General features: G+C 41.1%; 55 protein-coding genes and 1 tRNA gene. 52 read left to right on the top strand and 4 right to left on the bottom strand.

What is annotated here, in order from left to right:
• The first annotated feature begins 85 nt into the window (after window positions 1–85).
• The 29 genes from xseA to HMPREF9184_RS06580 all read left to right on the top strand — a co-directional run bounded on the left by xseA (window position 86) and on the right by HMPREF9184_RS06580 (window position 32,168).
• On the top strand, window positions 86–1,426 hold the full coding sequence (gene xseA, locus HMPREF9184_RS06720) for an exodeoxyribonuclease VII large subunit (protein WP_000417443.1): 1,341 nt from the start codon (window positions 86–88) through the stop codon (window positions 1,424–1,426).
• Window positions 1,404–1,616, top strand: coding sequence for an exodeoxyribonuclease VII small subunit (locus tag HMPREF9184_RS06715; protein WP_000043229.1), 213 nt, complete (start codon window positions 1,404–1,406; stop codon window positions 1,614–1,616). Before xseA ends, HMPREF9184_RS06715 begins: the two co-directional genes overlap by 23 nt.
• Entirely contained in the window at window positions 1,613–2,488 is an 876-nt protein-coding gene (locus HMPREF9184_RS06710; protein WP_000743834.1) for a polyprenyl synthetase family protein, read from the top strand. The genes HMPREF9184_RS06715 and HMPREF9184_RS06710 overlap by 4 nt, the downstream gene beginning before the upstream one ends.
• Window positions 2,481–3,296, top strand: coding sequence for a TlyA family RNA methyltransferase (locus HMPREF9184_RS06705; protein WP_001041065.1), 816 nt, complete (start codon window positions 2,481–2,483; stop codon window positions 3,294–3,296). The genes HMPREF9184_RS06710 and HMPREF9184_RS06705 overlap by 8 nt, the downstream gene beginning before the upstream one ends.
• Entirely contained in the window at window positions 3,289–3,720 is a 432-nt protein-coding gene (locus HMPREF9184_RS06700) for an arginine repressor (protein WP_001034389.1), read from the top strand. Before HMPREF9184_RS06705 ends, HMPREF9184_RS06700 begins: the two co-directional genes overlap by 8 nt.
• 6 nt (window positions 3,721–3,726) lie before the next feature.
• Complete coding sequence (gene recN / locus HMPREF9184_RS06695) at window positions 3,727–5,394, top strand: DNA repair protein RecN (RefSeq protein WP_000923543.1); 1,668 nt, start codon at window positions 3,727–3,729, stop codon at window positions 5,392–5,394.
• Entirely contained in the window at window positions 5,395–6,123 is a 729-nt protein-coding gene (locus tag HMPREF9184_RS06690) for a metallophosphoesterase family protein (protein WP_000133313.1), read from the top strand. It begins immediately after the preceding gene.
• 78 nt (window positions 6,124–6,201) lie between these two features.
• On the top strand, window positions 6,202–8,025 hold the full coding sequence (gene lepA / locus HMPREF9184_RS06685; RefSeq protein WP_001047189.1) for a translation elongation factor 4: 1,824 nt from the start codon (window positions 6,202–6,204) through the stop codon (window positions 8,023–8,025).
• 165 nt (window positions 8,026–8,190) lie between these two features.
• The gene (dprA, locus tag HMPREF9184_RS06680; protein ID WP_000687242.1) at window positions 8,191–9,039 is read left to right on the top strand and encodes a DNA-processing protein DprA; all 849 of its coding nucleotides are present in this window, start codon (window positions 8,191–8,193) and stop codon (window positions 9,037–9,039) included.
• A 117-nt stretch (window positions 9,040–9,156) separates the two neighbouring features.
• Entirely contained in the window at window positions 9,157–11,244 is a 2,088-nt protein-coding gene (topA, locus tag HMPREF9184_RS06675; RefSeq protein ID WP_000179668.1) for a type I DNA topoisomerase, read from the top strand.
• Window positions 11,245–11,350: 106 nt separating this feature from the next.
• A complete protein-coding gene (locus HMPREF9184_RS06670) occupies window positions 11,351–11,710 on the top strand; it encodes a YbaN family protein (RefSeq protein ID WP_001220343.1) in 360 nt (119 codons plus the stop codon).
• 93 nt (window positions 11,711–11,803) lie between these two features.
• Window positions 11,804–12,436, top strand: coding sequence for a copper homeostasis protein CutC (locus HMPREF9184_RS06665; RefSeq protein WP_000638774.1), 633 nt, complete (start codon window positions 11,804–11,806; stop codon window positions 12,434–12,436).
• A gap of 43 nt (window positions 12,437–12,479) precedes the next feature.
• Complete coding sequence (locus tag HMPREF9184_RS06660; protein WP_000461597.1) at window positions 12,480–13,136, top strand: MmcQ/YjbR family DNA-binding protein; 657 nt, start codon at window positions 12,480–12,482, stop codon at window positions 13,134–13,136.
• A 314-nt stretch (window positions 13,137–13,450) separates the two neighbouring features.
• Window positions 13,451–15,013, top strand: coding sequence for a 2-isopropylmalate synthase (locus HMPREF9184_RS06655; RefSeq protein WP_001233215.1), 1,563 nt, complete (start codon window positions 13,451–13,453; stop codon window positions 15,011–15,013).
• An 11-nt stretch (window positions 15,014–15,024) separates the two neighbouring features.
• Complete coding sequence (leuB, locus tag HMPREF9184_RS06650; protein ID WP_000162523.1) at window positions 15,025–16,062, top strand: 3-isopropylmalate dehydrogenase; 1,038 nt, start codon at window positions 15,025–15,027, stop codon at window positions 16,060–16,062.
• Window positions 16,059–16,328 (top strand): DUF1294 domain-containing protein, encoded by a 270-nt coding sequence (locus HMPREF9184_RS06645; RefSeq protein ID WP_000762423.1) that lies wholly within the window; start codon window positions 16,059–16,061, stop codon window positions 16,326–16,328. Before leuB ends, HMPREF9184_RS06645 begins: the two co-directional genes overlap by 4 nt.
• A gap of 3 nt (window positions 16,329–16,331) precedes the next feature.
• The gene (gene leuC, locus HMPREF9184_RS06640) at window positions 16,332–17,714 is read left to right on the top strand and encodes a 3-isopropylmalate dehydratase large subunit (protein WP_000907587.1); all 1,383 of its coding nucleotides are present in this window, start codon (window positions 16,332–16,334) and stop codon (window positions 17,712–17,714) included.
• A 9-nt stretch (window positions 17,715–17,723) separates the two neighbouring features.
• Window positions 17,724–18,317 (top strand): 3-isopropylmalate dehydratase small subunit, encoded by a 594-nt coding sequence (gene leuD / locus HMPREF9184_RS06635; RefSeq protein WP_000410628.1) that lies wholly within the window; start codon window positions 17,724–17,726, stop codon window positions 18,315–18,317.
• Window positions 18,318–18,342: 25 nt separating this feature from the next.
• Window positions 18,343–19,122 (top strand): L-threonylcarbamoyladenylate synthase, encoded by a 780-nt coding sequence (locus tag HMPREF9184_RS06630; RefSeq protein WP_000160509.1) that lies wholly within the window; start codon window positions 18,343–18,345, stop codon window positions 19,120–19,122.
• 716 nt (window positions 19,123–19,838) lie between these two features.
• Window positions 19,839–21,155: an SPFH domain-containing protein gene (locus HMPREF9184_RS06625; protein WP_000522908.1), complete on the top strand. Its 1,317-nt coding sequence runs from the start codon at window positions 19,839–19,841 to the stop codon at window positions 21,153–21,155.
• A gap of 48 nt (window positions 21,156–21,203) precedes the next feature.
• Window positions 21,204–22,289 (top strand): hypothetical protein, encoded by a 1,086-nt coding sequence (locus tag HMPREF9184_RS06620; protein ID WP_000774771.1) that lies wholly within the window; start codon window positions 21,204–21,206, stop codon window positions 22,287–22,289.
• A 10-nt stretch (window positions 22,290–22,299) separates the two neighbouring features.
• A complete protein-coding gene (locus HMPREF9184_RS06615; protein ID WP_000976314.1) occupies window positions 22,300–23,463 on the top strand; it encodes a TPM domain-containing protein in 1,164 nt (387 codons plus the stop codon).
• A gap of 34 nt (window positions 23,464–23,497) precedes the next feature.
• Entirely contained in the window at window positions 23,498–24,187 is a 690-nt protein-coding gene (locus tag HMPREF9184_RS06610; RefSeq protein ID WP_156790141.1) for a hypothetical protein, read from the top strand.
• A 277-nt stretch (window positions 24,188–24,464) separates the two neighbouring features.
• Window positions 24,465–25,451: a GMP reductase gene (locus HMPREF9184_RS06605; RefSeq protein ID WP_000931146.1), complete on the top strand. Its 987-nt coding sequence runs from the start codon at window positions 24,465–24,467 to the stop codon at window positions 25,449–25,451.
• Between the two features lie 67 nt (window positions 25,452–25,518).
• A tRNA-Arg gene (locus HMPREF9184_RS06600) sits at window positions 25,519–25,590 on the top strand.
• A gap of 173 nt (window positions 25,591–25,763) precedes the next feature.
• On the top strand, window positions 25,764–26,462 hold the full coding sequence (rnc, locus tag HMPREF9184_RS06595; RefSeq protein WP_000661477.1) for a ribonuclease III: 699 nt from the start codon (window positions 25,764–25,766) through the stop codon (window positions 26,460–26,462).
• Window positions 26,453–29,992: a chromosome segregation protein SMC gene (gene smc, locus HMPREF9184_RS06590; protein ID WP_000280900.1), complete on the top strand. Its 3,540-nt coding sequence runs from the start codon at window positions 26,453–26,455 to the stop codon at window positions 29,990–29,992. The genes rnc and smc overlap by 10 nt, the downstream gene beginning before the upstream one ends.
• Before the next feature lie 144 nt (window positions 29,993–30,136).
• Window positions 30,137–31,063: a bifunctional riboflavin kinase/FAD synthetase gene (locus tag HMPREF9184_RS06585; RefSeq protein WP_000633647.1), complete on the top strand. Its 927-nt coding sequence runs from the start codon at window positions 30,137–30,139 to the stop codon at window positions 31,061–31,063.
• Window positions 31,064–31,556: 493 nt separating this feature from the next.
• Window positions 31,557–32,168, top strand: a complete 612-nt coding sequence (locus HMPREF9184_RS06580; protein ID WP_001070710.1) for a tetratricopeptide repeat protein — start codon at window positions 31,557–31,559, stop codon at window positions 32,166–32,168.
• 675 nt (window positions 32,169–32,843) lie between these two features.
• Here HMPREF9184_RS06580 and HMPREF9184_RS06575 read toward each other — a convergent pair.
• Genes HMPREF9184_RS06575 through HMPREF9184_RS10020 form a run of 3 tightly spaced genes read right to left on the bottom strand, consistent with a single transcriptional unit; the run spans window position 32,844 to window position 34,699 of the window.
• Complete coding sequence (locus HMPREF9184_RS06575) at window positions 32,844–33,665, bottom strand: TIGR03943 family putative permease subunit (RefSeq protein WP_000617745.1); 822 nt, start codon at window positions 33,663–33,665, stop codon at window positions 32,844–32,846.
• A complete protein-coding gene (locus tag HMPREF9184_RS06570) occupies window positions 33,662–34,567 on the bottom strand; it encodes a permease (RefSeq protein ID WP_000151873.1) in 906 nt (301 codons plus the stop codon). The genes HMPREF9184_RS06575 and HMPREF9184_RS06570 overlap by 4 nt, the downstream gene beginning before the upstream one ends.
• Window positions 34,568–34,699: an SPJ_0845 family protein gene (locus HMPREF9184_RS10020; protein WP_000268700.1), complete on the bottom strand. Its 132-nt coding sequence runs from the start codon at window positions 34,697–34,699 to the stop codon at window positions 34,568–34,570.
• A 136-nt stretch (window positions 34,700–34,835) separates the two neighbouring features.
• Between HMPREF9184_RS10020 and HMPREF9184_RS06560 the strand changes: the two genes are divergently transcribed.
• From HMPREF9184_RS06560 to HMPREF9184_RS06540, 5 genes are all read left to right on the top strand, one after another.
• On the top strand, window positions 34,836–36,965 hold the full coding sequence (locus HMPREF9184_RS06560) for a Tex family protein (protein ID WP_000359159.1): 2,130 nt from the start codon (window positions 34,836–34,838) through the stop codon (window positions 36,963–36,965).
• Window positions 36,952–37,395 (top strand): SprT family protein, encoded by a 444-nt coding sequence (locus HMPREF9184_RS06555; protein ID WP_001054534.1) that lies wholly within the window; start codon window positions 36,952–36,954, stop codon window positions 37,393–37,395. The genes HMPREF9184_RS06560 and HMPREF9184_RS06555 overlap by 14 nt, the downstream gene beginning before the upstream one ends.
• A gap of 59 nt (window positions 37,396–37,454) precedes the next feature.
• Window positions 37,455–37,727, top strand: coding sequence for a PspC domain-containing protein (locus tag HMPREF9184_RS06550; RefSeq protein ID WP_001092794.1), 273 nt, complete (start codon window positions 37,455–37,457; stop codon window positions 37,725–37,727).
• Window positions 37,728–38,107: 380 nt separating this feature from the next.
• Window positions 38,108–38,866, top strand: a complete 759-nt coding sequence (locus HMPREF9184_RS06545) for an ABC transporter ATP-binding protein (protein ID WP_000173370.1) — start codon at window positions 38,108–38,110, stop codon at window positions 38,864–38,866.
• Between the two features lies 1 nt (window position 38,867).
• Window positions 38,868–40,856, top strand: a complete 1,989-nt coding sequence (locus HMPREF9184_RS06540) for an FtsX-like permease family protein (protein WP_000489366.1) — start codon at window positions 38,868–38,870, stop codon at window positions 40,854–40,856.
• A 41-nt stretch (window positions 40,857–40,897) separates the two neighbouring features.
• Here the strand turns inward: HMPREF9184_RS06540 and HMPREF9184_RS06535 are convergent, their stop codons facing one another.
• A complete protein-coding gene (locus tag HMPREF9184_RS06535; protein ID WP_000138118.1) occupies window positions 40,898–41,593 on the bottom strand; it encodes a VIT1/CCC1 transporter family protein in 696 nt (231 codons plus the stop codon).
• Between the two features lie 234 nt (window positions 41,594–41,827).
• Here HMPREF9184_RS06535 and efeO point away from each other — a divergent pair, with 234 nt between their 5' ends.
• The 18 genes from efeO to lacD form a co-directional block, all read left to right on the top strand.
• Window positions 41,828–42,700: an iron uptake system protein EfeO gene (gene efeO, locus HMPREF9184_RS06530; RefSeq protein ID WP_000732988.1), complete on the top strand. Its 873-nt coding sequence runs from the start codon at window positions 41,828–41,830 to the stop codon at window positions 42,698–42,700.
• Between the two features lie 5 nt (window positions 42,701–42,705).
• Window positions 42,706–43,920 (top strand): iron uptake transporter deferrochelatase/peroxidase subunit, encoded by a 1,215-nt coding sequence (efeB, locus tag HMPREF9184_RS06525; protein ID WP_000161920.1) that lies wholly within the window; start codon window positions 42,706–42,708, stop codon window positions 43,918–43,920.
• On the top strand, window positions 43,895–45,583 hold the full coding sequence (locus HMPREF9184_RS06520; protein WP_000252114.1) for an FTR1 family iron permease: 1,689 nt from the start codon (window positions 43,895–43,897) through the stop codon (window positions 45,581–45,583). Before efeB ends, HMPREF9184_RS06520 begins: the two co-directional genes overlap by 26 nt.
• The gene (gene tatC, locus HMPREF9184_RS06515; RefSeq protein WP_000379846.1) at window positions 45,584–46,315 is read left to right on the top strand and encodes a twin-arginine translocase subunit TatC; all 732 of its coding nucleotides are present in this window, start codon (window positions 45,584–45,586) and stop codon (window positions 46,313–46,315) included.
• Window positions 46,299–46,469 (top strand): twin-arginine translocase TatA/TatE family subunit, encoded by a 171-nt coding sequence (locus tag HMPREF9184_RS06510; RefSeq protein WP_000512108.1) that lies wholly within the window; start codon window positions 46,299–46,301, stop codon window positions 46,467–46,469. The genes tatC and HMPREF9184_RS06510 overlap by 17 nt, the downstream gene beginning before the upstream one ends.
• A gap of 362 nt (window positions 46,470–46,831) precedes the next feature.
• On the top strand, window positions 46,832–47,539 hold the full coding sequence (locus HMPREF9184_RS06505; protein WP_000638511.1) for an IspD/TarI family cytidylyltransferase: 708 nt from the start codon (window positions 46,832–46,834) through the stop codon (window positions 47,537–47,539).
• A 4-nt stretch (window positions 47,540–47,543) separates the two neighbouring features.
• Window positions 47,544–48,566 carry a ribitol-5-phosphate dehydrogenase gene (locus tag HMPREF9184_RS06500; protein ID WP_000609911.1) on the top strand — a complete coding sequence of 341 codons (1,023 nt, stop codon included), beginning with the start codon at window positions 47,544–47,546 and terminating at the stop codon, window positions 48,564–48,566.
• 16 nt (window positions 48,567–48,582) lie between these two features.
• Window positions 48,583–49,440 (top strand): phosphotransferase family protein, encoded by an 858-nt coding sequence (locus HMPREF9184_RS06495; RefSeq protein WP_000413090.1) that lies wholly within the window; start codon window positions 48,583–48,585, stop codon window positions 49,438–49,440.
• Between the two features lies 1 nt (window position 49,441).
• The gene (locus HMPREF9184_RS06490; protein WP_000791846.1) at window positions 49,442–50,320 is read left to right on the top strand and encodes a DMT family transporter; all 879 of its coding nucleotides are present in this window, start codon (window positions 49,442–49,444) and stop codon (window positions 50,318–50,320) included.
• 11 nt (window positions 50,321–50,331) lie between these two features.
• Window positions 50,332–51,021, top strand: coding sequence for a sugar phosphate nucleotidyltransferase (locus tag HMPREF9184_RS06485; RefSeq protein ID WP_000643979.1), 690 nt, complete (start codon window positions 50,332–50,334; stop codon window positions 51,019–51,021).
• Window positions 51,022–51,240: 219 nt separating this feature from the next.
• Window positions 51,241–51,717, top strand: coding sequence for a PTS sugar transporter subunit IIA (locus tag HMPREF9184_RS06480; protein ID WP_000521969.1), 477 nt, complete (start codon window positions 51,241–51,243; stop codon window positions 51,715–51,717).
• Window positions 51,718–51,754: 37 nt separating this feature from the next.
• On the top strand, window positions 51,755–52,060 hold the full coding sequence (locus HMPREF9184_RS06475; RefSeq protein ID WP_000590545.1) for a PTS sugar transporter subunit IIB: 306 nt from the start codon (window positions 51,755–51,757) through the stop codon (window positions 52,058–52,060).
• Window positions 52,061–52,104: 44 nt separating this feature from the next.
• Entirely contained in the window at window positions 52,105–53,580 is a 1,476-nt protein-coding gene (locus HMPREF9184_RS06470) for a PTS galactitol transporter subunit IIC (protein ID WP_000382509.1), read from the top strand.
• 107 nt (window positions 53,581–53,687) lie between these two features.
• Window positions 53,688–54,584, top strand: a complete 897-nt coding sequence (locus HMPREF9184_RS09505) for an aldose 1-epimerase family protein (protein WP_000234238.1) — start codon at window positions 53,688–53,690, stop codon at window positions 54,582–54,584.
• Between the two features lie 293 nt (window positions 54,585–54,877).
• The gene (gene lacA, locus HMPREF9184_RS06460; RefSeq protein WP_000029277.1) at window positions 54,878–55,303 is read left to right on the top strand and encodes a galactose-6-phosphate isomerase subunit LacA; all 426 of its coding nucleotides are present in this window, start codon (window positions 54,878–54,880) and stop codon (window positions 55,301–55,303) included.
• Window positions 55,304–55,451: 148 nt separating this feature from the next.
• Window positions 55,452–55,967: a galactose-6-phosphate isomerase subunit LacB gene (gene lacB / locus HMPREF9184_RS06455; protein WP_001216904.1), complete on the top strand. Its 516-nt coding sequence runs from the start codon at window positions 55,452–55,454 to the stop codon at window positions 55,965–55,967.
• Between the two features lie 10 nt (window positions 55,968–55,977).
• Window positions 55,978–56,907 (top strand): tagatose-6-phosphate kinase, encoded by a 930-nt coding sequence (locus HMPREF9184_RS06450; protein ID WP_000604253.1) that lies wholly within the window; start codon window positions 55,978–55,980, stop codon window positions 56,905–56,907.
• A gap of 1 nt (window position 56,908) precedes the next feature.
• The coding region (lacD, locus tag HMPREF9184_RS06445) for a tagatose-bisphosphate aldolase (protein WP_009444299.1) at window positions 56,909–57,671 on the top strand (763 nt) is incomplete at its 3' end.

Below are 57,671 nucleotides of genomic sequence, written 5' to 3'. Positions count from 1 at the left end.
TTTCGGTATGCAAAAGGAGATTTTTAATCATATTTTTGGTATAATAATACCCATGGAAAAGCAAGAAAATGAATAGTAGGTGGAGATGGAAAAGTATTTATCGGTAACAACTTTGACCAAGTATCTGAAAATGAAATTCGATAAAGACCCTTATTTGGAACGGGTCTATTTAACTGGCCAGGTTTCCAACTTTCGTAAACGACCTACTCACCAATATTTCTCCCTAAAAGATGACCATGCAGTCATTCAAGCGACCATCTGGTCAGGGATCTATCAGAAATTAGGCTTCGACCTGGAAGAAGGGATGAAAATCAATGTGATTGGTCGTATACAGGTCTATGAACCAAGTGGGAGCTACTCCATCATCATTGAAAAGGCAGAGCCTGATGGAGTTGGGGCGCTTGCGATTCAGTTTGAACAACTCAAGAAAAAATTGACAGAAGAAGGCCTGTTTCAAGAACGCTTCAAGCAACCTCTGCCCCAATTTTCTAAGAGAATTGGTGTAGTAACCAGTCGCAGTGGAGCCGTTATTCGAGATATTATCACGACCGTCAGCAGGCGATTTCCAGGTGTCGATATTCTTCTCTATCCGACCAAGGTTCAAGGAGATGGAGCTGCGGAGGAAATAGCACGGAATATCGCTCGTGCCAATCAGCGTGAGGATCTAGATGTCCTCATCATTGGTCGTGGAGGGGGTTCTATCGAGGATCTCTGGGCCTTTAACGAAGAGATTGTGGTACGGGCTATTTTTGAATCCCGTTTGCCAATCATTTCTAGTGTGGGTCATGAGACAGATGTGACCTTGGCAGACTTTGTGGCGGATCGCAGAGCGGCGACACCAACAGCTGCGGCAGAACTGGCAACGCCTGTAACCAAGTTGGATCTCTTGACCCATTTGCAAAATCAAGAAAAACGAATGGCAACAGCAGTCCGAAATGTCCTATCTAAGAAACAAGAAGCTTTGAAAAAATGCAGTCAGTCTGTTATCTTTAGACAACCGGAGCGCTTGTATGACGGCTATTTGCAACGGTTGGATCAACTGCAACTGCGATTAAAACAAAGTTTGCGAACACGGATTTCTGATAGCAAACAAGTTGTCCAAGCAAAGACACATGGTTTGGTACAATTATCACCCGTTACCAAAATCCAACGCTATCAAGACCGTCTAGGCCAGTTGGACAAGCTCCTACGTAGTCAAATGGCGTTGGTTTATGATGCTAAGGTTGCTGAGGTCAAGCGACTTTCGGAAGCCTTGCTGATGTTGGATACCAGTCGAATCGTGGCGCGTGGCTATGCTATTGTCAAAAAAGAAGAGTCCGTTGTTGATTCGGTTGAGAGTTTGAAGAAAAAAGACCAGGTGACGCTTTTGATGCGAGACGGTCAAGTAGAATTAGAGGTTAAAGATGTCAAAACAAAAGAAATTTGAGGAAAATCTAGCAGAACTGGAAACCATTGTCCAAAGTTTGGAAAACGGTGAGATTGCTCTGGAAGATGCGATTACTGCTTTCCAAAAGGGAATGCTCTTGTCAAAAGAGCTCCAAGCGACGCTGGATAAGGCTGAAAAAACCTTGGTCAAGGTCATGCAAGAAGACGGAACAGAAAGTGATTTTGAATGAAGAAGCAAGAAAAATTAGCTCTTGTTGAGTCGGCTTTGGAAGACTTTTATGGAGACCAGCAGTTTGCCTATAGTTTACGAGAGTCTATTCTCTATTCCATTCATGCTGGTGGCAAGCGTATTCGACCTTTTCTCTTGTTAGAAGTTCTGGAAGCCTTGCACGTCGCAATCCAACCAGCTCACGCGCAGGTGGCCGCTGCCTTGGAAATGATTCATACGGGTAGCTTGATTCATGATGATCTTCCTGCTATGGATGACGATGATTACCGTCGGGGACGCCTGACAAATCATAAGAAATTCGGCGAAGCAATGGCAATTTTGGCAGGAGATGCTTTGTTCCTAGATCCCTATGCCTTGATAGCGCAGGCAGATTTGCCAAGTCAGATCAAGGTGGACTTGATTGCCAACCTATCCCTTGCGTCAGGTAGTTTGGGCATGGTGGCCGGGCAGGTTCTGGACATGGAGGGTGAACATCAGCACTTGTCTTTGGGAGAACTCCAGACTATTCATGCCAATAAAACAGGTAAATTACTAGCCTATCCATTCCAGGCGGCTGCTATCATAGCAGAATTAGCACCAGAGTTACAAGCAAAACTGAAAACTGTGGGTGAATTGATCGGACTTGCCTTTCAAGTCAGGGATGATGTGTTAGATGTGACGGCTAGTTTTGAGGAAATTGGCAAAACACCGCAAAAGGATTTGCAGGCAGAAAAGTCAACCTATCCAGCCTTGTTGGGTTTGGAGGAGGCCATTGCCTTTTGTAATCAAACTCTGGATCAAGCCACAGCTAAATTAGAAGAAATTGCCCAGCAAGTCAGCTTTGAAACAGAGCCGATTGTGAAAGTAGTAGAAAGTTTGAGAATCAATGGCTAAGGAAAGAGTAGATGTACTAGCTTATAAACAGGGCTTGTTTGAAACGCGAGAACAGGCCAAGCGCGGTGTCATGGCAGGCCTAGTCGTAGCAGTCCTGAATGGGGAGCGTTTTGATAAACCAGGAGAGAAAATCCCAGATGACACTGAGCTAAAACTCAAAGGTGAAAAACTCAAGTATGTCAGCCGTGGTGGTTTGAAACTGGAAAAGGCCTTGCAGGTTTTTGATTTGTCAGTGGATGGGGCGACCACGATTGATATTGGGGCCTCTACTGGTGGCTTTACCGATGTTATGCTGCAGAATGGTGCTGAGCTTGTCTATGCAGTGGATGTTGGCACCAATCAGTTAGCCTGGAAATTACGCCAAGACCCACGGGTTGTCAGCATGGAGCAGTTTAATTTTCGTTATGCTGAAAAGACTGATTTCGAAATGGAGCCGAGATTTGCCAGTATTGACGTGAGTTTCATTTCCCTCAGTCTGATTTTGCCTGCCTTGCACCGCGTCTTAGCTGATCAAGGTCAGGTGATAGCACTTGTTAAACCTCAGTTTGAGGCAGGCCGTGAGCAAATCGGAAAAAATGGAATCATTCGCGATGCCAAGGTTCATCAAACTGTCCTTGAATCTGTCACTGCTATGGCGGTTGAACAAGGTTTTTCAGTGCTTGGATTAGACTATTCACCAATCCAAGGAGGGCATGGAAACATCGAATTTCTGGCATATTTGAAAAAGGAAGAGGGAGCAAGTAACCAAGTTGCCCCTGAAATAGAAAAAGTTGTAGAGAGAGCACATAGAGAATTTAAAGATGAATAAAAAAGAAAGACTTGAAAAAATTAGAAGATTTGTAACAGATTACCAAATCGGAACACAGGAAGAAATCGTTGAGCATTTAAAAGAAGCAGGTATCTCTGCCACTCAAGCGACGGTGTCACGAGATATTAAGGAACTGGGCATCGTAAAAATTCCCTTGAAGAACAATAAATACATCTATGAATTGCCAAAAACAATTGTAAGAAGTTTGCAGTTGGCTGAGAACAACATAGTAGGTTCTGAGCGCATGGGCAATATGATCAATCTGGATGTCATTCCTGGGAATACTGCCTTTGTCAAGAGTCAGCTGATGAATACTTTCTCAGAGAGAATTTTCAACTGTCTGGCAGACGACAACTCAATTTTGATTATCTTGAGAAATGAAGAAGATGCCAAGGAAATGTTTGAACAAGTAAAAAATTGGTAGGTTTATATGTTACTTGAAATTTCAATAAAAAACTTTGCCATTATAGAGGCGATTTCGCTAAATTTTGAAAAAGGCATGACAGGCTTAACTGGAGAAACAGGTGCTGGTAAATCAATTATCATCGATGCCATGAACATGATGTTAGGAGCTAGAGCGACTACAGATATCATTCGGCATGGTGCTCCCAAGGCTGAGATTGAGGGACTTTTCTCGGTTGAAAACAGCCGTTCTCTCCAAGAACTCTTTGAGGAGCAAGGCTTGGAACTGGGGGATGAGATTATCATCCGCCGAGAAATTCTCCAAAACGGACGAAGTGTCAGTCGTGTAAATGGCCAGATGGTCAATCTTTCTGTCTTGCGTGCAATCGGCCAGCATCTTGTCGATATTCATGGTCAACATGACCAAGAAGAGTTAATGCGTCCACAACTTCATATCCAAATGTTGGATGAATTTGGTGATGCAGCATTTTTGGAGTTGAAACAAGCCTATCAGACAAGCTTTGACACCTACCGCAAAATGCGGAAACAAGTTCTTGAAGTCAAGAAAAATCAGCAAGAACACAAGTCTCGCATTGAGATGTTAGAATTTCAAATGGCAGAGATTGAGGCGGTAAACTTGCAAGCTGGGGAAGATGTCACTCTCAACCAAGAACGAGATAAACTCCTCAATCACAAGAATATAGCGGATACCTTGACAAATGCCTACACTATGTTGGACAATGAGGAATTCTCCAGCCTAGCAAATGTCCGTTCCGCCATGAATGACATGGAAAGTGTTGAAGAATACGACCCTGAATACCGTGAAATTTCAAGTTCTCTATCAGAGACCTACTATGTTTTAGAAGATATTACCAAGCGTTTGGAAGATATCATTGAAGATTTAGATTTTGATGGCAATCGCCTCATGCAGGTTGAAAATCGCTTAGACTTGCTCAACACGATCACACGTAAGTATGGTGGGACTGTGGATGAGGTCTTGCTTTACTTTGCTAAGATTACGGATGAGTACAATCTCCTGACTGGAAATAACCTTTCTTCCGAAGACATGGAAGCAGAACTTAAGAAATTGGAAGTAACTCTTGTCGACTTGGCAGGTCAGCTTGCATCTGCTCGCCATGACTTGGCCCAGCAGCTCGAAGCAGAGATTAAGCAAGAACTGCAAGACCTATATATGGAAAAGGCACAGTTTCAGGTTCGCTTTAGTAAGGGCAAATTCAGTCGTGAAGGAAATGAAATGGTCGAGTTTTACATTTCAACCAACCCTGGTGAAGACTTTAAACCCTTGGTCAAGGTAGCGTCTGGTGGGGAATTATCTCGTCTCATGCTAGCCATAAGTTCTGCTTTTTCTCGTAAGGAATGTAAGACCAGTATTGTCTTTGATGAGGTGGATACAGGAGTCTCAGGTCGTGTTGCCCAAGCCATCGCTCAAAAGATTCATAAGATTGGCCAGCATGGTCAGGTTTTAGCTATTTCTCACTTACCACAAGTGATTGCGATTGCAGACTACCAGTTCTTTATTGAAAAGATTAGTGACGAACATTCAACTGTTTCGACGGTTCGTCTCTTGACTTTAGAAGAGCGAGTAGAGGAAGTTGCTAAGATGTTAGCAGGAGAGAATGTAATAGAAGCAGCCCTTACCCAAGCCAGAGAATTATTGCAAAAGAAGGAGAAATAAATGACAGATTATTATGTAATTGGAGATGTCCATGGAAAAGCAGGTATGCTGGAAGACCTTCTCAAAACATGGGATGGTCACACCCAGTTGCTTTTTCTAGGGGATTTGATTGACCGAGGTGAAGATAGTCGCCATGTTCTAGAAATGGTCAAGGACTTGGTGGACAATCATGGAGCTATCTGTCTATCAGGAAACCATGAGTACATGTTTCTGACTTGGTTGGAAAATCCTGAGGAAAGCTATGACCACTATCGTCGCAATGGTGGAGATACAACCATTAACTCTATTTTAGGTCGTCCCTTGGATGCACCAGTTGATAGCGTAGAAGATGCCAAACGGGTTGCGACAGAAGCGGCAGACTTGGTCGAATTTATTCGTCAAATGCCATTTGTGGTAGAGACAGACAAGTATATCTTTGTTCATGCGGGTATTGACTTGACCTTGGATGATTGGCATGAAACAACTGATTACAAGAAAGTCTGGCTCAGAAAACCATTCCACGAAGCTGAAAATCATACTGGAAAAACCATTGTCTTTGGGCATACACCAGTTTATGGTTTGCTGAAGCAAGACCGAGGTACTGCTGAGCTTTGGGTAACAGATGATGGCAAGATTGGCATGGATGGAGGAGCTGTTTATGGTGGTGTCTTGCATGGGATTGTCTTTACTGACCAAGGAATGACAGAACACCACTTTATCGAAAATGATGGCTTCATTGCCGAAGATTAGTACTCCTAGCAGGGTATGGTCTTGTCAAAATGTTAAAAACAATTTATAATAAATAGATACCCTGAAAGGAAGAGAATCATGAATTTAGAAGAATTGAAAAAACGACAGGAGAAGATCCGCAACTTCTCTATTATCGCCCACATTGACCACGGGAAGTCAACGCTGGCGGACCGCATTTTGGAGGCGACTGAGACGGTTTCTAGTCGTGAAATGCAGGCTCAGCTTCTGGATAGTATGGACCTAGAACGGGAACGTGGGATTACCATCAAACTTAATGCCATCGAGCTCAATTACACTGCTAAAGATGGGGAGACCTATATCTTCCACTTGATTGACACGCCTGGACACGTGGACTTTACCTATGAAGTGTCGCGTTCTCTAGCTGCCTGTGAAGGGGCGATTTTGGTGGTCGATGCCGCCCAAGGGATTGAGGCTCAAACACTTGCCAACGTTTATCTTGCCTTGGACAATGATTTGGAAATCCTTCCAGTTATTAACAAGATTGACCTACCAGCAGCCGATCCTGAGCGCGTTCGTACGGAGATTGAGGATGTCATTGGACTGGATGCCAGTGAAGCAGTTTTGGCTTCTGCCAAGGCTGGTATTGGTATCGAAGAAATCCTCGAGCAAATCGTGGAAAAAGTCCCAGCCCCAACTGGTGATGTGACGGCGCCCCTCAAGGCCTTGATTTTCGACTCTGTCTATGATGCTTACCGTGGGGTTATTCTCCAAGTTCGTGTCATGGATGGGGTAGTCAAACCTGGCGATAAGATTCAGCTCATGAGCAATGGCAAGACCTTTGATGTGACTGAGGTCGGAATTTTCACACCGAAAGCAGTAGGGCGTGATTTCCTTGCGACTGGTGATGTTGGTTATATTGCGGCTTCTATCAAGACGGTTCAAGACACGCGTGTCGGAGATACAGTGACCCTAGCAAGCAATCCTGCAGCAGAACCACTTGATGGCTACAAGCAAATGAACCCTATGGTCTTTGCGGGTCTTTATCCAATCGAATCAAACAAGTACAATGACCTTCGTGAAGCCCTTGAAAAATTGCAACTCAACGATGCCAGCTTGCAGTTTGAACCAGAAACATCTCAGGCGCTTGGATTTGGTTTCCGTTGTGGTTTCCTCGGTCTTCTTCATATGGATGTTATCCAAGAGCGTTTAGAGCGCGAGTTTAACATCGATCTCATCATGACAGCTCCGTCTGTTATCTACAAGGTTAACCAGACTGACGGTGAATCTATGGATGTATCAAATCCATCAGAATTCCCAGACCCAACTAAGATTGCGACCATCGAGGAGCCGTATGTCAAGGCGCAAATCATGGTACCGCAGGAGTTTGTCGGAGCAGTGATGGAACTAGCTCAGCGCAAGCGTGGGGACTTTGTAACCATGGACTATATTGATGATAATCGTGTCAATGTCATCTATCAAATTCCACTTGCTGAAATTGTATTTGACTTCTTTGATAAGCTTAAGTCTTCGACTCGTGGTTATGCAAGTTTTGACTATGAATTGTCAGAGTACCGTCCATCTAGGCTGGTCAAAATGGACATTCTTCTCAATGGAGACAAGGTTGATGCCCTTAGCTTTATAGTTCACAAGGACTTTGCCTATGAACGTGGAAAACTCATCGTTGATAAGCTCAAGAAGATCATCCCTCGTCAACAGTTTGAGGTGCCAATTCAGGCAGCCATTGGACACAAGATTGTGGCTCGTACTGATATCAAGGCCCTTCGTAAAAACGTACTTGCCAAGTGTTATGGTGGTGACGTTTCTCGTAAACGCAAACTCCTTGAAAAACAAAAAGCTGGTAAGAAACGCATGAAGGCTATCGGATCAGTGGAAGTTCCACAAGAAGCCTTCCTCAGCGTCTTGAGCATGGATGAAGAATAGAAATAAAAAACAAAACTCTTGAAGATTTCTCAAGAGTTTTTATGTTTTTGATGAACCAAGTTATCACATACAAAAGCGGAATAAATGAAAAAAAGAAGATCAACTGATCTTCTTTTTATTTTTTTACGAATAGATAAGAGAGTAGTAAAAGAAATGGAGTTTCTTATGAAAATTGATAACTATGAAATCTATAAATTTCGCAAAGCTGGGCTAACCAATCAACAGATCTTAACTGTTCTTGAATATGACGAGACCGTAGATCAGGAGCTCTTGCTAGGTGATATTGCTGAAATCTCTGGTTGCCGCAATCCTGCTGTCTTTATGGAACGCTATTTCCAGATAGATGATGCACAGTTGGAGAAGGAGTTTCAAAAATTTCCATCTTTCTCCATTTTAGACGACTGTTATCCTTGGGATTTGAGTGAGATTTATGACCCTCCAGCTCTTTTGTTTTATAAAGGAAATCTAGACTTATTGAAATTTCCAAAGGTTGCTGTTGTGGGGAGTCGTTCTTGTTCGAGCCAAGGAGCTAAGTCGGTTCAGAAAGTTATTCAAGGTTTGGAAAACGAGTTAATCGTGGTCAGTGGTTTAGCCAAAGGAATTGATACCGCTGCCCATATGGCTGCACTCCAAAATGGTGGAAAAACGATTGCTGTGATTGGAACAGGATTGGATGTATTTTATCCTAAAGCCAATAAACGTTTGCAAGACTATATCGGCAACGACCATCTGGTTCTCAGTGAATATGGACCTGGCGAGCAACCTCTGAAATTTCATTTTCCAGCTCGAAATCGTATCATAGCAGGACTTTGTCGTGGGGTTATTGTAGCAGAGGCAAGGATGCGTTCGGGCAGTCTCATCACCTGTGAGCGTGCAATGGAAGAAGGACGCGATGTTTTTGCCATTCCAGGGAACATTCTTGATGGCCATTCAGATGGCTGTCACCACTTGATCCAAGAGGGAGCAAAACTGGTCACAAGTGGGCAAGATGTACTAGCAGAGTTTGAATTTTAAGGAGAAATTTGTTCCCTCAGATAAACTTTTCTTCTATATATAGGACTTAGGTCTTGACAGCTATAGAAAAATGGTTTACACTTTATAAAGTTTATTACTTTGAAAAGGTGTGATAGTGTGGCTACGGCAACAAAGAAGAAAAAATCAACAGTTAAGAAAAATCTAGTCATCGTGGAGTCGCCTGCCAAGGCGAAAACGATTGAAAAATATCTAGGCAGAAACTACAAGGTTTTAGCTAGTGTCGGGCATATCCGGGATTTGAAAAAATCCAGTATGTCTGTTGACATTGAAAACAACTATGAACCGCAGTATATCAATATCCGAGGCAAAGGTCCTCTCATCAATGATCTGAAAAAAGAAGCCAAAAAAGCTAATAAAGTCTTTCTGGCAAGTGACCCGGACCGTGAGGGAGAAGCGATTTCCTGGCATTTGGCTCATATTCTTAACTTGGATGAGAATGATGCCAACCGTGTGGTCTTTAATGAAATCACCAAGGATGCGGTTAAAAATGCCTTTAAAGAGCCTCGCAAGATTGACATGGACTTGGTCGACGCCCAACAAGCTCGTCGTGTCTTAGACCGCTTGGTAGGGTATTCGATTTCGCCAATTTTGTGGAAAAAGGTCAAGAAGGGCTTATCAGCAGGACGCGTGCAGTCTGTTGCCCTTAAGCTAATCATTGACCGTGAAAATGAAATCAATGCCTTCCAACCAGAAGAATACTGGACAATTGATGGTGTCTTTAAAAAGGGAACCAAGCAATTTCAGGCTTCTTTCTATGGTATGAATGGCAAAAAGATGAAATTGACCACCAATGAAGAGGTCAAAGAAGTCTTGTCCCATCTAACGAGTAAAGATTTCACAGTGGATCAGGTAGATAAGAAGGAGCGCAAACGCAATGCGCCACTACCTTATACGACCTCAACCATGCAAATGGATGCTGCTAACAAAATCAATTTCCGTACTCGTAAGACTATGATGGTGGCCCAACAACTCTATGAAGGGATTAATATCGGATCAGGTGTGCAAGGTTTGATTACCTATATGCGTACAGACTCCACCCGTATCAGTCCTGTGGCTCAAAATGAAGCGGCAAGCTACATTAACGACCGTTTTGGTAGCAAGTATTCCAAGCATGGTAGCAAGGTCAAAAATGCCTCAGGTGCTCAAGATGCCCACGAAGCCATTCGCCCATCTAGTGTCTTTAATACACCAGAAAGCATCGCTAAGTACTTGGACAAAGACCAGCTTAAGCTCTATACCCTTATCTGGAACCGTTTTGTAGCGAGCCAGATGACGGGAGCTATCTTTGATACCATGGCTGTCAAGCTCTCTCAAAATGGAGTCCAATTTGCAGCAAATGGAAGCCAAGTTAAGTTTGATGGTTATCTTGCTATCTACAATGACTCTGACAAGAACAAGATGTTGCCAGATATGGCTGTTGGAGATGTAGTCAAGCAGGTCAATAGCAAGCCAGAACAACATTTCACCCAACCACCAGCTCGCTATTCAGAAGCGACGCTTATCAAGACTTTGGAAGAAAATGGGGTTGGACGTCCCTCAACTTACGCACCGACTATAGAAACCATCCAGAAACGATACTACGTTCGTCTGGCAGCCAAACGCTTTGAACCAACAGAATTGGGAGAAATTGTCAACAAGCTCATCGTTGAATACTTCCCAGACATCGTCAATGTGACTTTCACAGCTGAAATGGAAGGAAAACTGGATGATGTCGAAGTTGGAAAAGAACAGTGGCAACGTGTTATTGATGAATTTTATAAACCATTCTCCAAAGAAGTAGCCAAGGCTGAAGCTGAAATGGAAAAAATTCAGATTAAGGATGAGCCAGCTGGATTTGACTGTGAGGTCTGTGGTAGTCCAATGGTCATTAAGCTAGGACGTTTTGGTAAATTCTATGCTTGTAGCAATTTCCCAGACTGTCGTCATACGCAAGCGATTGTTAAGGAGATTGGTGTTGAGTGCCCAAGCTGCCATCAAGGACAAATCATTGAGCGCAAAACCAAACGCAATCGTATCTTCTATGGTTGTAATCGCTATCCAGAATGTGAATTTACTTCGTGGGACAAACCAATTGGCCGTGACTGTCCAAAATGCGGACACTTCCTTGTGGAGAAAAAAGTCCGTGGTGGTGGCAAGCAGGTTGTATGTAGTAATGGTGACTACGAAGAAGAGAAAATTAAATAACACGAAGAGTCCTGAAAATAAATTTCAGGCTCTTTTTTTGTTGATGCTTGACAAATTTCCCCCTTGTATGCGAAACTAGTAGAAGATTATTTTATTAGGAGAAGACATGCGCATTATTTATTTCTGTATTGGTTTTATTTCTTTGGCTCTAGCTCTTGTAGGTGTTGTCCTGCCGCTCTTGCCAACAACGCCCTTTCTTTTATTATCAATCGCTTGCTTTTCAAAATCTTCTAAGCGTTTTGAAGACTTGCTTTATCACACAAAGCTCTATCAGACCTATGTAGCTGATTTTCGGGAAACTAAGTCAATTGCTCGAGAACGCAAGAAAAAAATCATCGTATCCATCTATATCTTGATGGGAATTTCCATTTATCTTGCCCCTCTTTTACCTGTAAAAATCGGTCTGGGAGCCCTAACCATCTTTATCACCTACTATCTCTTTAAAGTCATTCCTGACAAAGAATAGATAAAAATAGTAGTTATTTGCCTTGATAAAAATGAAAGGATATTTAAAACAATATGATATAATAAATTTAAAGAAAACATCAAGGAGAATCAAATGATTTACGAATTTTGTGCTGAAAATGTGACCTTGCTTGAAAAAGCGATGCAGGCTGGAGCTCGTCGAATCGAACTTTGTGACAATCTAGCAGTAGGAGGAACAACACCTAGCTATGGAGTGACCAAGGCAGCGGTTGAACTGGCAGCTAACTACGATACGACCATTATGGCCATGATTCGTCCACGTGGTGGCGACTTTGTCTATACTGATCTTGAAATAGCGATCATGCTAGAAGACATTCGTTTGACTGCTCAGGCTGGAAGTCAAGGAGTCGTTTTTGGAGCATTAACTGCTGATAAGAAGTTGGATAAGGCTAATCTTGAGAAGCTGATTGCCGCATCTAAAGGAATGGAAATTGTCTTTCACATGGCCTTTGATGAATTAAGCGATGAAGACCAGTTGGATGCCATTGACTGGCTCAGCCAAGCTGGTGTCACTCGTATATTGACTCGTGCTGGTGTGTCTGGTGACTCGCTAGAAGAACGTTTTGCTCACTATCACAGAATTTTGGAACATGCAGCTGGTAAAATTGAAATCTTACCAGGTGGAGGGATTGACCTTGACAACCGTCAAACCTTTATTGACCAACTGGGCGTGACACAACTTCACGGTACTAAGGTTGTATTTTAAAAAATAGAAAGGAACTGCTAGCTTTGGGTAGCAGTTTTCACTTATGTTTGAAATTTTTAAATCCTATCAGTTTAATCAAGAAAAAGCCAGTGCCCACGGTTTTATAGAAAATGAGGGAGTCTGGACCTACAGTTTCCAGATTTTGGATGGAGACTTTGTCATGAAAGTATCCATCACTACGGATAATGTGAGCTTTCAAGTTTTTGATCAGGAGACTGGTGACCTTTATCCTCAAGTCCATATGGAAAGCATGAGAGGGATTTTTGTAGGAAGTGTCCGTCAAGCTTGTCTGGAGATTCTCTATCAGATTCGGAAGGCCTGTTTTGACGTGCAGGATTTTATCTGCCCTCAGACTAAGCGCATCATGGATCAAGTTCAAGAAAAGTATGGTAATCAGTTGGAGTATCTGTGGGAAAAATCACCTGATACAGCTGTATTGCGCCATGAGGACAATAAAAAGTGGTATGCCGTTTTGATGAGAATCCCATGGGATAAGCTGGAAAAGGGTAGAGAAGGGCTAGTCGAAGCTGTCAATATTAAACACGACCAAGTAGCTGATTTTCTTTCACAAAAGGGCATTTATCCAGCTTTTCATATGAACAAACGCTACTGGCTTAGTCTAGCACTTGATGAAAGTTTACTAGACGAAGAAGTGTTAGAACTCATCGAAAGAAGTTGGAACTTGACTGTGAAAAAATAAAGAAGTTCGCTTGAATTTTCAAATACTTTCAATTAGCAAAATATTCTTTACTGAAGAAATTTTCAGAAAATATTGGATTTTTTCTTGACAAGAGATTTTTCCTATGCTAAAATACTAAACAAGATATCAAACGAAGGAGAAAGTCAAACATGAAAACAGCTAAGTTTAATCAATTTGCTTTGTTGTTGAGGTACTCGGGCTAGTGCAGAAGCATTAGTCCTGTTTGGCTTACCAAGCGGGAGTAAATCAACATCTCGCTTGGGTTTCTGAGCGAGATGTTTTTTTAAAACCACATTTGGAAAAGGGGAAATCTTATGCGTAAAGTTGAATTTTTTGATACAAGCCTTCGTGATGGGGAACAAACACCTGGTGTTAACTTCTCAATAAAGGAAAAAGTTTCTATTGCAAGACAGCTGGAGAAATGGGGAATTTCTGTAATTGAAGCTGGTTTTCCGGCTGCTAGTCCAGATTCATTTATAGCTGTTCAAGAAATTGCTAGAGCCATGAAAAAAACAGCAGTGACAGGATTAGCTCGTTCTGTAAAATCTGATATTGATGCTTGTTATGAGGCTCTTAAGGATGCCAAGTATCCTCAAATTCATGTCTTTATCGCTACCAGTCCGATTCACCGCAAGTATAAACTCAATAAGAGCAAGGAAGAGATTTTAGAAGCTATTAAGGAGCATGTTTCTTATGCACGTTCTAAGTTTGAGGTTGTCGAGTTCTCTCCTGAAGATGCGACTAGAACAGAGTTGGATTTCCTCTTACAAGTCGTTCAAACAGCGGTCGATGCAGGTGCATCTTATATCAATATCCCTGACACAGTTGGCTTTACGACTCCAGAAGAGTTTGCGCGCATCTTTGATCACTTGACTGAAAATATTAAATCAGATCATAAAGTTGTCTTTGGTGTTCACTGTCACGATGATCTCGGTATGGCAACTGCAAATACTTTGACAGCAATTAAACACGGTGCTGGACGTGTCCAGGGAACTATTAATGGTATCGGTGAACGCGCAGGTAATGTTGCTCTTGAAGAAGTAGCTGTTGCTTTGAAGATTCGTGAGGATTTCTTCCAAGCAACTAGTGATATTATTTTGGATGAAACAATGAATACGTCAGAAATGGTTTCTCGCTTCTCTGGTATTCCAGTTCCTAAAAACAAGGCTGTCGTTGGTGGCAATGCCTTCTCTCACGAGTCTGGTATTCACCAAGATGGAGTTCTTAAAAATCCTCTTACCTATGAAATCATCACACCTGAATTGGTTGGTGTTAAGAGTAATAGTCTTCCGCTTGGTAAATTGTCAGGTCGCCATGCCTTTGTTGAAAAACTAAGAGAACTGGCCCTAGATTTTACAGAAGAGGATATCAAACCACTCTTTGCTAAGTTCAAGGCACTAGCTGATAAGAAACAAGAAATCACAGATGCAGATATTCGTGCTCTGGTAGCTGGAACCATGGTTGAAAACCCAGAAGGATTCCACTTTGATGATTTACAACTGCAAACTCATGCAGATAATGACATCGAAGCACTCGTCAGTCTAGCCAATATGGATGGTGAGAAGGTTGAGTTTAATGCGACAGGACAAGGTTCTGTTGAGGCTATCTTTAACGCCATTGACAAGTTCTTCAATCAATCTGTTCGCTTGGTATCCTACACTATCGATGCGGTGACAGATGGGATCGATGCCCAGGCTCGGGTTTTGGTGACTGTTGAAAACAGAGATACAGAGACCATCTTTAACGCAGCAGGGATTGATTTCGATGTACTGAAGGCTTCAGCTATTGCCTACATCAATGCCAATACCTTTGTTCAAAAAGAGAATGCTGGTGAGATGGGGTACAGCGTTTCCTACCGAGACATGCCTAGTGTGTAAAGGAGAAGGCTATGACAAAGAAAATAGTAGCTCTAGCAGGGGATGGAATCGGTCCAGAAATTATGGAAGCTGGTTTGGAGGTTCTGGAGGCTCTAGCTGAAAAAACAGGATTTGTCTATGAAGTAGACAGACGCCCCTTTGGAGGTGCAGGTATTGATGCAGTAGGACATCCCTTACCTGATGAAACACTCAAAGCAAGTAGGGAAGCAGATGCAATTCTCCTAGCGGCTATCGGTAGTCCCCAGTATGATGAGACAGTGGTTCGGCCTGAACAAGGCTTGCTGGCTCTTCGTAAGGAACTCAATCTCTATGCCAATATTCGCCCCGTCAAGATTTTTGAGAGTCTCAAGCATTTGTCACCACTCAAACCAGAACGAATTGCTGGGGTAGACTTTGTCGTGGTGCGTGAGTTGACAGGCGGGATTTACTTTGGGGATCATATTCTTGAAGAGCGAAAAGCGCGTGATATCAACGACTACAGCTATGAGGAAGTGGAGAGAATTCTTCGCAAGGCCTTTGAAATCGCAAGAAATCGGAGAAAAATCGTTACCAGCATCGATAAGCAAAATGTTCTAGCGACATCAAAACTCTGGCGCAGAGTTGCTGAGGAGGTCGCACAGGATTTCCCAGATGTAACCTTGGAACACCAGTTGGTGGACTCAGCTGCTATGCTCATGATTACCAATCCTGCCAAGTTTGATGTTATCGTGACGGAGAATCTTTTCGGAGATATTCTCTCGGATGAATCAAGCGTTCTATCTGGCACACTTGGGGTCATGCCATCAGCCAGTCATTCTGAAAATGGACCAAGTCTATATGAGCCCATTCACGGTTCAGCGCCTGATATTGCAGGTCAAGGAATTGCTAATCCTATTTCCATGATTTTATCAGTGGCCATGATGCTGAGAGATAGTTTTGGACGTTTTGAGGATGCGGAGCGTATCGAACATGCAGTGGAAGCCAGTTTGGCAGCGGGCATTTTAACAAGAGATATAGGAGGTCAGGCTTCGACCAAGGAAATGACGGAAGCTATTATTGCAAGGTTATGAAGTTAGATGAAAAAATTACTCTAGTCCTTTTGATTTGGAATGTCATAATTTTCATCATTTATGGAATTGACAAATCAAAGGCAAGGAGAGGTGCCTGGCGCATCCCAGAGAAAATTCTCTTGACTATGGCTCTTGTCTGTGGTGGATTTGGTGCTTGGTTAGCAGGAATCACCTTTCACCACAAGACTCGAAAATGGTATTTTAAAACGATTTGGTTTCTTGGGATGGTGACCACATTAGTAGCCATATATTTCATTTGGAGGTAATGAATGGCAGGAAAATCGATTTTTGATAAATTATGGGAACGCCATGTCATCACAGGAGAAGAGGGGCAGCCCCAACTCATGTATGTAGATCAACACTATATTCACGAGGTGACCAGTCCCCAAGCCTTTCAAGGATTACGAGACGCAGGTCGCAGATTGAGACGACCAGACTTGACGTTTGGAACCTTTGACCACAATGTCCCGACGGTCAATATCTATGATATTCGAGATGTGATTTCCAAGGCTCAAATTGATAAACTGGCTGAAAATGTTGAGGAGTTTGGGATTGAACATGCAGCTCACGGTTCTGAGAAGCAAGGGATTGTTCACATGGTTGGTCCAGAAACAGGACGGACCCAACCAGGAAAATTCATCGTTTGTGGGGATAGCCATACAGCAACTCATGGAGCCTTCGGAGCTATCGCCTTTGGGATTGGGACTAGTGAGGTGGAGCATGTCTTTGCTACCCAGACACTCTGGCAGGTCAAACCCAAGAAAATGCTGGTAGAATTCACTGGTGTTTCTCAAAAAGGAGTTTATTCCAAGGATTACATTCTCGCCTTGATTGCCAAGTACGGCGTTGCCTGTGGTGTTGGCTATGTGGTGGAATATCGTGGGGAAGCAGTTGATGCTTTGACCATGGAAGAGCGAATGACCATCTGCAATATGTCCATCGAGTTTGGCTCTAAGATGGGAATCATGAATCCAGATCAGAAGACTTATGACTATTTAAAGGGTCGCGAGTGTGTTCCCAAGAATTTTGATGTGGCAGTAGACGATTGGAAAAGACTGGTTAGTGATGATGATGCTGTCTATGATAAGGTTATCCAGATGGATGTCTCAGACTTGGCTCCTATGGTGACTTGGGGAACCAATCCTGCTATGGGGGTTGACTTTGACAGTAGCTTCCCAGAAATTAAGGATATGAATGATGAGCGAGCCTACAATTACATGAACTTGGAGCCTGGTCAAAAGCCAGCAGATATTGAACTAGGCTATATCTTTATTGGATCTTGTACAAATGCTCGTCTCAGCGATTTACAACTAGCTGCACGATTTGTCAAAGGAAAGAAAATTGCTCCTAACTTAACGGCTATCGTAGTACCAGGATCTCGTCCTGTGAAACGAGCTGCTGAGAAGTTGGGCTTGGACAAGGTTTTTCTGGATGCTGGTTTTGAGTGGAGAGATCCAGGTTGCTCCATGTGTCTGGGGATGAATCCTGACAAGGTTCCAGATGGTGTCCACTGCGCTTCAACCAGTAACCGAAACTTTGAAGATAGACAGGGATTTGGTGCTAAGACCCATCTCTGCAGTCCAGCCATGGCAGCGGCGGCAGCTATTGCAGGGCGTTTTGTAGATGTTCGGCAGATGCCAGAAGCCCAGTAAGGAGAGGATATGGAGAAATTTACAGTTTATACGGGAACGACCGTTCCTCTTATGAATGATAACATTGACACCGACCAAATACTCCCCAAGCAGTTTCTCAAGTTGATTGATAAGAAAGGCTTTGGTAAGTACCTCATGTATGCTTGGCGTTATTTAGACGACAAGTATACTGAAGATCCAGACTTTGTCTTTAACAGACCTGAATATCGAAAAGCTAGTATTCTCATCTCAGGGGACAACTTTGGCGCAGGATCGTCTAGGGAACACGCAGCTTGGGCTCTAACTGACTATGGTTTTAAAGTTGTGATTGCGGGATCTTTTGGGGATATTCATTACAATAATGAACTCAATAATGGTATGTTGCCTATTGTCCAGCCCAGAGAGGTTAGAGAGAAACTAGCCCAGTTGCAACCAAGCGATCAGGTAACCGTGGACTTGGAACAACAGAAAATCATCTCACCAGTTGGAGAATTCACTTTCGAAATCGATAGTGAATGGAAACACAAGCTTTTAAATGGTTTGGATGATATCGGTATTACGTTGCAGTATGAAGATTTGATTGCTGCCTATGAAAAACAACGTCCAGCCTACTGGCAGGATTAGAAAAAATAGAAAAGGAAATAGAACTATGACAAAACACATTCAATGGAACGGAACACTTTCACAAGAAGGCTATGACATTTTAAAAGGAGAGGGCGGTTGTATCGTTTGTCCAACCAAAGTTGGTTACATCATCATGACTAGCGATAAGGCAGGACTTGAACGCAAGTTTGAAGCCAAAGAGCGTAATCGCAACAAACCAGGAGTCGTCCTCTGTGGTAGTATGGATGAGCTTCGCGCTTTAGCACAACTCAATCCAGAAATTGAAGCCTTCTACCAAAAACATTGGGATGAAGATATTCTCCTTGGCTGTATCCTTCCATGGAAACCAGAAGCCTTTGAAAAACTCAAAGCATACGGTGATGGCCGTGAAGAACTTATGACTGACGTTCGTGGTACTAGCTGTTTTGTCATCAAGTTTGGTAAAGCTGGTGAACAGTTGGCTGCTAAACTGTGGGAAGAAGGTAAAATGGTCTATGCCTCATCAGCCAACCCATCTGGTAAAGGAAACCGAGGTAAGGTAGAAGGTATCGGAGAACGTATTGAAGGAGCAGTGGACCTTGTCATTGAAGCAGACGACTACGTGGCATCCATCCAGCCTGATAAAACGATTGAAACTCGCTATGAGCAAGGTGTGATGGTATCTATGGTTGATAAAGAGGGCAAACTCGTTCCAGAACAAGGAGGAGCCCGTTCAATCTCACCAGCTCCAGTTGTGATCCGTAAAGGACTTGACATTGATAAATTCATGATGCACTTGTCAGATACCTTTAACTCATGGGACTATCGTCAGGGCGAATATTATTAAGCTGAGTAGACCCTAAGCGGCTATCCTTTCACATGTTTTTATATATAGTGATTTCCGAGAATTAATTAGACATAATGGAAACAATTGTCTAAAAATTTCAAAAATTCAGTATAGGACATGCAAAATCCTAGAAAAAAAGGTAAAATAAAGATAGAAATTCGTAACTATTACATTTTAAAGTGAGTTTGAAGTAAGGCGGTTTATTAGTGGGATTTATCATTAGGAGACCCTGATTTACATAGATTACCATTTGCTTAATGTAACTCATAATATATAAAGACTAAGTGGCATTTGAGTGCTTAAAAGTCCAAGATACTGTTTAAGAGGATTTACGAGTAGTTTGTCTATTGAAAATAAGCTGATAGAACCTCACCATCATCATATAAATATTAGAATTATCCATTTAACGTCGTTCTTTCGCTTCCTACACTCTCCTTGTTAGCTTACTGAGAGTTGTAGCTGATGACAGCTAGAATTATACTGTAAGTGGCTCATTTAGACTCCCTTCGCATGTTTTGCTACTTGCAGTCGGGTCTAAGTGGGCTTTTTTGAGTTATAATTGATTAGTTGTTAACAATATTTTTAATAGTCGCTATGCATAGAATCGCTCATACCAGTAATCACAATGAATGGGAGGTGGAAAGGATTATTTAATAGAAAGGCGGTAGGCAAGTGAGTTATTAATGGCTCACTGATAAAAAGAAAAGAGGTACAATATGGGACTTATCAAAGCAGGTGCAGGAGCTGTAGGTGGGGTATTAGCCGATCAATGGAAAGAATTTTTCTATTGTGAGTCTATGGACAAATCTGTCATGGTTGTCAAGGGGCAAAAGCGGGTCTCTGGTCGATCATCCAATACTAAGGGCAGTGATAATATTATTTCCAATGGTTCAGGTATTGCGGTAGCTGATGGTCAGTGTATGATGATTGTTGAGCAAGGTAAGGTTGTAGAAGTTTGTGCCGAACCAGGTGAGTTCACTTATGATACATCTAGCGAACCAAGTATTTTTACAGGAAATCTTGGGGATTCTATCAAGGATACTTTCAAACAAATTGGTAAACGCTTCACTTATGGAGGCGATACTGGCAAAGATCAGCGTGTATATTATTTTAATACAAAAGAATTAGTTGATAATAAATTCGGTACACCAAACCCAATTCCATTTCGTGTGGTAGATTCTAAGATTGGTTTAGACCTTGACGTTTCTGTTCGTTGCTCAGGGGTTTATTCTTACAAGATTGTTGACCCACTTTTATTCTATACAAATGTTTGTGGAAATGTTGAAAGAGAGTATTTGCGTGAAGAAATTGACTCACAGTTGAAAACTGAATTTATCAGCGCCTTGCAACCTTCTTTTGCTAAGTTATCTGATATGGAATTGAGACCGAATCAAATTGTCAGCCACAATACAGAATTAGAAAATGCCCTCAATGAAACTCTCTCAGAAAAATGGGGTCAACTTCGTGGTCTTAAAGTCATTAGCATTGCACTCGGCTCTGTTACTCTCCCAGAAGAAGATGCCGAAATGATTAAGCAGGCTCAACGTACTGCTATTATGAAAGATCCGACTATGGCAGCCGCAACCTTGGTTGGAGCACAGGCAGATGCTATGAAGGCAGCCGCAAGTAATGAAGCAGGAGCTATGACTGGCTTTATGGGCTTTGGCATGGCAGCCAATGCAGGCGGTGGCATGAATGCACAAAATCTCTTTGCTATGGGACAAGAACAGGCTGCTAACCAAGCACAAACAGAAAATCAAGCACCACCAAGCACTCCGAATGTCAATAAGTGGATCTGTCCAAATGGCCATGAGGCTATGGGGAAGTTCTGCCCAGAGTGTGGCAGTCCGAAACCAGTGGACAATAGCTGGACTTGTTCATGTGGCACGGTAAATACAGGTAAATTCTGTTCAAATTGTGGCAGTCCAAAACCGATAGTTCATCAGGCAAAACATTGTAGTAACTGTGGTTGGACAGTTCCAGATTCTGGCCAGGCACCAAAATTCTGTCCTGAATGCGGGTCAACGTTTTAGAACAAGACAACTCTAGATTGGCTTAGTGTCGGGAGAGGAGATGATGACATGGCTGATAATTTAGAATACAAATGTCCTTGTTGCGGTGGAGCACTATCTTTTGACACCAAAATTCAGAAAATGAAGTGCCCTTATTGTGACTCTGAGTACGAAATGGAGAGTCTCAAGCACATGGACGAGCATTTGGATGAAGCCCAGTCTGTTTCAGAGCCATCTCTAGCAACGGATTCTGCTACAGAATGGCAAGAGGATGATGAACAGCTGAACGTCTTTATTTGCAATTCCTGTGGTGGACAATTGATTGCTGATGAAAATACTGCTGCGACAACTTGCCCTTATTGTGACAATCCAGTTGTTCTCAAGGAACGTCTGGTAGGTGATTTGAAACCAGAGTTGGTTATTCCGTTTAAACTGGATAAAAAAGCTGCCAGAGAAGCGCTTAACAAGCATCTTCTCGGCAAGCGTTTATTGCCAAAAATTTTTAAGGATCAGAACCATATTGATGAAGTAAAGGGTGTTTACGTACCATTTTGGTTATTTAATACAGAAGCGGATGCGGATATTAAGTACAAAGCAACTAGGATAACGACTTGGAGTGACAAAGATTACAATTACACCCAAACTGAATTTTACTCTGTCCTTCGTTCTGGTCAGTTAGCCTTTTCTCATCTACCTGTTGACGGTTCTAAAAGTATGGACAATACCTTGATGGAATCCATTGAACCTTTTGATGTTTCAAAAGCAGTTGACTTTCAAACAGCCTATTTAGCAGGTTATTTGGCCGAGCGTTATGATGTGACGGCAGAAGAAAGTATCACCCACGCTAATAAACGGGCTAAAAGGAGTACTGAAGATAGATTTGCGGAAACAGTTAAAGGCTTTACAATGGTAACTCCAGAAAGTAGCCATGTTGAGTTTAAAAATAGCAAAGCCAAGTATGTCCTTTATCCAGTCTGGTTGTTAAACACAACTTGGAATAATGAAAAGTACGTTTTTGCTATGAATGGTCAAACAGGAAAATTTGTAGGTAATCTTCCCTTGGATAAACGAGTCTACTGGCGCTATTTTATGACGATTGCAGCATTTACTTCTATTGTTTGCTATGGCATTGTTTGGTTGATTTATCTAATGTAAGGAGGAAGATATGATGAAAAAACTACTATCATTCCTTCTTGCGGTTTTTCTCGCTTTTACCTTGATTGGGATTGTGTCAGCTGACATGTCAAGTCAAACTTTAATTTATGATGAGGTCGGCCTCCTATCATCCAATGAGAAAAGCAAACTAGAAGAAGAAGCACAAGCTATTTACAAAGAGCATCAGTTCAAATCTTATCTGCTCATTGCTGACTCTTATGATGATGTAACTCAATATACAACGGATTTCTTCCAGAGAGGGAAGGAAGATGCTATTCTTCTGATAATAGGGAAGTCTAAAGATTATAGAACTATCTGCTACAAGGGAAAAGCAAAAGAGCTTCTGGGAGATTTTTGGGATACCTTTATCAAAGGAGTTTATCATAGCAATAGTAGTTGGTATGACAGTGCCCACCGTAGTTTGACTGCTATTGCTGCTAAGTTTGGACCCCTGAAGCGTCTCGTGGATGAAGCGGATTTACTGAGTGATGCAGAAGAAAAAGATTTATTAAGTAAACTTGATGAGATTAGTGAGCGGCAGAAATGTGACCTTGTTATTGTGACTGTCAAGGATCTGGGAGGGAAGACACCAGAAGCCTTTGCAGATGATTATTTTGACTATAATGGTTATGGTCAGGGTGAGGACCATAGTGGTTTATTGTTGTTGTTAAGTATGAAGGAACGGGATTGGCATATCACCACAACAGGTTATGCGATTCGAGCATTTACCGATGCAGGTTTAGAATATATGTCTGATCGCTTTGTTCCGAAACTAAGCAACGGAGAATATGAGCAAGCATTTAGCAGTTTTGCAGAACTGAGCGATAAGTTCTTAACGCAGGCTAAGACAGATAAACCTTATGACAAAGGGAATCTTCCTAAGGAACCGCTAAGTTGGATATGGGTCCCCCTATCTCTAGGTGTAGGTCTTGTCACAGCCTTTGTAGTTGTTTCAAGTATGGCTGGTCAACTCAAAAGTGTGGAGCCAGAGGTGGCAGCGACAAATTATATTGTAGAAAATAGTCTCACTGTCACTCAAGCAGAAGAAAAGTTTCTATATAAAACGGTTGATAAGGTGGCTCGTCCCAAAGAGAGTAAATCTTCTTCTGGAGGTAGCAGTACTCATACATCTTCATCAGGAAGAACTCACGGTGGTGCAGGAGGCAAGTTTTGATTAGAATAGACGAGTGAATGAGATAGACTTTCAAATGTTACTTATCACGCTTGGAGCTTGTGGAAAATCAGGTGGAAGAGCGGACGATGCCTTAGTGGGCAAATACGTGGCTGTTAGTGGAACGGCCATGGGAGTAACGCTCTCTGGTGATGATATGGCTGGTTTCAAACTCGAATTGATGAGTGGAGGCAAGGCGAAACTAAACGTAGAAGGAACAACTGCAGAAGGTAGATGGAAAAATGATGATAACACGTTAACTCTTACTATTGAAAATACTGATATGGTTGGCAAGCTTGGTAAGGATACGATTACATTTGAAAGCATCTTGAAAGAGCTTGTCGGAACTTCAATGGATGTGAAACTTGCAAAAGAAGGAACAGATGCAGCCAAACCTGAGAACTTCTTACCAGAAGAAGAGAAAGCTCTCTTAGGAGACTGGGTAGGCGCGTCTGTAGTGGATGTAATGGATGCAGACGCATCTGGAGAAATAGCACCAGATTCCTTGAAAGCAACTTTAAAGGCAGATCATACTTCTACAATCACCTATAAAGGAGAAGAAATTGCCACTCCTAAATGGAGTTATGTGACAGGCACCATTATATTTGACGGTAAGGTTGCTGGAAATGCGAGCCTATACAGTGAACAAAAAGATGGGGTCTTTAAAATAACTTATAGCGGAGACAAGTATTATACCTTTACAATGAAATCATCTAAAGGAGATTAGAATAATAAATAGACTAAATCAGTGCGGTGATGGTATAGAACTGTCATCGCACTTTTGGATTGGCTAAAGTAGTTATCAACTATAATTTACGAATCTAATGTTTTTTAGTGATTTTCAGAAGATTTTGATTATGATAAAAAACGAACGTTTTTAGAATATTTATTTTAAAAATTGACAAAAACTGTACTTTAGTTTATAATGAATTAAGGAAACGTCGTAAAAGACGTAGAGATGCGCAAGCATAGGTAGGTCATTACAAAAGAAACGAGACATCGATATGTTAAATGAATTTCCAATTTTTGATTACGAAGATATTCAGTTGATCCCAAACAAATGTGTCATTAAAAGCCGTGCAGAAGCAGATACGAGTGTCACACTTGGAAATCACACTTTTAAACTACCTGTAGTACCTGCAAATATGCAGACGATTTTGGATGAGGATGTTGCAGAGCAACTGGCTAAAGGCGGATACTTCTACATTATGCACCGTTTTGACGAGGCGGGGCGCATTCCTTTTATCAAACGCATGCACGATCAAGGGCTCATTGCTTCCATTTCTGTCGGTGTTAAGGACTACGAGTATGACTTTGTTAGCCAGCTCAAAGTTGATGCTCCTGAGTATATCACGATTGATATTGCCCATGGTCATGCAGACAGCGTGATTTCTATGATTCAGCACATCAAGAAAGAACTGCCAGATACTTTTGTCATTGCTGGAAATGTGGGAACACCAGAAGCTGTACGTGAATTGGAAAATGCTGGTGCGGATGCTACGAAGGTCGGAATCGGTCCTGGTAAGGTTTGTATCACCAAGGTCAAGACTGGTTTTGGTACAGGTGGTTGGCAGTTGGCAGCACTTCGCTGGTGTGCTAAGGCTGCGCGTAAACCGATTATTGCTGATGGAGGGATTCGTACACACGGTGACATTGCCAAGTCTATCCGTTTCGGTGCTAGCATGGTCATGATTGGTTCCCTATTTGCAGGGCATATCGAAAGTCCAGGAAAGACGATTGAAGTCGATGGCGAACAGTTCAAAGAATACTATGGTTCAGCTTCCCAATACCAAAAGGGTGCTTATAAAAATGTGGAAGGCAAACGCATCTTACTTCCTGCCAAAGGACATCTGCAAGATACCCTTACTGAGATGGAGCAAGATCTGCAAAGTGCAATCTCCTACGCAGGGGGACGCAAGGTTGCTGACCTCAAGCACGTTGATTATGTTATCGTGAAAAACTCTATCTGGAATGGTGATGCTTCCCACTAATAGACGCCTAGTCCATCCATAAAAAACTTGTTATTAGAGCAAATTTCTGTTATAATAAAACAAGTTTCCACCCTTAGTGTAATGGATATCACGTAAGATTCCGGTTCTTAAGATGGGGGTTCGATTCCCTCAGGGTGGATGTAAACAGCCTAAAAAAGCCTTTAAATAAGGCTTTTTTCTTTATATTGCCTCCAAAATTGGAAATTTTTTTTTCAAAAACTATCCCACTCTCCCCTAGTCCCATTTTAAAGTGACTCAGAGGGCTTTTTTTGTTATAATAGAAAGAATCGTAATTATTAGAAAGAGGTCAGTATGAAAGAATTACAAACTGTACTGAAGAAGCGTTTTGCAATCGAATTTGCAGACAAGAATTTGCTGGAAACGGCCTTTACTCATACGAGTTATGCCAATGAGCACCGCCTCTTAAAAATTTCACACAATGAGCGCTTGGAATTTTTAGGAGACGCTGTTCTGCAATTATTGATTTCAGAATATCTGTATAAAAAATATCCTAAGAAACCAGAGGGAGATTTGTCCAAACTCCGTGCCATGATTGTCCGTGAGGAGAGTTTGGCTGGTTTTGCGCGTGATTGTCAGTTTGATCAGTTTATCAAGCTGGGAAAAGGGGAAGAAAAGTCTGGTGGGCGCAATCGTGACACCATTCTCGGTGATGCTTTTGAAGCCTTTCTGGGAGCTTTGCTTTTAGACAAGGATGTTTCTAGGGTAAAAGAGTTTATCTATCAGGTCATGATTCCCAAGGTCGAAGCAGGTGACTTTGAAATGATTAAGGATTACAAGACTCATCTGCAAGAGTTGCTTCAGGTCAATGGGGATGTGGACATTCGCTACCAGGTTATCTCTGAGACAGGACCGGCTCATGATAAGGTTTTTGATGTAGAAGTTCTAGTTGAAGGCAAGAGTATCGGAAAAGGTCAAGGCCGTTCTAAAAAATTAGCAGAGCAAGAGGCTGCAAAAAATGCCGTTGAGAAGGGGCTGGATTCATGTATTTAAAGGAAATTGAGATTCAGGGATTCAAGTCCTTTGCTGACAAGACAAAAGTCGTCTTTGACCAAGGTGTGACAGCTGTCGTTGGGCCAAATGGATCTGGAAAATCAAATATCACAGAAAGTCTGCGATGGGCCTTGGGGGAGTCTAGTGTCAAAAGCCTTCGTGGTGGCAAGATGCCCGATGTCATTTTTGCTGGGACTGAAAGTCGTAAACCGCTCAATTATGCCTCTGTTGTCGTGACCTTGGATAATGAAGATGGCTTTATCAAGGATGCGGGACAAGAGATCAAGGTAGAACGCCATATCTATCGTAGTGGAGATAGTGAGTATCGAATTGATGGCAAGAAAGTTCGTCTACGTGATGTACATGACCTTTTCTTAGATACAGGTCTGGGACGGGATTCCTTCTCTATCATTTCTCAAGGGAAGGTTGAGGAGATTTTTAACTCCAAGCCTGAAGAACGCCGAGCTATTTTTGAAGAAGCAGCTGGAGTTCTGAAATACAAGACTCGTAGAAAAGAAACAGAAAGCAAGCTACAACAAACTCAAGATAATCTAGACCGTTTAGAGGATATTATCTACGAGTTGGACAATCAAATCAAGCCTCTTGCCAAACAAGCTGAGAATGCTCGTAAGTTTCTCGACCTGGATGGTCAACGCAAGGCCATTTACTTGGATGTACTGGTAGCCCAAATCAAGGAAAACAAGGCTGAACTAGAGCTGACTGAAGAAGAACTAACTCAGGTTCAGGAGCTTTTGACTAGTTATTATCAAAAGCGTGAAGAGTTAGAAGAAGAAAATCAAAGTCTTAAAAAGAAACGCCAAGATCTCCAAGCTCAAATGTCCAAAGACCAAGGAAGTTTGATGGATCTGACGAATCTGATAAGTGATTTAGAGCGAAAATTAGCCCTATCGAAGTTGGAATCTGAGCAAGTTGCTCTCAATCAACAAGAAGCACAAGCCCGTTTGGCATCTTTAGAAGATAAGAGAAAGACTCTAAGTACAGAGAAGGCGGAAAAAGAAGCGAAGCTAGCACAGTTAGAGGAAAATCTAGCTGAAAACAACAAGGAACTCAATCGTTTAGAGGCAGAATTGTTGGCTTTCTCAGACGATCCTGACCAGATGATCGAGCTCTTGCGTGAACGCTTTGTCGCTCTTTTACAAGAAGAAGCGGATGTCTCAAACCAACTGACCCGCATCGAGAATGAACTAGAGAACAGCCGTCAGCTATCTCAAAAACAAGCAGATCAACTTGAGAAATTGAAAAATCAACTGACTACAGCTAAAGAGAAGGCTAGTCAGCAAGAGACCGAGCTTGAAACTGCCAAGGAGCAGGTTCAGAAATTATTGGCGGACTACCAAGCTAGTGCCAAGGAGCAAGAGGAACAGAAAGTTTCTTACCAAGCCCAGCAGAGCCAACTATTTGACCGTCTGGATAGTCTCAAAAACAAGCAGGCTAGAGCTCAGAGTTTAGAGAATATCCTTAGAAATCATAGTAACTTTTATGCGGGTGTTAAGAGTGTTCTCCAAGAAAAAGACCGCTTAGGTGGAATTATTGGCGCAGTCAGTGAGCATTTGACTTTTGATGTGCATTACCAAACTGCCCTAGAAATTGCGCTTGGAGCAAGCAGTCAGCACATCATCGTAGAAGATGAGAACGCAGCGACTAAGGCTATTGATTTCCTCAAGCGCAACAGAGCTGGTCGTGCAACCTTCCTTCCTTTGTCGACGATCAAGGCTCGTACGATTTCCAGTCAGAATCAAGATGCTATCGCATCAAGTCCAGGCTTCCTTGGAATGGCTGATGAGTTGGTTACTTTTGATACTAGACTAGAAGCCATTTTCAAGAACTTGCTAGCTACGACGGCTATCTTTGATACTGTAGAACATGCGCGTGCCGCAGCTCGCCAAGTTCGTTACCAGGTTCGTATGGTGACACTGGATGGGACAGAGTTGCGCACAGGTGGTTCCTACGCGGGTGGTGCCAATCGCCAGAATAATAGTATTTTCATCAAGCCAGAGCTGGAGCAATTACAAAAAGAAATTGCTGAAGAAGAAGCAAGCCTGCGTTCAGAAGAAGCGAGTTTGAAGACTTTGCAAGATGAGATGGCATTATTAACAGAAAGATTAGAAGCTATCAAATCTCAGGGTGAGCAAGCTCGTATTCAGGAGCAAGGCTTGTACCTTGCTTATCAACAAACCAATCAGCAGGTCGAAGAACTGGAAACTCTTTGGAAACTTCAAGCAGAGGAATTAAATCGTCTTTCTGAAGGAGATTGGCAAGCGGATAAGGAAAAATGCCAAGAGCGCCTTTCTACTATCGCAAGTGAAAAGCAAAATCTAGAAGCTGAGATTGAAGAGATTAAGTCTAATAAAAACGCTATTCAAGAACGCTATCAAAACTTGCAGGAACAAGTAGCGCAAGCACGCTTGCTTAAGTCAGAACTGCAAGGACAAAAGCGGTACGAAGTGACTGATATTGAACGCCTAGGTAAGGAACTGGATAATCTGGATATCGAACAAGAGGAAATCCAGCGTCTCCTCCAAGAAAAGGTTGATAATCTTGAGAAAGTTGATACGGATTTGTTAAGTCAACAGGCGGAAGAGGCCAAAACTCAGAAAACAAACCTCCGGCAAGGTTTGATTCGCAAGCAGTTTGAGTTGGATGATATCGAAGGCCAGCTGGATGATATTGCCAGCCATTTGGACCAGGCTCGTCAGCAGAATGAGGAGTGGATTCGCAAACAAACACGTGCTGAAGCCAAGAAAGAGAAGATCAGCGAACGCTTGCGCTATCTACAAGCTCAATTAACTGATCAGTACCAGATCAGTTACACTGAGGCTCTCGAAAAAGCGCATGTGTTGGAAAATCTCAATCTAGCAGAGCAAGAGGTTAAAGATCTTGAGAAGGCTATTCGCTCACTGGGTCCAGTCAATTTGGATGCTATTGAACAGTACGAAGAAGTCCACAACCGTTTGGATTTCCTAAATAGCCAACGAGATGATATTTTGTCTGCGAAAAACCTGCTCCTTGAGACCATCACAGAGATGAATGATGAGGTTAAGGAACGCTTCAAATCAACCTTTGAAGCGATTCGTGAGTCCTTTAAAGTGACCTTTAGACAGATGTTTGGCGGAGGTCAGGCAGATTTGATATTAACTGAGGGCGACCTTTTAACAGCTGGGGTTGAGATTTCTGTTCAACCACCAGGTAAGAAAATCCAGTCTCTCAACCTCATGAGTGGTGGTGAAAAAGCCCTATCGGCTCTGGCCTTGTTATTCTCTATCATTCGAGTCAAGACTATTCCATTTGTTATCTTGGATGAGGTAGAGGCGGCGCTAGACGAAGCAAATGTTAAACGTTTTGGGGATTACCTCAATCGCTTTGACAAGGATAGTCAGTTTATCGTCGTGACCCACCGTAAGGGGACCATGGCGGCAGCGGATTCTATCTATGGAGTTACCATGCAAGAATCAGGTGTGTCTAAAATTGTTTCGGTTAAGTTAAAAGACTTGGAAGAAACAGTAGACTAGTTACCAAACGATAGCATCTCTTAGGAGGTGCTATTTTTTAAAAATGAATACCTTAAATTGTCTATCAAGGTCAGTTCAGGCGCAAAAAACGACATTTGGGATTTCCTCTTAGCGAAAAGACAGGCTCTATGATATAATAGTTTCATGATTACAACAGTACCTATTAAGAACGAAAAAGATATTGCAGTACCGGGTAAAACAGTCCTTGTACTAGGTTATTTCGATGGCATCCACAGGGGGCATCAGAAACTTTTTGAAGTGGCCAGCAAGGCTTCGATGAAGGATTATCTGCCAGTTGTCGTGATGACCTTTACAGAGTCGCCAAAACTTGCCTTACAACCTTACCAACCTGAGCTCATGCTCCACATCGTCAATCATGATGAACGGGAGCACAAGATGAAGTGGCACGGTGTAGAGGCTCTTTTCTTACTGGATTTTAGTAGCAAGTTTGCCAGCTTAACAGGGCAAGAATTCTTTGATACCTATGTTAGAGCTTTAAAACCAGCTGTCATTGTGGCAGGATTTGATTATACGTTTGGTTCAGATAAGAAAACTGCGGATGACCTGAAGGATTATTTTGATGGAGAGATTATCATTGTTCCTCCGGTCGAGGACGAAAAGGGCAAGATTAGTTCTACGCGAATCCGACAAGCTATCCTTGATGGTGATGTGAGGGAGGCAGGTCACTTGCTCGGAACACCTCTCCCTTCTCGTGGGATGGTCGTTCACGGAAATGCTCGTGGGCGTACTATCGGTTATCCAACAGCCAATCTAGTCCTAAGAGATCGAACTTATATGCCAGCAGACGGTGTTTACGTAGTCGATGTAGAAGTACAACGTCAGAGATATCGTGGCATGGCAAGCGTTGGGAAAAATGTTACTTTCGATGGAGAAGAGCCACGTTTTGAAGTCAATATTTTTGACTTTTCTGACGATATTTACGGTGAGACAGTCATGGTCTACTGGCTGGACCGTGTCCGAGATATGGTTAAATTTGACTCCGTAGAGGAACTGGTAGACCAACTCCAAAAAGACGAAGAGATTGCTCGGAATTGGAAGGGTGGAAAGTAGGTAGAAAAGCAGTAGCAAAATAGTTTTGGTGAAAATGTATGAACCTAACAGAGGCTAACGTGTAAGATTCCTGATTATATTGATCCTATTTGTCATCCAATGAAAGCGAGGAAGGGTATGATTTTTTAGAAACTGAAAGATTGTTGTTATGTAATATCTAGGAAAAAGATTTAGATATTCTGTATGACTACCGGAATAATCAGCTCTGTTCCCGTCATTAAAGAGGTCAAACAAAGGATAGGGAGGGCTTAATAAAGCTAATAGCAGAAAGAAAAAATGGAAAGATTTCTGTAGAAGAAGTGTTTATTATGGTTATAGCTTTAAGAGAGAGTGATAAAATGGCAGAGGAAGTGGTCGTTATGCTCAAAGAAAATGTAATCTTTATGGGGTATACTATTTCCTACAAGCATCACAGAAAAGGTTTCGCATATGAGATGCTGTCAGCTCTGATTGCTTTCTTACATGTATTTTGATAAAAATTTCGAGGGAAAAAATGAATCAAGCATGGGAATTATTGTTTGAGGGCAAGATTGAAGAAGCTAAAACATTAGTTGAAGCTGACTTTTTATTGGAAACTTGCACAGATTTTAGTTTATTAAATTTGATGGGCTATATCTACCTTGAAGAGCAAAATTATAAGGAGTGCTTAAGTATCTACCAGTCTTATATTGACTTAGCCCGAACTAAAAGTGATCAAGAAAATGAACATGTTGGTTATCATCAGTTAGCGATGGTTTACCGAGAAATGGGTCATTTTCAAAAAGCTCTACTCTATATCGATCAGGAAATGCAAATTATAAAAGAATATTTTCCCAATGATGCTTTGAAATTTTCTGTTAACAACTATGAACAAGGCTACCTTCGTTTAAAGTTGGGAAATCTAAAAGAGGCAGAAAGCTATATGCAAGAATCCCTAGATTTTGCTTTGACAACCGAGGACTTCATTGCCCAAGCCTGTTCCTATAGAGGGATGGGAGAGATTTATCTGAAGCAAAATTCAAATAAATCACGAGATTATTTTTATCAATCTATTCAACTCTTTGAAAAAGCTGAGGATAAAATTGGAGCAGACGGGGTAAGAGCCTTATTACAAAATGAGAAGTAGTCCAACTGAGCTGAAGAAAAACAGTAAAAAGCGGAGTTTCATGGCGCAGAAAAGAGGCTAGTTCATAATTTCAACAGTTGGAAGTTATGAACTAGCCTCAAAATTTTAACAGAAAAAATCCAGTTATGGGACTTAGTGCATTTATATTATGCCTTCATTTTACAGAAACCGAAAGTAAATAACTATTTTTAATATAAAATTTTGCGTTTTATCATATTTTTTTGAAAAAAGCTAGTAATTTGACTGAAAAAATTTGCAATTCTCCACAAGAAAATATATAATATAGTTGAGATGGAAAAACGTTTTTCAAAAGGAGGTGCACATTATGTTCTTAGGATTCTACTTCCGTTTGTGGTTCAGCATTTGGTGGCGTTAATAGAGGTTAGTGGTTGTTAAATTAAACTCAAATAGCTTTATGCCAGTAAGAAACTGAAATATTCAGTTTAATATGAGTTTTATTTTTCTAGTAAATCAACGTTTTCTATCACAACTCTATTGCAGTTAAGCTATGATATGTGATAATTGTCAACCCTATCTTGTTAACATTTTTATGGTCTCGAGAAATCTTATTTCTTGGGACTTTTTCTATTGCTTGAAAGGTTGTCTGTTGATTTTGTTGAACTAGGAGAACAAAAAAGACAAACTACTTTAAAAAGTAATTTGTCTGTTGTCGGGTTACTTTTGAAACACACGATAGACGTAAGGATTTTCTGGTTTGTCTACTTTTGTGAAACTCTCCACTTCCAGTGTTGGGAGTTTTTGTTTGAGTTCTTTATGGTAGTGGAGGGTCAGGGTTCCTCTAGCGGTAATCCAGGTGTTGTCAGGATACTGGCGTGAGTTTCCCTTGGTCAAGAGTCCATATACACCAGAGTCAGCGATACAGTGAATAATCCCAAAGCGAAAGAGGAACTGGCTATCTGGATGACTGGGATCGTTATAGACAAAGCCTGTAAACTCGATTTTCTTTCCTTCAAACTCTTGTGGATAATCATAGAGAACTTCCATGAATTCCATATAGTTTTCGTCTGTGACTTGAATGATTGACAGGGAGAGGTATTTATCAGCTGTAGTCCGCATTTCCTTTTCATAAGCAGACTTGGAAAAATAGGTACTGGTATCGGGTTTGAGGTATTGACTGGATGTGCCTTCGTTTGCCTGAATAGCTGTATCGATTCCCTCAGCAAGCGGGAAATGATAGCCTTTGGCAGATACGGTTCTCGAGTCCAAACTTACCGTCGGAAAGGCAATTCCAATCAAGAGAGGTAGAGACAGTAAAAGGATACTGATTTGTCTAGTTCGCCGACTTTCCATATGGCTGTGAGAGTTAATTTTCTTGATCCAGATATAGAATTGGACCAGAGCCAACAGAAGAGAAAGGATCATGGAGATATAGACTAGATAGGAATAGTGGAGGTTAATGTAGTGGCTAAGCTTGCCAGATAGCTGCAGATAAAGGGTCAGAGCAAAATAGCCCAGTAGAATGAAAAATCGGATCATAGCATCACTCCTATCGTGTAAGAATAAAGCAAGACAAGCAGAGTCACGATGCCCATGAATTGCCAGATGAAGCGCGCTTTGAGATAGTGTTTCATCATGAGGAGATTTTTGATATCAAGCATGGGGCCAATGACCAGAAAAGCAAGGACTGGCGCAAGGCCGAAGCTCGAGAGGAGAGAAGCTCCTATAAAGGCGTCCGCCTCGCTACAAAGGGAAAGGAGAAAGGCAAGAAACATGAGCAAGAGAATCGCAAGGACTGGACTAGAGCTGATAGAGGTCAGGATCCGAGTCGGGACATAGACCTGCACGATAGCAGCAAAGAGACAACCAAAGACCAAGTAACGACCCATATCGAAAAACTCATCAATAGCTTGTATAAAGACCTGAAAGACCTTTCTAGCAGGAGTTAAGTGTGAAAAGTCATGTTCGTGACAAGTGATAGGATTCTCTTTTTGAATGGGTTCCTTCCAGAAAAATCCTAGGAAAATCCCAAACACCAAAGCAATCACAATAGCTCCCAGCGCTCGCAAGAAGGCAAGCTTTATTGAATTGCCAAAGGCAGAGTAAGTAGCGAAAAGAACGATAGGATTGATAATGGGAGCAGTCACCAGAAAGGGAACCGCTGTGTAGCTGGGCACCTTTTTTTCCAGAAAACGATTGATGATGGGAACGATTCCACACTCGCAAGAGGGAAAGAGAAAGCTGATGAAGGTACCAAAAAAAATCCTCCCCCAACGATTGCGAGGGAGAAATTCAGTGACTTTATCAGGCGTGATATAGACTTCAATACAGCCTGAAATGAGGCTCCCAATCAGAACAAAAGGAAGGGCTTCGATTATGATGGAGAGAAAAATAGCCCCTGCTTGTAATACACTAGGAGGAAGAGATTGGAAAATCGTCATCTATTTTTTCTTCTCAACTTTTTCTTTTTTATCTTTGCCATCTGGAAAAGTGACCTGTGTTAAGTCAGGAAGTTTGGCAAATTCTTCAAACATCTTGTCCAAGTCATCAGTTTTCGTAAATTTAACAGCCATGGGCCTACCTCTTTTCTAAATTCTACCTCTATTATACTATTATTTTACGGAAAAGGGATTATTTTTATTTTGAGAATTAAAGAGGTAAAAACAGATAAGGTGAAACAAGCCTTGTCCCTTATGGTATAATAGGTTTATGGATAAAAAATATGAAAAAATCTCCCAAGATTTGGGTGTAACGTTAAAGCAAATCGATACTGTTCTAAGTTTGACGGCAGAAGGGGCGACGATTCCCTTCATCGCACGTTACCGCAAGGACATGACTGGTAGTCTGGATGAAGTGGCGATTAAGGCCATTATCGACTTGGATAAAAGCCTGACTAATCTCAATGAGCGTAAAGAAGCTGTCTTGGCTAAGATTCAAGAACAAGGCAAGCTAACTAAGGAATTGGAAGAAGCTATCTTGGTAGCTGAGAAATTAGCAGACGTAGAAGAACTTTATCTTCCTTACAAGGAAAATCGTCGAACTAAGGCAACCATTGCCCGTGAAGCTGGACTCTTCCCTCTCGCACGCTTGATTTTGCAAAACGTAGCTGACTTAGAGAAAGAGGCTGAGAAATTTGTCTGTGAAGGATTTGCGACTGGTCAAGAAACCTTAGCTGGAGCAGTTGATATCTTGGTAGAAGCCTTATCGGAAGATGTCAATCTACGTGCTATGACCTATCAGGAAGTGCTGAGACACTCTAAAATCACCTCGCAAGTCAAGGATGAGAGTCTTGATGAAAAACAAGTTTTTCAGATTTATTATGATTTCTCTGAGACTGTTGGGAACATGCAGGGCTATCGAACCTTGGCCCTCAACCGTGGGGAAAAACTTGGCATACTGAAGGTTGGTTTTGAACATGCAACGGATCGTATTCTAGCTTTCTTTGCTGCTCGTTTCAAGGTGAAGAACGCCTATATTGATGAAGTTATCCAGCAATCTGTTAAGAAAAAAGTCTTGCCTGCTATCGAGCGCCGCATTCGGACAGAATTGACTGAGAAAGCGGAAGAAGGGGCTATCCAACTCTTTTCGGACAATCTGCGCAATCTCCTCTTGGTTGCTCCACTGAAAGGGCGCGTGGTTTTAGGATTTGACCCTGCCTTTCGTACAGGTGCCAAGCTGGCTGTCGTTGATGCGACGGGGAAAATGCTGACGACTCAAGTCATTTATCCCGTTAAACCAGCCTCTGCTCGTCAGATTGAAGAAGCCAAGCGAGACTTGGCTGACTTGATTGGTCAGTACGGCGTAGAAATTATCGCCATCGGAAACGGAACGGCCAGTCGTGAAAGTGAAGCCTTTGTGGCGGAAGTTCTTAAAAATTTTCCAGAGGTCAGCTATGTTATCGTCAATGAAAGTGGCGCTTCGGTCTACTCTGCCAGCGAGCTTGCTCGTCAGGAATTCCCAGACTTAACCGTTGAAAAACGCTCGGCTATCTCTATCGCCCGTCGTTTACAAGACCCACTTGCGGAGTTGGTCAAAATTGATCCTAAGTCAATCGGTGTCGGTCAATACCAACACGATGTCAGTCAGAAGAAACTATCTGAGAGTCTGGATTTTGTTGTCGATACGGTGGTCAACCAAGTCGGTGTCAATGTCAACACAGCCAGCCCAGCTCTTCTTTCCCACGTAGCTGGACTCAATAAAACCATTTCTGAAAATATCGTCAAATACCGTGAGGAAGAAGGAAAAATCACTTCACGCGCTCAAATCAAGAAGGTTCCTCGGCTCGGTGCCAAAGCCTTTGAGCAGGCTGCTGGTTTCCTCCGTATTCCTGAAAGTAGCAATATCCTCGATAATACAGGAGTTCACCCAGAGAACTATGCTGCTGTCAAGGAACTCTTCAAACGCTTGGATATCAAGGACTTAAATGAAGAAGTCCAAAATAAGCTGAAGTCCCTTTCAGTCAAGGAAATGGCGCAAGAGCTAGAACTTGGACCGGAAACCCTCAAAGATATTATTGCAGATCTACTCAAACCAGGTCGTGATTTCCGTGACTCTTTTGATGCTCCAGTACTCCGTCAAGATGTCCTAGATATCAAGGACTTAGTTGTTGGTCAGAAGCTGGAAGGTGTGGTACGGAATGTCGTTGACTTCGGTGCCTTCGTTGATATCGGGATTCATGAGGACGGCTTGATTCATATTTCGCATATGAGCCGTAAATTTATCAAACATCCCAGCCAAGTGGTGTCAGTTGGGGATTTGGTAACGGTTTGGGTTAAGAAAATCGATACTGAACGTGAAAAAGTCAATCTGTCGCTCTTAGCTCCAGATGAATCTGACTGAGTACGTTAAGTCTGTTTCCCTAGAAGACTTTGGTAGACCTTTCACGCACCAAGCCCAGTGGAATTCTCGTCTGCGAACGACAGGTGGCCGATTTTTCCCAAAGGATGGGCATTTGGATTTTAATCCCAAGGTTTATAACGAACTAGGTTTGGAAGTCTTTCGCAAAATCGTGCGCCATGAACTCTGTCACTATCACCTTTATTTTCAAAAGAAGGGTTATCGCCACAAGGACCGAGATTTTAAGGAACTTTTGAAAGAAGTGGATGGACTGCGCTTTGTTCCCCCTTTGAAAGCCCAAAGTACCTACCTAGTCTATCAGTGCCAATCTTGCCAGCAAAGTTATCAGCGTAAGAGAAGGATTGATACCAAGCGCTATCGCTGTGGCGTCTGCCGAGGTAAACTCGTCATCTTAAATCAGCCTAAGGACTGATGTTGATAGTTCTGATTCATGCTATACTACTTGTAAGAATACCGAAAGAGGAAACAATCATGAATACAAAATTTTATAAAATGAGACGAAATCGTATGGTATCAGGAGTTTTAGCGGGTCTATCAGACAAGTGGAATTTTGATGTAACCCTAGTTCGCTTTCTCTTCGCAATTTTTACCATATCAAATTTTGGAGTTGGTGTGATAATTTACATCATCCTCGCCTCAATCCTGCCAACTAAGGAAGAAATCGAAGCAGAAATGTACGGAACAGGACCACGAAAAATCAAAGAAGCTCAACCAATCAATGATGATGATGGCTGGTTTTGGTGAGTCGAATTTGGAAATAGTTTATAGATAATTTCTTCGTTTCTCAAGGAAATTAGAAAAAGAAGTGAATTTTAACCCTTGTATTTTCAAGGGTTTTCTTCTTGTATTTCTTTTATGGTAAAATATTGATAGCGAAATTGCTTGATATTCTTCAATCTTACAAAAATGTAAGATTAAAGTCTCTTTTGTAAGGTTAGGTTATGGCAAGCCGTCTTTTTTTGCGATAAACTAGACTCATAAAGAACAAAGGAGTAATAACATGAAACAAATCTTACAAAAGAAAAGAAGAAAACCAAGTCAAAAAGATATCGAGCGTGTTCAACTAGGATGCGCTATGATGCAAGCACAATTTCAATTGATGGGATATTAAGAAGGAGAAAATCATGACACTTTTAGATGTAAAACACGTTCAAAAAATCTACAAAACACGTTTTCAAGGCAACCAAGTAGAGGCCCTTAAAGACATTCACTTTACAGTAGAAAAGGGTGACTACGTTGCCATCATGGGAGAATCTGGTTCTGGGAAATCCACCCTACTCAACATCCTAGCGATGCTTGACAAACCAACTCGGGGACAGGTGTATCTAAATGGAACAGACACAGCAACCATTAAAAATTCTCAGGCTTCGAGCTTCCGTCGTGAGAAGTTAGGCTTCGTCTTCCAAGACTTTAACTTACTAGATACCCTGTCTGTTAAGGACAATATCTTGCTTCCCTTGGTCTTGTCAAGAAAGCCCATTACGGAGATGATGAAAAAATTGGTAGTAACCGCTGAAAATTTGGGCATCAACCAATTGCAAGAGAAGTACCCTTATGAGATCTCTGGTGGGCAAAAACAGCGGGTTGCAGTAGCACGCGCCATCATTACCGAGCCTGAAATTCTCCTTGCCGATGAGCCAACAGGAGCCCTTGACTCCAAGTCGTCCGCAGCTCTTCTAGATGTTTTTGATGAAATCAATGAGCGTGGGCAAACCATTCTCATGGTAACCCACTCAACAGCGGCAGCTAGCAGGGCCAAGCGCGTTCTCTTTATCAAGGACGGCATTCTTTACAACCAAATCTACCGTGGAGAAAAGACAGAACGTCAGATGTTCCAAGAAATCTCTGATACCTTGACAGTCATGGCGAGCGAGGTGAATTAGTATGTTTCGATTGACCAATAAGTTAGCGGTATCTAACTTAATCAAAAACCGCAAACTCTACTATCCCTTTGCTTTAGCTGTTCTCCTAGCTGTGACCATCACTTATCTCTTTTACTCATTGACACTTAACCCTAATATTGGCAATATTCGAGGGGGAGAGACTATCTCTATGACGCTTGGTCTTGGGATGGTGATTGTCACTATTGCTTCGGCTATCATTGTCTTTTATGCCAATAGTTTCGTCATGAAAAACCGTTCCAAAGAACTAGGGATTTACGGCATGCTAGGATTAGAAAAACGCCATTTAATCAGCATGGTCTTTAAGGAGCTTCTTATATTTGGTTCCCTAACCTTGACAGCTGGACTTGGCCTAGGAGCTCTCTTTGATAAGCTAATCTTTGCTCTGCTTCTGAAGCTAATGAATATGAAGGTGGAGCTCGTAGCGACTTTCCAACCAAGCGTCTTTATCCTAGTTATCCTTATTTTTGGAGCTATTTTCCTAGGTTTGGTTTTTATCAATGCCTTTCGCATAGCCCGCATGAATGCCCTTCAGCTCTCTCGTGAGAAGGCCAGTGGTGAGAAAAAAGGACGTTTCTTGGGCTTGCAAACGATTCTTGGATTAATCAGTTTGGGTTCAGGATACTACCTAGCAGTGACAGTTGAAAATCCTTTAACTGCACTCATAATTTTCTTTGTAGCAGTCTTGCTGGTAATCTTTGGTACCTATCTCTTGTTTAATGCAGGGATTACAGTATTCCTACAAATCTTGAAGAAAAACAAGCGTTATTATTACCAACCCAACAACATGATTTCCGTATCCAATCTCATCTTCCGTATGAAGAAAAATGCGGTTGGTCTTGCGACGATTGCCATTCTTTCAACCATGGTCTTGGTGACCATGTCTGCTGCAACTAGTATCTTCAAGGCTTCAGAAACCTTCAAGAAATTCATGAATCCACATGATTTTGGAATTTCAGGGCGAAATGTTGATAAAGAAGATTTAGATAAACTTTTGAGTCAGTATGCTAGCGATAAGGGATTAACTGTCACCAAAAAAGAAGTCTTTCGTCACAGCAATTTTGGCATCGAGAGTCAAGATGGAACCAAACTCCGTATCTTTAAAAAGGGGAATAACTTTGTCCAACCGAAAACCATTTTCATGGTCTTTGATCAAAAAGACTATGAAATCATGACTGGTCAAAAACTCTCCCTTTCAGGCAATGAAGTCGGCTTGTTTACTAAGAATAAGGTGCTTGAAGGGCAGAAAGAACTCACTCTAAATGACCAGACTTACACTGTTAAAGAAGAAATTAAAAATGATTTCGTTCTGGAACATGTGCCAAATCAGTTTAACATTCTCACATCTGACTACAATTATCTTGTTGTGCCTAATCTGCAAGCTTTTATTGATCAATATCCGGATTCCTCTCTCTTTGATCAACTTTATGGCGGTATGAATGTAACAGCTAGTGAGGAAGAACAGCTCAAACTCGCTGATGATTTTTCAAAATTCCTTAATAACTTTAATAGAGAATTAAACAAAGAGGGAAGCTATGTATACGGAAGCAATCTGGCTGATAGCAGTGCACAAATCAGTGCCCTCTATGGAGGTGTCTTCTTCATCGGTATCTTCCTCTCTATCATCTTTATGGTTGGAACAGTCCTCGTTATCTATTACAAACAAATCTCTGAGGGCTATGAAGATCGTGAACGCTTTATCATTTTGCAAAAGGTCGGACTCGATCAAAAGCAAATCAAGCAAACTATCAACAAACAGGTCCTAACTGTTTTCTTCCTCCCTTTGCTATTTGCCTTCCTACACCTTGTCTTTGCCTATCATATGCTTAGCCTGATCCTAAAAGTCATTGGGGTACTCGATGCGACCATGATGTTGACCGTTACATTGTCCATCTGTGCTATCTTCCTCATCGTCTACGTTTTGATCTTTATGATTACCTCAAGAAGCTATCGCAAGATTGTGCAAATGTAAAACAAAGATACCTCGAAATTCATCGAGGTATTTCTTTTATCTTAGATACTAAAGAGTTGTCCCAAGAGGAAGGTTACGCCCATGGTGAGAAGTCCGATACAAAGGTTACGGATCATAGCAGTTTTCGTAGGAGCCTTGCCTAGTTTAGCACTGGTATAGCCCGTAATGAGAAGGGAAAGGGCTACGATAAGAACAGTGGCTGGAATACGATAGTCGCTTGGAAAGACGATGATTGAAAGCATGGGAGGAAGACTTCCCAGTACAAAGGCGATAAAGCTAGAGATAGCAGCATGCCAAGGATTAGTAAACTCTTCGTACTCGATTCCATATTTTTCCTCGACCAAGGCTTTGAGTGGATTTTTTAAAAAGGCTTTGTTGGTCAAGAGTTGGGCGGATGTTTCACACTCACCATTTTGAAGGTAAGCAGCATAGAGGGATTGTTTTGCAGATTTGATGTCTTTATCCAAGAGTAATTGCTCTCTAGCGACAGCGGCTTCTTCTGTGTCTTTCTGAGTGGATACAGAGACATATTCGCCACCTGCCATAGAAAAAGCACCAGCGAGGATAGCGGCTAGTCCAGATAAAAAGATAATCCAGATATTGTTTGTCGCACTAGCAACCCCGATAACGACTCCTGCAATGGAAATAATCCCATCATTGGCACCGAGAACACCAGCGCGTAGTATATTGAGTCGCCCTGCAAAGTTTGCATCAATTTCATGTTTCATTTCTGTCATAGTCATCTCCTTTCTCTCCATTATAGAGAAAAGAGAAGTGGAATACAAACTTTTTAAACTATCTGAAAAAAGTTCTACGATTCTAATTTTCAAGCCCTTTTTGACTTTACCGAAAAAGGCTACTTCAAATCCTAAAACATTAAATTTTCTGACAATTTATTGAAAAATGAGTGAAGACATGTTATAATGGAACGTAAAATAAATTCAGGCTTCCTGAACTAATAGGAGTAAACAATGAAAAAACTAGGTTTCGTCCTTTTATCTTCAGCTTTGCTATTGACAGCATGTGCAGTCCGTTTTGAAAAATCTACTGGAACAAGTGATTCCTCTAAGGTGACAGCCCTGTCAGATGACAAACAAAAATTACTTGATAAGGCAACTGCAGATTATAAGACTTTTGTTCAAGGACAAATTGATAAACTCTTAACGGATACAGAAGGTTTTGTCCAGCTTTTAAAAGACGGAAAACTTGAGGAAGCAAAGAAAGCTTATCCACTTGTTCGTATGGCTTACGAACGCTCTGAGCCAATCGCTGAGAGTTTTGGTGAGTCAGATGTTAAGATTGACTTTCGTCTAGCAGACTATGTTGATGAAAACAAGACCGATGAAGGTTGGTCTGGTTTCCACCGTATCGAACGAATCCTCTGGGAAGAAAACACAACTAAGGGGACAGAAAGTTATGGGGAACAATTAGTCAACGATATCAAAGAGTTGAAGGCTAAGGTAGCGACTGTTGAAGTCGATCACAAGATTATGTTGACTGGAGCAGTTGACTTGCTTAATGAAGTAGCAACAAGTAAGATTACTGGTGAAGAGGAAATCTACTCTCATACAGATTTATACGACTTCCGCGCTAATATCGAGGGAGCTGAAAAGATATTCCAACTCTTTAAACCTTTACTAGAAAAATCAGATGCTGATTTAGTTAAAGAATTAGAAGCTGATTTCAAATCGGTTAATAGCTTGTTGGACAAACATATGACAGACAAGGAACACTACAAACTTTATACAGACTTATCAAAAGAAGACACCAAAGAATTGGCTGAAGCCGTGACAAAACTTGGTGAACCTCTATCACAAATGGGCAAATTTCTTGATGGAGAATAAGCAGTATGACTAAGAAAGACGAAAATTTTTTTGAGAAAAAAATGGACCGTCGAGAATTTCTAAAAAAAGCGGGTATTGGAGGTGCTGGGCTAGCGCTCGGTCTCTCCGGTGCCTCCGCTTTTTTAGCACCTAGGTTAGACAAACAGGAAAAAATCTCGTACGGTAATGAAAAGATTGACTTTTATGGGAAACACCAAGCGGGTATCACGACCCCTATGCAGAAGAATATTTATTTTGTTGTCCTAGATCTGCATACGACAGATAAAGATAAGATTATCCAGCTTTTTAAGGATTGGACAGATTATAGTAGCAAGTTGGTAGAAGGAGAACTGGTCAAAAAAGATGGTCAGAATGCCCTCTTGCCACCTAGTGATACTGGAGAAACCGTGGGGCTAAATCCTCATCGTTTAACGCTGACTTTTGGTGTGTCTGCTAGTTTCCTGAAAAAGATGAAATTAGAGCAAAAACGTCCTCAACTTTTTAAGGATTTACCCCCCTTCCCCAAAGAGCAGCTGCGTGAAAAATATACTGGAGGAGATATTGTTATCCAAGCCTGTGCAGATGACGAGCAAGTTGCTTTTCATGCTATTCGAAACCTTATCCGTAAAGGGAGAAATGCGGTGACCCTCCGTTGGAGCCAATCTGGATTTGCTGCTATCGGAGATCGTCTGGAGACACCACGCAATCTTTTTGGTTTCAAGGACGGAACTGCTAATGTGACCAAAGAAAAGGATTTTGATCGTGTTGTCTGGGCTGACAGCAAGGACTGGATGGAAAATGGATCCTATATGGCCGTTCGTCGCATCCAGATGTTTCTCGATACTTGGGATCGAACCAATCTTGAAGAGCAAGAAAATACCTTCGGTCGCTACAAGGAAAGTGGTGCTCCATTTGGTAAAAAGAATGAGTTTGATGAAGTGGATTTGAGTCTTTTACCAGATGATTCGCATGTTCGATTAGCCAAAGAGGTAGATAAGCCGCTCTTACGACGATCTTATTCATACTCGGATGGAATTGATGATAAGACTGGACAATTTGACACAGGTTTACTCTTTATCTCTTTCCAAAAGGATCCAGATCATTTTGTCAAGGTTCAAACCAACCTCGGAGCTACAGACAAGATGAATGAGTATGTAACCCACATCGGTAGCGGTCTTTTTGCCTGCTTTGGTGGAGTAGAGAAAGGAGGCTATATTGGTCAGAAATTATTGGAAGACTAGTATTTGTCTTTTTGCTTTGTCTTTTCTCTTGTTAGCTATGTCTCCTGTTCGTGCTAAGGAAAGTCTAAGTTCTTATTTTGTGAAGATTACGGATGCCTCTCAGGCTCTAAAAAATGGAAATCAGGCAGAAGCTAAAGCCCTAGTTAGAGAAATGGCGACGGATTTTGAAAAAGTAGAACATGCTGATTCGGATGCTGGAAAGGTTGTCAAGGAGAAACTTGCTCTTTCAGGGGAAATTAGTGAAGAAAATTTGACACAAATCTCTTCTGCTCTTCTAGCTTTTGAAAAAGAACAAAATCCAATAGATCTGAATGCAGAGAAGGAAAAACTTGTCAGTCGCTTAAGACCACGTTTTGAGACTTTGGATAAGGCAATTTCTTCCAAAGACATAGAGCAAATTCGAGAAGCCTATAAAAAGATGAATTCAACTTGGACGATCAATGAGAGTGTTGTCCGAGACAACAGTACAAGTCATTATGGTCAAGTAGAAACTGCTATCTCTTTCTTACGCAGTAGTATCGAAACGGAGCCGACAGATTATGATGCTATCCAGTCTTCTTTTAATGACTTAAAAACTGCCATTGATAACTTCGTAGCTGGTAAAGAAGTGGCGAAAACTTCCTCTAATCTAAGTCTCAAAGATGGCATCGAGCTTCTCAAAAAAGCCTTGGAAGAATTTAAATCTGGAGATCAGACTGCAGGGGCAGCTACCATGAAAGAGTTTATCACAATTTGGCCGACAGTTGAAGGAACCGTTAGAACAACCAATCCTTCCCTCTACACCCGAGTCGAAAGTGAAAGTCCTGTAATCATGGTCAAGGGAAGTGAGAAGGATTATCAAGAAAAATTAGAAAATCTGATTGCGGATTTATCTCAAATTGATACCAATGCAAGCTACAATGCTTTTGATGCTATGCTCATTCTCCTACGAGAAGGAGTGGAGGCTCTCTTAATCGTCATGGCCCTAGTCACAACTTTAAAAGCAGTCAAGATGCGCAAAGGACTCAAGTGGGTATATGGTGGAGCGATAACAGGAATCATTGCCAGTCTAGTGATTGCATTTATACTCCAAATTGCCTTTCCTGCTGTAACATCAGGGGCCAATCGTGAAATCATCGAGGGAGTTATTGGTATTTTTGCAGTAGCGATGATGCTTTTGATCGGTATCTGGCTTCACAGTAAATCCTCAGTCAAAAAATGGAATGACTTTATGGATTCGCAGATGAAAACTGTGACCAAAACAGGTTCATTCATTTCCATGTTTGCTCTTAGTTTTCTAGCAGTTTTTCGTGAAGGGGCAGAGACCATTCTATTCTACGTAGGAATTTTACCGAGAATATCTCGTTTTGAGTTTATCCTAGGTATTTCTCTAGCTTTGTTAGTCTTGTTGATTATTGCATTTCTGATGAACAAGGCCAGTCAATTTTTCCTACCTCATAAGGTTTTCTTCCTACTGACGTGGATGATTTATGTTCTTGCCTTCAAGATGCTAGGCGTTAGCGTACATGCTCTCCAGCTGACCGATATGGCACCTAACCACTTATTGCCTGGTTTCCCTACTATCGACCTATTGGGCATCTATCCAAGTTGGGAAGGTTTAGGAAGTCAGCTAGTCTTTTTGATAATTGTTTTGGTTGTCACATTGAGACAGGGTGATAAGTAGATGGATACAAAAGAATTGACAATTATTGAACATCTGGTAGAATTTAGAAAGAGATTCATTGCTGTTATAGCCTGCTTTTTTATAGTTTTCTGCGGAGCTTTATTGTTTGCAGATCAGCTATACTATTATCTAACTCAGTCCTTTAATCAAAAGTTGATTGTATTAGGTCCAAATGATATTTTGTGGATTTATTTGCGCTTGGCGAGTCTGATGTCCTTTACCATTACGCTACCTTTTACAGTCTATCAGATTTGGAGTTTTATCAAACCAGGATTGAAAACAGAAGAAGCAAGAGCAATCTTTGCCTATATTCCAGCTAGTTTTATTTGCTTTCTGCTTGGACTAGCCTTTGGATTCTACTTTGTAACGCCTGCCTTACTTCAAGTGCTTTTAGGACTTGGGGAAGGATTATTTGAAACTCAATTAACGGCGCAGAACTACTTAGACTTTGTTTTTCAAACAACTATCCCTTTGGCGTTCATCTTTGAATTGCCAGTCATCATTGCTTTTTTAACATCGATTGGCTTGATTGGACCAGGGCTCTTAGTTACCTATAGACGTTATGCATACTTTATTTTATTGGTACTAGCTGTTATTTTGACACCAGCTGATTTTATTAGCGATCTAGCCATGACAATTCCTTTAATCTCGCTCTATGAGCTTAGTATTGTAATTAGCAAGAGGATAATAAAGAAAAAAATGAAAGGAGAAAAGAATGGGAATCTTACGTGATATCGGTGCTCCAGGATTGATTATCATCGTTCTAGGTGCACTCTTAATCTTTGGACCAAAACGTTTACCAGAACTTGGTGAATCAATTGGTAAAATGCTGTCTGAGTTTAAAAAGGCAGTTAAAGGAGCTGGTGACCAAGATCAGGAAAAGTAAACTACTCTGTCATCATAGATAAAAACAAGAAAGTTAGGGACTGTAGCTGTCTAGACAAATTGAACAGTTTCCTAGCTTATTTTTGTATTCTAAAAAATGTATTTAAGTTTTCTTTAAGGTTTCTATTATATCCTAAAGAACTCTATGTTAACCGAACGTTAAATGGATAATATAGAGGATAACCTAATTTTATTTTTTAATCTGTTATGATGTTTTCGATTTTAGTTGGAGAATGTTCATTTTTTAGTATAAATAGTGAGTTAATTCCACTAAATGATTCTCTGTCTTTTCTTCATGATAAAGATAGATTGTGATATAATAGATGGTAATGAGTTTTTTAGAATAAATAAAGGAGAAAATATATGATCTATGCAGGAATCCTAGCCGGAGGAACTGGCACACGCATGGGAATCAGTAATTTACCGAAACAATTTTTGGAGTTGGGTGATCGTCCTATTTTGATTCACACAATCGAAAAATTTGTCTTGGAGCCAAGCATTGAAAAAATTGTAGTTGGAGTTCATGGAGATTGGGTATCACACGCTGAGGACTTAGTTGACAAGTATCTTTCTCTCCACAAGGATCGTATCATCATTACCAAGGGTGGTGCTGATCGCAATAGCAGTATTGAGAAGATTATAGAAGCCATTGATGCCTACCGTCCAATTACTCCAGAAGATATCGTGATTACCCACGACTCTGTTCGTCCATTTATCACGCTCCGCATGATTCAGGACAATATCAAACTCGCTCAAAATCATGATGCAGTTGACACAGTAGTAGAAGCGGTTGACACCATTGTTGAAAGCACTAATGGCCAGTTTATCACGGATATTCCAAATCGTGCTCACCTCTATCAAGGTCAAACACCTCAAACCTTCCGCTGCAAGGATTTCATGGATCTGTATGGTTCCCTATCTGATCAAGAAAAGGAAATCCTGACGGATGCATGTAAGATTTTTGTTATTAAAGGGAAAGACGTTGCCCTAGCAAAAGGGGAATACTCAAACCTTAAAATCACAACAGTAACTGACTTGAAAATCGCGAAAAGCATGATTGAGAAAGACTAAGGATATGATTAATCAAATTTATCAACTGACCAAACCAAAGTTTATCAATGTAAAATACCAAGAAGAGGACATTGATCAGGAGAATCATATCCTTATTCGTCCTAATTATATGGCGGTTTGTCATGCGGATCAACGTTACTATCAAGGGAAACGCGATCCAAAGGTATTGGCTAAAAAGCTTCCTATGGCTATGATTCACGAGTCTTGTGGAACGGTTATTTCAGATCCAACTGGGACTTATGAAGTTGGCCAAAAGGTAGTTATGATTCCGAATCAACCGCCTATGCAGAGTGATAAGGAGTTCTACGAGAACTACATGACTGGAACCTACTTCCTATCTAGTGGTTATGATGGCTTTATGAGAGAATTTGTCTTTCTTCCAAAAGACCGAGTTGTTTCTTATAATGACATCGAAGATACAGTTGCAGCCATTACCGAGTTTGTGAGTGTGGGTATGCATGCTATGGATCGTTTCTTAAATCTTGCCCACAGCAAACGAGAGCGTATCGCTGTTATCGGAGATGGTAGTTTGGCCTTTGTGGTTGCCAATATTATCAATTACACTCTACCAGAAGCAGAGATTATCGTGATTGGTCGCCATTGGGAAAAACTAGAGCTCTTCTCTTTTGCAAAAGAGTGCTACATCACTGATAATATTCCTGAGGATCTGACCTTTGATCATGGATTTGAATGTTGTGGTGGCGATGGAACAGGACCAGCTATCAATGATTTGATTCGTTACATTCGCCCACAAGGAACGATTCTCATGATGGGAGTGAGCGAGTACAAGGTCAATATCAATACACGAGATGCTTTAGAAAAAGGTTTATTATTGGTTGGTTCATCACGATCAGGACGGATTGATTTTGAAAATGCAATTCAGATGATGGAAGTTAAAAAGTTTGCGAATCGTCTGAAAAATATCCTTTATATTGAAGAACCAGTGAGAGAAATCAAGGATATTCACCGAGTCTTTGCTACAGACCTAAATACTGCTTTTAAAACAGTGTTCAAGTGGGAAGTGTAGAAGATGGAGGTAAATTGTGGAGAAACTCATCAAAGAAAAAATCTCTTCCTTGCTATCTGAGGAAGAGGGAGTCCTCAGTGTTGAACAACTGGGGGGCATGACCAATCAGAATTATTTGGTTAAAACAACTTCTAAACCCTATATCGTTAAATTTTTCGGGAAAGGGACTGAAAAGCTCATCAATCGTCAAGATGAAAAATACAATCTTGAATTGTTGAAAGATTTGAATCTTGATGTCAAAAATTATCTTTTTGATATTGATTCAGGGATTAAGGTAAATGAATACATTGAATCTGCAACAACGCTTGATTCCAATTCGATCAAGACCAAGTTTGAAAAGATTTCACCGATTCTACAGACCATTCATGCATCAGGCAAAGAACTAAGAGGGGAATTTGCACCTTTTGAGGAAATCAAAAAATACGAAGCCCTGATTGAGGGAAATATCCCTTACGCCAACTATGAAGCTGTACGAAAAGAAGTTTTTTCACTAGAGAAAAGACTGGCTGACTTAGGTGTTGACAGAAAGTCTTGCCATATCGATTTGGTTCCAGAAAACTTTATCGAGTCTCCCCAAGGACGCATGTATTTGATTGACTGGGAATACTCTTCTATGAATGACCCAATGTGGGATTTGGCAGCTCTCTTTTTGGAGTCTGAATTTACAAAGCAAGAGGAAGAAGATTTCCTAACCTACTATGAGAGTGACAAAACTCCAGTATCTCGTGAAAAGATTCGAATCTATAAAATTTTGCAAGATACCATCTGGAGTTTGTGGACAGTGTACAAAGAAGCTCAAGGTGCTGACTTTGGAGATTATGGTGTGAGTCGTTACCAAAGAGCTGTTGACGGTTTGACCTATTATGGAGGTTAGGATGAAGAATAAAAATGGTGTTTCTTTCGGTCTGCTCTCAGGGATCTTCTGGGGGCTAGGTCTGACAATCAGTTCTTATATCTTTTCAGTTTTTACCAATCTTTCTCCTTTTGTGGTGGCAGCTGCTCATGATTTCTTGAGTATCTTTATCTTGTTAGCTTTTCTTTTGGTAAAAGAAGGGAAAGTTCGCTTTTCAATTTTCCTAAATATCCGAAATGTCAGTGTTATTATCGGTGCCTTGCTAGCTGGACCTATTGGCATGCAGGCCAATCTTTATGCGGTTAAATATATTGGTAGTTCTCTTGCGTCTTCAGTATCAGCTATCTACCCAGCAGTTTCTGTTTTGCTAGCATTTTTCATTTTGAAACACAAGATATCTAAGAATACTGTCTTTGGTATTTTGTTGATTATCGCTGGTATTATTGCCCAGACTTACAAAGTTGAGCAGGTTAATTCTTTTTATATCGGAATCCTTTGTGCATTAGTTTGTGCCATCGCTTGGGGAAGTGAAAGTGTTCTTAGTTCCTATGCTATGGAAAGTGAATTAAGTGAAATTGAAGCCTTGTTAATCCGCCAAGTAACCTCATTCTTGTCATACCTTGTCATTGTACTTTTTTCTCATCATTCATTTGCAGAAGTAGCAGATGGACAATTGCTCGGTTTGATGTTAGTCTTTGCAGCATGTAATATGATTTCTTACTTAGCTTACTACATTGCTATCAACCGTTTACAACCTGCAAAAGCAACTGGTTTGAACGTAAGCTATGTCGTATGGACAGTATTGTTCTCAGCAATGCTTTTAGGTACACCACTCGATATGGTGACCATTATTACATCGCTTGTTGTCATGGCTGGTGTTTATATTATTATTAAAGAATAAAGGAGATTCGTGTGAAAGCGATTATTTTAGCAGCGGGCTTAGGAACTCGTCTGCGCCCTATGACTGAAAATACCCCAAAAGCTTTGGTTAGGGTTAATCAAAAACCCTTGGTAGAATACCAAATCGAGTTTTTGAAAGAGAGAGGAATTGATGAGATTATCATCGTTGTCGGATACCTCAAAGAACAATTTGACTACCTAAAAGAAAAATATGGTGTTCGTTTAGTCTTCAACGACAAGTATGCAGATTACAACAACTTTTACTCACTTTATCTCGTTAAAGAAGACTTGGCTAACAGCTATGTGATTGATGCGGATAACTATCTTTTCAAAAATATGTTTAGAAACGATCTTAAACGTTCGACCTATTTCAGTGTTTATCGTGAAGACTGTGAGAATGAATGGTTCTTGGTTTATAGTGATGACTATAAAGTTCAAGACATCATCGTTGATAGCAAGGCTGGTCGTATTCTGAGCGGCGTATCATTCTGGGATGCTCCAACTGCAGAAAAGATTGTTGGCTTTATTGACAAAGCTTATGCAAGCGGCGAATTTGTTGATCTCTATTGGGATAACATGGTTAAAGATAACATTAAAGAACTAGATGTGTATGTCGAAGAATTAGAAGGTAACAGCATCTATGAAATCGATAGTGTCAAGGACTATCAAAAGCTAGAAGAAATTTTATCTTCCATTAACTAAATAACATTAGAATTAGTAACAAAAAGACCCATTTTGGTCTTTTTTTGTTTGAAATGCACGAAAATAGAATTTAAAAAGATTGTTTGATAATGATTGTAATTAATTAAAAAAACACAATCAACAAAAAAGAAACAAAATAAAACAAAAAGTATTGACAACGATTTCATAGATGCTGTTATACTTATAAAGTAAAAGTTAATTGAAAGAAGGGAAACTGTTATGGGATTAGATCATTTCTTTGACAAAGACCTCGTGTTTTGCTTAGAAGCGGATAATCAAGAACAACTCTTTGATCAGGTAGCAACCTTATTGGAAGAACGAAAAATCGTGACTCCAACTTATCGTGAAGCCTTGATCACGCGTGAAAAGTCATTTCCAACTGGCTTAGACATGGAATTTCTGGGGAAGGACTTGCCAAATGTAGCGATTCCTCATACAGATATTGTTCATAATCTAGCTGAGAAAGTGGTGGTTGTTCGATTAGAAAAACCAGTAACTTTTCACAATATGATTGTTCCTGATAGAGAAGTGGAAGTATCTCTACTCTTCTTTATCATTAACAATTCAAGTTCGAGTCAAACAAATATTCTTGCTCAGTTGATGGACTTTTTCACAGGAAATGGCCATCTGGAAGATTTATCAAAAATTTCTGAACCAGAAAAACTTTATGCTTATATCTCTGAAGCAACAGCTTAATCTTGTATATTAAAAAATAAAATCGGAGGAAATCCTAATGATTAAAATTCTCGCTGCCTGCGGTGCAGGTGTAAACTCAAGTCACCAAATCAAAAGTGCTCTTGAAGAAGAACTCGCAAACCGCGGGTACGATGTTCACTGCGATGCAGTTATGGTAAAAGATGTGAATGAAGATCTTATCAAAGGATATGATATCTTTACACCAATCGCTGCAACTGACCTTGGTTTTGAACCAGGGATTCCAGTGATTGAAGCTGGACCAATCTTGTTCCGTATTCCAGCAATGAGCGCTCCAGTATTTGACAATATTGAGGCAGCTATCAAAGAACACGGACTAAGTTAATTATTATTTTGTAAGATTCCATAAAAATAAAGGGAGGAACTATTATGGATGTCATTATCGAACTAGCCAATAAGATTTTCAAGCCAGTCTTGGAAATGGGTGGTCCTATCATCATGCTGATCATCTTGACAGTATTGGCTCTACTTTTTGGAGTGAAATTCTCCAAAGCGCTTGAAGGTGGTATCAAACTTGCCATCGCTCTTACTGGTATCGGTGCTATCATCGGTATGCTCAACGGAGCTTTCTCAGCATCTCTTGCGAAATTCGTTGAAAACACTGGTATCCAATTGAACATCACTGACGTTGGTTGGGCACCACTTGCAACCATCACTTGGGGTTCTGCATGGACACTTTACTTCTTGCTTGTGATGTTGATTGTCAACGTTGTGATGCTTGCAATGAAGAAAACGGACACACTGGACGTCGATATCTTTGATATCTGGCACTTGTCAATCACTGGTCTTTTGATCAAATGGTATGCAGACAACAATGGTGTTAGCCAAGGAGTTTCACTTTTCATCGCAACTGCAGCAGTTGTCCTTGTAGGTGTTTTGAAAATCATCAACTCTGACTTGATGAAACCAACATTCGACGACCTTCTTAATGCACCAAGTTCATCACCAATGACTTCAACTCACATGAACTACATGATGAACCCGGTTATCATGGTTTTGGATAAGATCTTCGATAAAGTATTGCCAGGTCTTGATAAATACGACTTTGATGCTGCAAAATTGAACAAGAAAATCGGTTTCTGGGGATCTAAATTCTTCATCGGTTTTATCCTTGGTATCGTTATTGGTTTGATGGGAACTCCACACCCAGTTGCTGGTGTAGAAGGAGCCGATAAATGGGAACTTGTTATTAAAGGTTGGTTGAGCCTTGGTTTGACCGCCGGTGTCTGCTTGGAACTCTTCTCACTTATCGGATCTTGGTTCATCGCAGCTGTAGAACCACTTTCACAAGGTATTACAAACGTTGCTACTAAACGTCTTCAAGGACGTAAATTCAACATCGGTCTTGACTGGCCTTTCATCGCTGGTCGTGCGGAAATCTGGGCTTGTGCCAACGTACTTGCTCCAATCATGCTAGTAGAAGCAGTGCTTCTTTCAAACGTCGGAAATGGTATCTTGCCACTTGCAGGTATCATTGCTATGGGTGTAACTCCAGCTCTCTTGGTTGTTACACGTGGTAAATTGCTCCGTATGATTATCTTCGGAACACTCTTGTTGCCTCTCTTCCTTCTTTCAGGTACTCTTATCGCTCCATTTGCAACTGAACTTGCGAAAGGTGTAGGTGCCTTCCCAGAAGGTGTGAGCCAAACTCAATTGATCACTCACTCAACTCTTGAAGGACCAATCGAAAAACTATTTGGTTGGGCAATCGGTAATGCTACAACAGGTGATATCAAAGCAATCCTTGGTGCAGCAGCCTTCCTTGTATTCTATGTAGGTATCTTTGCTTGGTATAGAAAACAAATGATCAAACGTAACGAAGAATACGCAGCAAATGCTAAATAATTCGCTCCTATAAAATGTAAATTGTGAAAACTAGGTTGTCAATTTCCGACATTGGGAGTGGCAACCTAGTTTTTTATATAAAAATCTAAAAATAGTTGGAGAACATTATGGTAATTGAAGTAAAATCAGACCAGTTAACGGTCCAGTTTAAAACCTTAGGTGGCGCATTGTCATCGATCAAAGACCGAGATGGCATTGAGTACTTGTGGCAAGGAGATGCCACCTATTGGAGTGGACAAGCTCCTGTACTTTTTCCAATCTGTGGCTCTTTGAGAGAGGATACAGCCTTCTATAGTCATGCAGATGAGACGGAAACAAAAGGAAGCATTCCGCGTCATGGTTTAGTCCGTAAAAATGAATTTGAATTAGTTGACCAAACAGAAAATAGTGTAACTTTTGCGATCGAAGATGATGAGAATACTTATCAAAACTATCCTTATCATTTCCGTCTTGAAATCACTTATCTAGTGACCGGCAAGACTGTTCGTACTCAATACAAGATTTTCAACAAAGAAACGAATAAAGTCATGCCATTCTTCATAGGAGGACATCCAGGATTTAATTGTCCTCTACTTGATGATGAGGTTTATGAAGATTACTATTTGGAGTTTGAAAAAGAAGAGACTTGCTCTGTTCCTCGTCCTTTCCCAGAAACTGGACTCTTAGACTTCCAAGATAGGAGTTCATGGTTGGTTTCTCAAAATAAAGTTGATCTCAGTTACGAACTATTCAATGTTGATGCAGTGACACTTGATGAGTTGCAATCTAGAACAATTGCGCTCCGTTCGCGGAAGCATGAGAAGGGATTGAAAGTAAACTTCCAAGAGTTTCCTAATCTCATCATTTGGTCTACCCTAAATAAAGGTCCTTTCATCGCTTTTGAACCCTGGTCAGGCTTATCAACTTCACTTGAAGAAGGAAATCATTTAGAAGATAAAAAGAATGTTCGTCTCTTAGAAGCAGGTGAAGTCGATCAGATTGGTTTTGAGATCGAAATCTTATAATTTTTTTAAAAAAAAACACAGAAACAAACATTTACTGTTGACTTTTGCGTAAAATAGGAGTATATTATGTTTGTAAGCAACAAATGATGTTTGCAACAAACAAACAATCACTTGTTATATTCTTTCTGATTGAGGGAGTATCATTTCTAGGACCTTGATTTCCTAGACTTGGATAAGCTATCGAACAGCTTATTCAATTAAGTTGTCAATAAACTGCTAGAAAGCCTTTTGTACTTATAATACTAGCTATAAAAGTCTTTACTAGCCTAGAATAATAAAAAGGAGTATACAATATGTCTATTGTTATCGGTGCAGATGCTGCAGGTTTGAGATTGAAAGAAGTTGTGAAAGACTTCTTGGAAAAAGAAAACTTCCACGTTGTGGATGTTACAGCTGAAGGTCAAGATTTTGTTGATGTGACTCTTGCTGTTGCTGCAGAAGTAAACAAAGAAGAACAAAATCTTGGTATCGTGATTGACGCTTATGGTGCTGGTCCTTTCATGGTTGCAACTAAAATCAAAGGAATGGTTGCTGCAGAAGTTTCAGATGAACGTTCAGCCTATATGACTCGTGGACACAACAACTCACGTATGATCACTATGGGTGCACAACTTGTTGGTGATGAATTGGCCAAAAACATTGCTAAAGGTTTTGTTAATGGTAAATACGACGGTGGACGTCACCAGATTCGTGTCGACATGTTGAACAAAATGTGCTAATACTCTTCAAAAATCAAGATAATCTGTTGTCAGCTCGCCTTAGCTAACTTCAGTTATGCTCGCAGCTCGCTTCCTAAGCTAATCTTGATTTTTATTGAGTAAGGATAAATGATTTTAGATTTATACAATTAATTGGAGGGAATAACTAATGAGAATTGCAATCGGATGTGACCACATCGTAACAGATGAAAAAATGGCGGTTTCAGAATTTTTGAAATCAAAAGGACATGAAGTCATTGACTTTGGTACTTACGATCATGCGCGAACACACTACCCAATCTTTGGTAAAAAAGTTGGTGAAGCTGTAACTAGCGGCCAAGCTGATCTTGGGGTTTGTATCTGTGGTACAGGTGTTGGTATCAATAACGCTGTTAACAAAGTTCCAGGTGTACGCTCTGCCTTGGTTCGTGATATGACAACAGCCCTTTATGCTAAAGAGCAATTGAATGCCAACGTTATCGGTTTTGGTGGTAAAATTACTGGTGAATTGCTTATGTGCGATATCATCGAAGCTTTCATCAATGCTGAATACAAACCATCAGAAGAAAACAAAAAATTGATTGCTAAAATCGAGCATGTTGAAACTCACAATGCTCATCAAGCAGATGCAAACTTCTTTACAGAATTCCTTGAAAAATGGGATCGTGGTGAATACCACGACTAAGAGGTGACGCATGATTTTAACAGTCACAATGAATCCATCCATTGATATTTCTTATCCTTTGGATGAATTGAAAATTGATACTGTCAACCGTGTGGTGGACGTGACCAAGACAGCTGGTGGTAAAGGGCTCAATGTTACGCGAGTTCTTTCAGAATTTGGTGATTCTGTTGCTGCTACTGGTTTAGTTGGTGGCAAGCTTGGTGAATTCTTGGTAGAACATATCGATGATAAAGTAACGAAAGATTTCTTCTCAATTCAAGGAGAGACTCGTAACTGTATCGCTATTCTGCATGGAGACAATCAAACAGAAATCCTTGAAAAAGGGCCCGAAGTTCTGGAACAAGAAGGTCAAGATTTCTTGGCTCATTTCGAGAAACTTCTTGACACTGTAGAAGTAGTAGCCATCTCAGGTAGTCTTCCAGCTGGCCTTCCAGTTGATTACTATGCGAGCTTAGTAGAACTTGCTAATAAAGCAGAGAAACCTGTTGTTCTAGACTGCTCAGGTGCGGCTCTTCAGGCTGTTCTTGAATCATCACATAAACCAACAGTAATCAAACCAAATAATGAGGAATTGTCTCAGCTTCTAGGAAGAGAAGTTTCTGAGGATTTGAATGAATTAAAAGAAGTCCTTCAAGAGCCTCTATTTGCAGGAATTGAATGGATTATCGTTTCACTTGGTGCAAATGGTGCCTTTGCCAAACATGGTGATACTTTCTACAAGGTAGATATTCCAAGAATTCAGGTAGTTAATCCAGTTGGATCTGGAGATTCTACTGTGGCAGGAATTTCTTCAGGACTTCTTCATAAGGAATCTGATCAAGAACTCCTCATCAAGGCCAATGTCCTTGGTATGCTCAATGCCCAAGAAAAGATGACAGGTCATGTCAATATGGCTAACTATCAAGCTTTATATGATCAATTAATAGTAAAAGAGGTATAAAATGGCTTTAACAGAACAAAAACGTGCATGCTTAGAAAAACTTTCAGATGAAAATGGAATCATCTCAGCTCTTGCCTTTGACCAACGTGGTGCTTTGAAACGCCTTATGGCTCAATACCAAATAGAAGAACCAACTGTCGCTCAAATGGAAGAACTTAAAGTATTAGTAGCTGATGAATTGACAAAATACGCATCATCTATGCTCCTTGACCCTGAGTATGGACTTCCAGCTACAAAAGCGCTTGATGCAAATGCTGGTCTTCTCCTTGCCTATGAAAAAACTGGTTACGACACAACTAGCACCAAACGCTTGCCTGACTGCTTGGATGTTTGGTCTGCAAAACGTATCAAGGAACAAGGTGCAGATGCTGTTAAGTTCTTGCTTTACTACGATGTAGACAGCGCTGACGAGCTCAATCAACAAAAACAAGCCTACATCGAACGTATTGGTTCTGAGTGTGTGGCAGAAGACATTCCCTTCTTCCTTGAAATTCTTGCTTACGATGAAAAGATTGCGGACGCAGGTTCTGCAGAGTACGCTAAAGTGAAACCACACAAGGTTATCGGTGCTATGAAGGTCTTCTCAGACCCACGCTTCAATATCGATGTCTTGAAAGTTGAAGTTCCAGTTAATGTCAAATACGTTGAAGGTTTTGGCGATGGTGAAATCGTGTATACTCGTGAAGAAGCAGCAGCCTTCTTCAAAGCTCAAGATGAAGCAACAAACTTGCCATACATCTACTTGAGTGCGGGAGTGTCAGCTA

The sequence above is a fragment of the Streptococcus sp. oral taxon 058 str. F0407 genome (assembly GCF_000235485.1).
GTDB lineage: Bacteria > Bacillota > Bacilli > Lactobacillales > Streptococcaceae > Streptococcus.
Note: the sequence above shows the minus strand (reverse complement) of the source record. Positions and strands in the feature narration are given on the sequence as shown.

Coding starts and splice junctions, on each gene's coding strand:
- xseA (WP_000417443.1), top strand. CDS start 86: ATGGAAAAGTATTTATCGGTAACAACTTTGACCAAGTATCTGAAAATG.
- HMPREF9184_RS06715 (WP_000043229.1), top strand. CDS start 1,404: ATGTCAAAACAAAAGAAATTTGAGGAAAATCTAGCAGAACTGGAAACC.
- HMPREF9184_RS06710 (WP_000743834.1), top strand. CDS start 1,613: ATGAAGAAGCAAGAAAAATTAGCTCTTGTTGAGTCGGCTTTGGAAGAC.
- HMPREF9184_RS06705 (WP_001041065.1), top strand. CDS start 2,481: ATGGCTAAGGAAAGAGTAGATGTACTAGCTTATAAACAGGGCTTGTTT.
- HMPREF9184_RS06700 (WP_001034389.1), top strand. CDS start 3,289: ATGAATAAAAAAGAAAGACTTGAAAAAATTAGAAGATTTGTAACAGAT.
- recN (WP_000923543.1), top strand. CDS start 3,727: ATGTTACTTGAAATTTCAATAAAAAACTTTGCCATTATAGAGGCGATT.
- HMPREF9184_RS06690 (WP_000133313.1), top strand. CDS start 5,395: ATGACAGATTATTATGTAATTGGAGATGTCCATGGAAAAGCAGGTATG.
- lepA (WP_001047189.1), top strand. CDS start 6,202: ATGAATTTAGAAGAATTGAAAAAACGACAGGAGAAGATCCGCAACTTC.
- dprA (WP_000687242.1), top strand. CDS start 8,191: ATGAAAATTGATAACTATGAAATCTATAAATTTCGCAAAGCTGGGCTA.
- HMPREF9184_RS06670 (WP_001220343.1), top strand. CDS start 11,351: ATGCGCATTATTTATTTCTGTATTGGTTTTATTTCTTTGGCTCTAGCT.
- HMPREF9184_RS06665 (WP_000638774.1), top strand. CDS start 11,804: ATGATTTACGAATTTTGTGCTGAAAATGTGACCTTGCTTGAAAAAGCG.
- HMPREF9184_RS06660 (WP_000461597.1), top strand. CDS start 12,480: ATGTTTGAAATTTTTAAATCCTATCAGTTTAATCAAGAAAAAGCCAGT.
- HMPREF9184_RS06655 (WP_001233215.1), top strand. CDS start 13,451: ATGCGTAAAGTTGAATTTTTTGATACAAGCCTTCGTGATGGGGAACAA.
- leuB (WP_000162523.1), top strand. CDS start 15,025: ATGACAAAGAAAATAGTAGCTCTAGCAGGGGATGGAATCGGTCCAGAA.
- HMPREF9184_RS06645 (WP_000762423.1), top strand. CDS start 16,059: ATGAAGTTAGATGAAAAAATTACTCTAGTCCTTTTGATTTGGAATGTC.
- leuC (WP_000907587.1), top strand. CDS start 16,332: ATGGCAGGAAAATCGATTTTTGATAAATTATGGGAACGCCATGTCATC.
- leuD (WP_000410628.1), top strand. CDS start 17,724: ATGGAGAAATTTACAGTTTATACGGGAACGACCGTTCCTCTTATGAAT.
- HMPREF9184_RS06630 (WP_000160509.1), top strand. CDS start 18,343: ATGACAAAACACATTCAATGGAACGGAACACTTTCACAAGAAGGCTAT.
- HMPREF9184_RS06625 (WP_000522908.1), top strand. CDS start 19,839: ATGGGACTTATCAAAGCAGGTGCAGGAGCTGTAGGTGGGGTATTAGCC.
- HMPREF9184_RS06620 (WP_000774771.1), top strand. CDS start 21,204: ATGGCTGATAATTTAGAATACAAATGTCCTTGTTGCGGTGGAGCACTA.
- HMPREF9184_RS06615 (WP_000976314.1), top strand. CDS start 22,300: ATGATGAAAAAACTACTATCATTCCTTCTTGCGGTTTTTCTCGCTTTT.
- HMPREF9184_RS06610 (WP_156790141.1), top strand. CDS start 23,498: ATGTTACTTATCACGCTTGGAGCTTGTGGAAAATCAGGTGGAAGAGCG.
- HMPREF9184_RS06605 (WP_000931146.1), top strand. CDS start 24,465: ATGTTAAATGAATTTCCAATTTTTGATTACGAAGATATTCAGTTGATC.
- rnc (WP_000661477.1), top strand. CDS start 25,764: ATGAAAGAATTACAAACTGTACTGAAGAAGCGTTTTGCAATCGAATTT.
- smc (WP_000280900.1), top strand. CDS start 26,453: ATGTATTTAAAGGAAATTGAGATTCAGGGATTCAAGTCCTTTGCTGAC.
- HMPREF9184_RS06585 (WP_000633647.1), top strand. CDS start 30,137: ATGATTACAACAGTACCTATTAAGAACGAAAAAGATATTGCAGTACCG.
- HMPREF9184_RS06580 (WP_001070710.1), top strand. CDS start 31,557: ATGAATCAAGCATGGGAATTATTGTTTGAGGGCAAGATTGAAGAAGCT.
- HMPREF9184_RS06575 (WP_000617745.1), bottom strand. CDS start 33,665: ATGATCCGATTTTTCATTCTACTGGGCTATTTTGCTCTGACCCTTTAT.
- HMPREF9184_RS06570 (WP_000151873.1), bottom strand. CDS start 34,567: ATGACGATTTTCCAATCTCTTCCTCCTAGTGTATTACAAGCAGGGGCT.
- HMPREF9184_RS10020 (WP_000268700.1), bottom strand. CDS start 34,699: ATGGCTGTTAAATTTACGAAAACTGATGACTTGGACAAGATGTTTGAA.
- HMPREF9184_RS06560 (WP_000359159.1), top strand. CDS start 34,836: ATGGATAAAAAATATGAAAAAATCTCCCAAGATTTGGGTGTAACGTTA.
- HMPREF9184_RS06555 (WP_001054534.1), top strand. CDS start 36,952: ATGAATCTGACTGAGTACGTTAAGTCTGTTTCCCTAGAAGACTTTGGT.
- HMPREF9184_RS06550 (WP_001092794.1), top strand. CDS start 37,455: ATGAATACAAAATTTTATAAAATGAGACGAAATCGTATGGTATCAGGA.
- HMPREF9184_RS06545 (WP_000173370.1), top strand. CDS start 38,108: ATGACACTTTTAGATGTAAAACACGTTCAAAAAATCTACAAAACACGT.
- HMPREF9184_RS06540 (WP_000489366.1), top strand. CDS start 38,868: ATGTTTCGATTGACCAATAAGTTAGCGGTATCTAACTTAATCAAAAAC.
- HMPREF9184_RS06535 (WP_000138118.1), bottom strand. CDS start 41,593: ATGACAGAAATGAAACATGAAATTGATGCAAACTTTGCAGGGCGACTC.
- efeO (WP_000732988.1), top strand. CDS start 41,828: ATGAAAAAACTAGGTTTCGTCCTTTTATCTTCAGCTTTGCTATTGACA.
- efeB (WP_000161920.1), top strand. CDS start 42,706: ATGACTAAGAAAGACGAAAATTTTTTTGAGAAAAAAATGGACCGTCGA.
- tatC (WP_000379846.1), top strand. CDS start 45,584: ATGGATACAAAAGAATTGACAATTATTGAACATCTGGTAGAATTTAGA.
- HMPREF9184_RS06510 (WP_000512108.1), top strand. CDS start 46,299: ATGGGAATCTTACGTGATATCGGTGCTCCAGGATTGATTATCATCGTT.
- HMPREF9184_RS06505 (WP_000638511.1), top strand. CDS start 46,832: ATGATCTATGCAGGAATCCTAGCCGGAGGAACTGGCACACGCATGGGA.
- HMPREF9184_RS06500 (WP_000609911.1), top strand. CDS start 47,544: ATGATTAATCAAATTTATCAACTGACCAAACCAAAGTTTATCAATGTA.
- HMPREF9184_RS06490 (WP_000791846.1), top strand. CDS start 49,442: ATGAAGAATAAAAATGGTGTTTCTTTCGGTCTGCTCTCAGGGATCTTC.
- HMPREF9184_RS06480 (WP_000521969.1), top strand. CDS start 51,241: ATGGGATTAGATCATTTCTTTGACAAAGACCTCGTGTTTTGCTTAGAA.
- HMPREF9184_RS06475 (WP_000590545.1), top strand. CDS start 51,755: ATGATTAAAATTCTCGCTGCCTGCGGTGCAGGTGTAAACTCAAGTCAC.
- HMPREF9184_RS06470 (WP_000382509.1), top strand. CDS start 52,105: ATGGATGTCATTATCGAACTAGCCAATAAGATTTTCAAGCCAGTCTTG.
- HMPREF9184_RS09505 (WP_000234238.1), top strand. CDS start 53,688: ATGGTAATTGAAGTAAAATCAGACCAGTTAACGGTCCAGTTTAAAACC.
- lacA (WP_000029277.1), top strand. CDS start 54,878: ATGTCTATTGTTATCGGTGCAGATGCTGCAGGTTTGAGATTGAAAGAA.
- lacB (WP_001216904.1), top strand. CDS start 55,452: ATGAGAATTGCAATCGGATGTGACCACATCGTAACAGATGAAAAAATG.
- HMPREF9184_RS06450 (WP_000604253.1), top strand. CDS start 55,978: ATGATTTTAACAGTCACAATGAATCCATCCATTGATATTTCTTATCCT.